Below are 54,166 nucleotides of genomic sequence, written 5' to 3'. Positions count from 1 at the left end.
ATCTCGGGTAGCTCGTCCACCACATGCCGTGCAGGGTCGAACATGTCGTAGACCGCGCCGTCGGCCAACGCCCATTCTCCGAGGATCATGCGGCGATACCACAGGCCGGTGTACATGCTCTTGACGCTGGCAACGTAGTCGGCGTCGAGATTCGGGTTGTCGTCGAGGATGAACGACACCCGGTGGAGGTCGATGGGGCGCTTGTCGTCACCCTCGGGAAGTGTGAGGTCGCCGCGCCGGTCACGAATGCTGCCGTCGTGAGTGATCCAGTACGCGGCCTTGTCGAGCCACTTGAGCTTGAACCAGTGTCGCGGGCCTTCGGGGTTGCAGGTGGCCCACAAGCACGCGCCACGCACACTCAGGCGCGACACCAGCATGTTCCAGTACGACTCGGGCAGCGTGGACGCCTCATCGACGTACGCGCCGGCCAAGGTGAGGCCCTGAATCTTGGTGCGTGCGGCCTCGTTGTCGGCGCCGATCAGCAGGATGGTGCGACCGAGGATGTCGACGGTGCCCAATCCGTAGTTGATCTTGCAGCGCTGCGTACCCAACATCTCCTGCATCGGTAGGACGAGGTTGTTGATGATGGTGCGCTGGGTGCGGCCCGTCATCAGCAGGTTGCCGTCCGGGCCTTGCCGAATGAACCTGATCCACTCGATGAGGCTGCCGATGGTCTTGGATGAGCGCACCGACCCCTCGTACACGTTGACGCGCGCTTTCGGTGCCCTCGCTGCTGCCAGCCCCTTGCCAACGAGCGGGTTGACGATCACTCGGCTTCCCCTCCAAGCATCCCCGACAACCATGCATCCACCGCAGGCAGGTCACGGCCCTCGGAGTTGAGTTCGTGCAGCTTGTTCGCCGACACCAGCAACGACCCGATCGCCTGGATGAGATCCTTCTTCGACCGCGGCGTCATGGTGTCCAACAGGCGATCGTTGTACGTGTTGTCCGCGCCACCGAAGCTGAACACCAGCTCGCCGCGCTCAGTCTCATCGAGCAGTTCAGCTGCCTTCACGAGCAACCGTTCCTCCAACGACGCGCGGCGTGCCTTGTTGTCCACATGCTTAGCCGTCGACGCACGCGCCGTCTTCGACCTGTCGTAGCTGAGCCCGAGCTTCTTCGACCACCGACGGATCGTGTCCTTCGACCGATCCATCTCCTTCGCGATCGAATGCAACGCCACCCCCTGGCGGTGCAGTTCCCGCAGCCGATCAGACTCGGCGTCAGTCCAGAACTGTCCGCCGGCCATTCGCGTGCGCGTCCCGATCGTCGTACGTGTGCAAGACGACCTCCGCGTGTGTCGATGTCATTCGGGTATGTCGATGCCGGTGATGTCGGTGAAGCGGTCGCACAGTTCGTCGACCTGGTTGGCGGTCAGTGGTCTCCCGCGGCGGTTGGCTTCGCGTGCGGCGTGCAGCTTTTCGAGGAGCCCGAACTTGATGCGCACGACGTGTTCGGCGTTGACGCGCCCGTATTTGCCGTGCTTGAGGGTGGCGTCGAGTTCGTGGCAGAGCAGGGTGAAGCGGTTGTCGATCTGGGCTTGAGTCATGACACATCGCGCTCGATCGGGATCTCCACGGTGGTGTGGAGGAGACCGTTGCCCTGTTGGATTACATCCCCGTGGCTGTCCTTGACGAGAAGGGTCACCTTCATGGGGCCAAGGAAGTCGAATTCGATGGCGGTCACGGTGCCTGCGGTGATGCCCAACATTTCGAGTGCGGCGGACAACTGACTGAGCTTGACCGCCGCAGGCAGTTTGGGGTTCACGGCTGGACTCGCTGCCTGCGGTAGTTGCGGTCGGGTTTCCAGTGCGCGAGGTCGCCTTCCATGATCTGCACGCCGACGAGTCCGACGATCATGTCCCAGGCCTGGGCGGCGGTGCGTCCGGCGTCTGCTGCGGTGTGCAGCAGGTCGAGGACGGGTTGCGGGTCGGCTTGGGGCATGGGGTCGAATCCGATGCGTTCGCCTTCGTCGGCGAGCCACAGGGTGCCGGCGGCGGGGCGCTGGATGATGCACCAGCGTCCGTGTCCGTCGCGTTGGTCGGCGGGCGTCGGGTATGCCATGCATGATCCCTTCGATGGCGTGCAAGCTGATCCCCGCGCGGGGAGTGCCCTCAATGCTCAGCCCGATGTTGTGCAGAGAGCAGAAACGACACCTCGGGTAAATACCCGCAGGTGCCGTCACGCGCAGCGTATCACAACCCCTTGTGCTTGTCTCGCAAGGCGTTGATGTGCTTTATCAAACGCGGCGACGGTTTGAACCATTCGCCATTCACTCTCTCTGCGGCGAATTGCGTGTGTCGAATGCGCTCAAGGGCTGCTCCACCATGTTCTGTAGCTAGCACTTCATCATGAGGAATTACCCTGAGCCGCTGGGCTAGGTTCGTGGAGTAACCAATCTTGATCCTGTTACCAAAGCGGATGTAGTACACGACCGCATCGTGCGCCCCCACTCCAACGGCGTGTTTTTCTTGTAAGACGAGTGGTGCGTTGTTCTTGACCACGGATTCCTGTTTTGCCTGCTTGGCAACCTCAACAGAGCGTGAAAGAACCTGCACGAGATGGCGGCTGCAAAGCGGGAGGGGAAATGGGTATGTCTGTTGGGGCCGGTGCCTGCACCGAGGGTGGGAGCATTCGATGTCGTCTGTCGTTCCGAGAGACACCTGAGACCTATGGACCACTACTGCGGTACGCTTCGCCATGTCGACTCCTTACTAGTCGGCCATGCCCCGGGGCTGTTGACGCAGTCGCCGGGGTCTTATGTTGTTGTATCTTGTTACTTTACAGCATTTTTCGTGCTTCGGCGTCTGTACGCGCTATGTGCCGCTAGCACGTCGCCGAGGCGATAGAACAGCGTGCCTGTCTCCGCGTCCTCGTAGGCCACGGTCAACCCGCCCCGGCGTCTCAGTGTGCGCACGCGTTCGTAGGACAGCCCCTTGCCCTGGTCGCCCAGTTTGTGGGCGAGTTTGACAATCTGCTGGGAAGTCACCAACTGTCGATTCGCCTCGTCCACCATTGCCTGCGAGATCCGGTACTCACGCTCTTCGAGGTGTGCCGCGCGCCGCGCCTCATCGCACACACGACACAGCGCGTCGTGCAGGTCGCGGGCATCAGGCATGGTGGCGATGGCGACGCGGTGCTTGCGCAGCCATCCCGCGAGTTCCACGATGCTCCCGAGTGTGGGCACCTCCTGACCTCGGTGCTCACACAAGTGGCGGACCGTGGTGCTCAGCTCGTTTCCGAGCTTGTCGAGGATGATTTCAGCCCCGATGTTGTACGGCGGGCGTGAACAGGGCTGAGATCGGACATGAGGGCCAGCAACACCCAACCGTGGCATCGGCTCGGTCGCGAGGTAGACGAGCCGGTCGACGAGGTCGATGGTGATGGCGTCGAGTTTGCCTGCGAGGTCGAGCAATTCTCCGTCGCTGAGCTGTGCGTCACGCGGATTCATTTTCAGACTCCTGGTAGTCGACTTTGGCGAGCATGAGGGTGCGCAATTCGGCAATTTCGATGACCGCATGCTCGGGCGTGGGATGGCTCATCGTCGAGTCCTGACGTCGGCACGCCCGATGACACCGCGAGTCAGCAACGCCGGCCTGTGGCCGATGTGCCAGTACCCCGAGGTGGTGCAGCGGTACACGCTCAGGTGATCGCCGCCGTGGACGCGGCGCACCGTCTTGGCGTCCCGCTTGGCGAAGTAGCCGCGCTTGCCGCAGATGCAGGTGAGGTAATCGGGGGCGGCGGTCACTGGTCCTCGATCCATAGTTCGATGCGCGGGTTGGTGGGGTCGTGGCTGATGCGGTAGCGCTCTTCGGTGACGTGGGTGTGGTCGTCGTCGGTGAGGATTCCGGCGTCGACGAGGCCGTCGATGGCTGCTTTGGCTGTGAGGGTTAGGCACCCTACATCGCGGCGTCTGCGGTCTGGTGTGTGCCAGTGGATGGTGATTGCGACCCCCTGGCTGCCTCGTGGGCTGAGTCTTTCGGCTTTCGCGAGTATGTGTGTGGTCTGGCGTATTTCTCGCGTGAGAGCGGCTCTGGTGGTCCAGTGAATTCGCATGTTCGGTGTCAGCGGCGGACGCTCGTACGGCAGCGTCAGCGTCACGCGGGTGTCGGTCATGCCGTGGCCCGCTTCCCGTCGGTGAGGCGTGCGACGCAGGGGATTTTCCTGACCGTTCCGGTGGCGAGGTTCACGCAGGCGTCGTCCGGCTGTGCGCCACACGTCCGGCATGGCACCGTGATCGCGTCGAGCTGCTCGTAGGCTGCCCAGATCGGCTCTCCGCTCGTCGGGATGGGCAGTCCGGCGAATTGCGAGTCTGGCGGCGATATGGCGGCTGTGGCGTTGCGTCCTCGTTCACGTTCTGCGCGTTCGCCGCGGATTTTGCGGGCGTGGGCGATGATGTCGCCCGGACCCGGTGTGCGCGCGTCGGCCTGCTGGTAGTGCGCGGTGACCGCGGCCACCGCGTCGGCCTGCTCGATGCCGTACGTGGCGAACGCTTCGGCCCACACGAGGATGCGCGCCCGGTCGGCGGTGACTCGGTCGTCGAACACCTCGGCTCGGGACAGTGCCGCTCCTGCGGCGGCGATCGCCCAATCGGGCGGGGGTGGGGTTGTCATGCGGACTCCTGGTGGAATTCGGCGATGAGCGCTTCGGCGGTGGCGAGGGTGTCGACGGCGCGCAATGTCGCCTTGGTCGGCTTCGAGTCGGCTTGCGCGGGTCTTGCGGCTTTGGCGACGAAGTGGGGAATCTGCGAGGCGTAGAGCCGATCGGATCTGTGCCACGCCTTCACGCCCTCGGCGATCTGATGCGCGTCGAGTCCGTCGGCGATGAGTCGATCGGCTTCCTGCGCGATCTCGATGAGCGTCTGGTTCGGGATGCCGCCACCGGCCCAGCGGTTGAACTCGCCCGCGAACTTGTCCGCGACGGCTGACCGCGAGGTCGCGTTGAGTTCAACCATTCGGCGTTCGGCTCGCGTGCTCGCGCTCGCTGGTGAGTGAACGTCAGGAAGTGCGGGAGAGGAATTCCCCTGTTCCCCTGTTCCCCTGTTCCCCTGTTCCGGCGCGGGCGGTGCGCCTGCATGTCGGCGCACATTCGGCGCACTGTCGGCGCATTGCGCCGACTCTTCGGAAACGTCCTGGTAGAGCCATGTTTCCGCCTGTTCGGGACCGGGATGTTTGCCGTCTCTTCGCTTGTCGAACTTTTGGTGTTCGCGCCACGATGGGATCGAGAAATATGGCCTGCCCGCGACCGTGTAAAACTGCGCGCCATAGTGCGCCGCAATGTCGGCGCACATACGGCGCATCGCGCGGGCATCGATGTGGTCGTCGTTTGGGAACGCAAATCCAGCCACCTCTCGAAGGTTTGCGGTGCCCACGCCGGAGTCGTCGGCCCAGTTCCACATGGCTATGTAGAGCAGCCGTGTCCAGGGGTCGCTGGGATGGTTCGGCGAGGACCAAAACTCGGGCTTCACTGCCCTGATGCGGGGCACTATCGCACCTCGTCCATAGAGAACGGTCTGCCGATGAGTTCGCCGATGATCTCGGTCACTGGTTCTGTCCTTCGGTGAGAGCGCGCCGGCGAGCGTTCAGCCAGTCGGTGCGGAATCGGCCGGTTGCCGTGGTGGGTGGTTCTGCGTGCTCGTTGTAGATCGCTTCGCGCCAGTACGCTGCGGCGCCGTGCTCGGCCGGGCAGTCGCTGCGCTGGTGCTCGTATTCGTCGCTGCTGTTGCCGTACTCGCCGCACTGGTCGCACTCGAACATGCGGCCGGCGCTCACCTCGCGATCCCAGTAGTCATATTGGTCGAGTGGCCCGGTCACGGTCGGCGGATAGTAGTGGGACATCGGCTATCGCCTTCCGTGTGCGCAGGCGCGGCAGGCCCTACTCATGAGGCGTCCTCAAAGTCGAGTTCTTGGTTTCGGATGCGCGCTTCGGTTTGCGGGTCAATGTCGCCCATCACGTCTCCTTAGCCCCGAAGTCGAGGGCCATCTGATCGAGTCGGCGTGCCGTGTACTCGCACCAGCGCTCGTCAACCTCTATGCCAATTGCTCGACGCCCCTCGTCGACGGCCGCACGAATTGTGGTGCCAGTACCCATGCATGGGTCGAGCACAGTGTCTCCATGATCTGAGAACTTGCGGACCCAGTCGCGCACCATGTCGACAGGCTTTTGTGTTGCGTGCCCGGACCCCTGGGAAGTAGGCAGCACGTAGTTTGCTGCCCGGCCGCCACCGTTCCATGCCGGTTTGACGTCGACGCGATGCATGTAGGCGATCGGCTCCCATCCCATCGCCGGACGATCCGCCGAGATGATCGGCATCGGGTTCGTCTTGATCCACGACCCGACGCGCATCACTTTCAGCCCAGGTGGCGCCTGCTCCACCTCGAATCGAAAGGCTGTGTCAGTGGAGAGGTTTGCAATCACCCACCTCCGGGTGAGCCGACCCAGCTGCTCGAAGAAGGCCAGCTGCGCAGGGTGATCCCAACAATCGAACCGAGTCTCGGCGGTGCCACTGAGAACTCTGTTGCCTCCACCAGATGTGCCGTACCCGTTACGGTTTGAACGCGCCATACTATGCGTGCGAGCATCAAACGGCGGGTCTGTGATCACCACATCAACGCTGCGGTCCGCCATCTCGGCCAGCAGTTCCAGACAGTCCCCGTGGTACAGCGTCACGAGGTCATCTGTGTAGTAGGGGTCCATCACGCACCGTCCTTGTCGAGTTGCATCGCGCGCTTGCTCCGGTTGCCGGTGTCGTTGCATGCGCGGCACACGAGCGTTCCTTGGCGGCGGTGCATGCTGTAGCCCGCGGCGGTGCCGCACTGCGCGTACGGGCCGCGGTCGGGGATCATGTCAATGTTGTCGAGGTGTTGTCGGACAGCTTTCGCGCTACAGCCGAGGCGATCCGCGATGTCGCTGAGACTCATGCCTTCACCATCCGCAGTCGTTGCCGTTGCCGAGGCCGTTGCCGTAGCCGAAGCCGTAGCCGTAGCCGTAGCCGTCGCCGAGGCCGTAGCCGTCGCCGAGGACGTAGCCGTAGCCGTCGCCGAGGCCATCGCCGTATGTGGTCTGCGACAGCTCCCCCAAAGACGCTGCCAGGGCGGTCACCACTTCGACTCGTCCACGTCGAGGCGGGCCACGACGGTCAGCTCATGGCACCGCACGGTCCCAGCAGGCTTCAGTTCCGTGTTCGCAGTCGGCCCCGAGAGTGCGAGCTGGCCCAAACCGTCTGTCGTGCCCCATCGCTGTATGTTCTGCGCATTCGACAATGTGAACTCGTCGCCATGCTTGCTCAGGTCTCCGATGAAAACCCAGCCGCGTTGTAAGATGACGATCGACTTGGACGATTCGACTTTTGGCCCCGCTTCAGACGCGGGGATGTAGTCGATTCCGTTCAGGGTGATGGTGTTGTTGGACATGATGTTTCCTTCTGTTGTGTCGGTCATGGTGTGCTCCTGTCGAGGATGCGGAGGACGTGCCAGGCCGTGCGCGTATACGGAGGCACCGTGACCATCTCGGCGTACGCCCGTACCGCGTCGAGCTTGGCGAGCGCGGCGTCACGTTCGGCGAACGCTTCGTCGGCGTGGCGGATCGCCTCCTGCCAGCGCTCTTTCCACCGCTGTGCTTCATCCTTCGCCTCGTCCATCTCCGCGAGCACCCGGCGTGCGAGGTCGACAGGTATCAATTCAGATTCGTATCCCTGATCGGCCCAAGAGCCGCCTTCCACCCACTGCTGTAGTTCGTCCGCCGCGCTCATCGGGTGGCCTCCGCGGCGTTGGCAGTCGTGACGGTGTTGTCGGCGTTGACGACCGACATGGACAGCACTTTCGGGATCTGTCTCATGCGTCGACCGCCTCCGCTTCAATCTCGACGTCGAGCGCGGGCTGCTCCGCATCCGGCTCGTCGGCTACGGTGAGCGCTTCGAGCCGCGCGTCGATGAGCGCTTCGTGGTCGGCGACCGACTCGGGATCGGACTCGGCGAACCGCTGCAAGTAGTTACGCGACTTCGCCAACCACTCCACGTCGTCAGAAGTGACGATCTTGTCGGCGAGGTCGGCGGGGATCGACGGCTTGGGACGCTCCGTGGGTGCAGGCTCCGACGTAATCGACGCCGCAGGTGTGGACGCGGGCTGCGTGAAGTCCTGTCGCCCGCGCATCTCCATGACCTCTTCGGGCGTGTACTTCAACCCGCCCAACACTTCCGAGCACGCCAGGCGCACACACTCCGACGCCGCACGCCACCGCAGCATCGTTGCGGGATCTTTGCCCCAATGCCCCTTCCCCCACAGCCCTGCGGCGCGGGCCTTCTTTTCATCCCACACGCTGCGGTGCGTGTACTCGGGGTCGTCGGCGCGGATGATCTCGCACACCCCGGCACCCGATTCATCGTTGTGGACCCGTACCTTGTGGCCTGCCGCCCGCGCCAACGACACCATCAGCGACGCCGACGGCGATGGTGTTCCGTTGATGACGTTGATCTCGTTGATCGCCACGATCGGCTTGATGCCGAGCGCTTCGCCGAGTTCGATCGCCACGAGGACGTTCGCGGGCTCGCGCTGGTAGACGCGGGGGATCATCCCGGACTCGGCGAGCGCCTTCGCGTGCTGGATCTTTTCGGGCAGCGGGGCTTGGTAGGTCTGGATGTCACTCATGCTGATTCCTTCATGGTGTCGAGTAGTTGAATTGCTTTGTCTGCGATGCCTTTTGCGGCGGCGAACGTGGGCGGCTGGTCGCCGCGACCGCGACGCCGTGAGCCGAGGGTGATGCCCCGCCACACGACCGTCTTGGAGTCCCCGACGTATGCGGCGAGTTCGGCTGCCGCTGTCGCCTTGTCGCCGTCGATCGCCTTCTGTGCGGCGAGCGCTTCGAGCCACGGCACCGCGACCTCGTCGGGCACGTCGAGGCTGTCGTCGATGACGGCGGGATGCTTGTAGCGGGCGGTCAAGCGGTCGTCGTCGCGGCGGTAGTCGGGATCGGGTTCGACGTCGAGGTCGAGCAGATCCATGAACTCCAACGCCGCTTCCCGCAGGTACGCGGCCTCGCGCGGGTCGTAGTCGACAACGAACTCCTTCGGGCGGCGGTCGAAGAGCTCGAACGGCCCACAGGCGGCGAAGATGACGCGGTCAACGCCGATGGTGTCGGCCTGCCACATGGCTTGCGCCCGGTAGTAGTTGGGCACCTCGTCGCCCCACGCCATGAGATCCTGCGCGGTCTTGATCTCCAACAGGGCTGTCGGCTCCTGCTCGGGCATCAACTCGCCGGCGTCGGGGATGAGGAGCCGGTCGGGGTTGGCAGTCTGCCAGTGCCGTTCGCGGTGCCGCCACGTTCCGGTCAAGCACACCTGCCATTCGGGGTGGGCAGCGGCGAACCAGTCAGCAATGAGTGGCTCGAACTGGTGCCCGCGGCCCTGCGCGTCGGTCTGCGGGTCGGCAGGTCGCGTGCCCTTCTTGAGATGCCAGAGGGTGTGCGCGGACTGCCACGGGTTGATGTCGATGATCGTGGCGATCTGCGATGCGCTCACCGTTTGCAACCAGGCTGTCGAGCCGGGTTTGAGGGCGTCGGCGAGCTGTTCTCCGGTGATGGTCATGGCTGCTCCCAGGGGTCGGTTCCGTAGTCGGGGTTGGGTCGGAGGGGGAGTTCGGGGCATCTGTCGGTGTGGTGTCCCCACACGCCGCAGATGCCGCACTCAGGTACGAGGGCGAGCGTGGTGCGCGGCGGGTAGTAGTAAGCGGTCATGACGACGCCTTCCGAGTGCCGCTGCGGTCGAGGCCCGCGAGCCCACCAGGCGCAGGGAGTTTGAGTGCGGCGTAGTAGCGGAGGATGCTGCGGGGTGCGCGGTTCACGCGGATGCAGGCGCGTTCGACACCCATGCCGAACGACAACATGAACTCGAACTCGTCGATGTTGCGTTGCGCTGTTTCGACGTTCATCCTGTCCATCAGAACTCCTCCTCATCGCGGCGTTCGAGGACGCCGAGGGGTGTGCGGTCGAGGTCGTCGCTGTCGTCGGGGCACAGCCAGCCCAGGAGCGTGAGGCCCGCGAGCGCGCCGGTGGCGGCGATGCCGCAGATGACGTCGTAGGTGTTCATGCGATCACCACCCAGATGATGAGCACCCACAGGAGCAGGGAGACAGGGAGCGCGTAGAGGATGCCGCGAATCGCGTTCCCGTCACGCTGATCGTCGTCGCGTCGTGCGGTCACAGTCCCACCCCCATTGACGCCATGTAGTGCGCGTAATCCATTGCCTCGCCGTTGGTCTCGAACCTGCCATCCAACCGCTGACCGCCCGACCGCTTGGTCGGATCGGCGGGGTACGCCCACCATTCGCCGTGCAGTTTCGACACCCACCAACTGGGCTTGCGATGCTTCGCCATCAGGCGACCTCCCCTCTCTCCCAAGGGATTGCGCGAGTCCCCCGACACCACTTGCGCGGTGCTTCCTTTCCGGACATCGGGCAGACGTTCCCGGCCTTGTCGTTGTGTGCCCACACGTTCTGCGCCGTCTCGACGAGACGCCAGCACACGGGGCATTCACGGATCACGATCTGCATGACGCCTCCTTCACCAGACGCAGGCTTGCGCCCGTCGACGGCGGGAATGCGAGTGCAGCGAACGCCAACCGGAGCGCCTGCACGCGGGTACGGGCACGCACGGTGAGGGTGTTGAACCGGATGTCGCGCTTGCAGATGTCGATGTGCGCGGGGTCGAGGTCGTTGCCGAAGGTCGGGAACCGCTCGGGGTCGAGCTGGTCGACGACAATCTCGACGATGTCCTGGTACTCCCAGATGCGAAGGCAGGCACGCGTACCCATCGTTTCGGCGAGGTCGCCCCACAGCTTGCCGACGGTCTCGTTGGTGTCACCGATCATGGCGGTCATGCCGACACCGCCGTGCGGGTGAGGTCGATGCGGATGACGCGGGACTCGGGGATCCGGGTCACGGTGCCCTCGGCGAGCACGATGACCCAGCGGCCCTCGAGGTAGAACTCGTCCCCCTCGACGGTGGCGGGGGTGAAGGTGCACTGGCGGTTGTTGTCGCGGGTGAACGTCTCGTAGTGAACGGTCACGTGGTTGGTGTCGAGACTCATGATGGATCCTCGGTTTCTGGGGCAGTCGTCGGTGTCGTGGTCGCCGGACGCGCACCACAGGCAAGCGTTGGCGGGGATTGGTGTGGGCCAGTCGTATTCGTCGGGGGGGAATCGGGTCGCCATCACAGGGCTCCCCGCCATATCGCGACCTCGAGGAGGGCGGGGACGATGAGGCCGCAGCAGGCGCCGACGGTGACGTCGGTCAGCCACGCCCTCATGACCGCGCGCCTTTGCGGGTGAGTGCTGCGAGGTAGGTGCGGCTGGTCGAGGCGACGCGTTCGTGGCTGGTGCGCAGCGCGTCGAGGGTGGAAATCACCTCGAACAGGCGGGCAGGTGGCCGGTGGGTGACGGCGTCGAGGTATTCGGCGACGGCGGCGTGCTCGTCGGACATGGCTTGCCGCCAGGCGAGTTCGTGCAGGGCGGTCAGTTTGTCGTTCATGGCGGTCATGCCGACACCGACTGTCCGTAGCGGGGGCACCCCTGGGCGATCCATGCGTCGACGGCGGCTTCAGTGATGAACCAGCGGCCTCCGCGCATCGAGTGGCTGCCGTCGAGGGCACCGGAGTTGAGGGCGTCGTAGATCACGTTGGCGCTGCGGCCCGTGAGGGTCGCGACGTCGGCGATGGTGAGGGCCTTGCGGGTCGTGGTCATGCGAACGTCTCCTGGGTTGCGATAACGGTGAGCCCGAGCTTCTTGGCAATGAAGTCGACGCCGGAGGGCTGCACGCGGGTCGTGTAACCTGTTCCGCGCGTGCCGTCGGATCGCTCGTACTCGTTGGCCTTGACAGCGAAGTGGTGCATGTACTTCTGGTATGGCGTGTTGCGCATAGCGCCTTTGGCGATGAGAATGCCCTCGTTGCGCAGCAGGTCGAATAGCTTGTTCTGAGACCTGCCAAGCATCTTCGCGACGTTGCCGACCGAGTAAGTGCCGTCGCCGCTCATGTAGCGGTCGTAGTTCTCTGCACGCGGCTCAAGGTCTTTCGCGTAGGACTCCATGGCCTGGCGAGTTTTCACTTCGATGGCAAGTTGCTTCTCGGCAACCTCGCGCGCATCCTCGGCGGCGATGACCATCTGTGCGAGTTCACGCGTCGATGGGAGTGCGGGCTGCGCGTTGAACGATCCGGTCTTGCGGATCTCGGGGAGGACGGTTCCGGTGATCCAGCGACGGAATGCGACGGCTTCGGGCTTGTCCGATCGGATGACGACCTCGTACATGCCCGGCTCGGACACGATGGTCGCCTGCTGAGTGCGGCCGAGGCTGTCCGAGATGGGGTGAGTTGAACTCACCCCATCGTCGAGGCGTTCGACAACCTTCGCAGGCGTGGTCAATCCGAGCACCTTGCAGAGATCGGCGAGCACGAACCACGGCTCACCGTCGATGACTACGGTCCGCACCGCAGTGTCGCCGTAGTTGAAGGGCATGACCTGTGGGCTATGCTGGTCTTGCATTGAGACTCCCATCTCTTGTCTGCGCCGTCCGTGTTCCAGCACGGGCGGCGTTTTCTTTGTGTCCTACGCCGATCGTTTCGTGTTACCCGAACCGCGAAACACCGAGGGCACGAAAAGATCGCCGTCGGCCATTTCGAGCGCCCTCTCAAGTGCTAACCCACGCAACTCGTGGGTTGACTTCGCGGCCCCGGTGTACAGCTGCCCAACGAGCGCCTTCGAGATACCATCCGGTACACCATCACCGCGTCGCTTCCGCTTCTCTGCGCGAGCAATCTTCCGGAGTTCTCGCGTCGCCTCGTCTGCGAGCTCTTGGTACGACATTCCCGACCGACGCAGCGCTCGCTGAAACAGGTCGCGATCGACTTCGGCGTACATGCCGCGTGAAGTGAACCCCATGTCCTCCTCCTTCCTGGTTCGCGGTACGTGGACCACAATACACCACTAGCCGAACCCGTCAAGCCTTGAAGTGAGAAAATGTGTCAACTACGTGTCTGAACAGGAATTACGCCGATGTTGTTCCTAAACGGCGCGGCTAGTTGCCAGCTATTCGAACACCGCGAACGACAGGCAGGGTGACCTTGTGAGCGATCCGAACCTACCGGCAGAACAGTGGCGAGCACTGTTTGATGCGAAGGGCATCGAGTTCGGATACCGGCCACTGGCAACACGCGCAGGAATGAACCACACGCGAGTACGACGAGTGCTCCGCGGCGAGGGGACCACCGAGGATGCGATCAGGCAAGTCGCCACCGCACTCGGCACGTCGCCCGCGAGGGTGCACGAACTACGCGGAGAGCCGGCGGTCGAGCATCAGCCGTTCACCCTGCCCGATGACGCAGGGAAGCTGAACGATCGGGAGCGCGAGGTCATCCGGGCCATGGTCCGAGTGCTCCTAGATGCTAGGGACCGACATGCCGATCAACCCGCCGATACCGCCCCGCCCGCGCAACAGGGAACATCGAGCTCGCCGTCGAAGGACGAGAAGACCGACGCGGGTGACCCCCGCGTAACACCGCTGCCTGTCGCGTACGAAGACGAGGACGAGGACGATCAGGACCTTGCCGCCCGAGACGCTGGCGGTATCTCTGAGGGTGAGCAGACCCGCCGCGACATGGACCAGCAGGGTGAAGCGCCCGACCCCGAGGGGCCGGAGGATGGGGCGTGACCAGACGACGCCAGCAGGGAAAACAGCACGCGAAGCGTGCACAGAAGGCGGCGCACGAACGCCTGGAAAGCTTGAGCGGAACCTACATCCCTGACCGGACCGACAAGCGCTTCCGACGAGGCGCAACACCGTGCGCGTATCATCCGAAATACGGGAAAGGGAGTGAACAGGTGAGTAATCGCGTGGACCAGCTTGACCAACTGCGGCACGAGGTGAACATCAACTTGGCCATCGGCGCCATCGAACTCGATCTCGTCACCAACGATGAAGGCCATTGCCCTGTCGTTGTCGCTCTCGATAGCGAGCCCCTCTCGACTATCCTTGGGCGGCTCCGCGCAGCTGGCGGGTATGGCACCGCCTTTTCCCGTGGCGTCGGAGGCGATGTGCGCGTGGTCTCGATGCTGCACGACGTATGCGCAATCGCACCCGACGCCGATTCGGTGGTGCCGGGGCCGGACGCCGAGTTCGGCATGTTCCTCGACTTCGTTGCACTCCATCCGGAGGGAGTCGCGATTCCTGCAGCGTTTGAGCGCCCCGCTAAGGCGCAGAACGCACACGCTGTGGATTTGACTGAAGCCTGAATTACACGTCTGTAATTCCTGGTCAGCGCCGTTTCTGTCGGTGGCGTGCCCTAGCTTGTCCGGTATGTACCACCCCTGGCGAGATGCGCGTGACCGCGAACATCTGAACATCACCTTCGAGCGGCTGGCCGATGGTCGGCGCGGCTGTCTGCGCGGTGATCGGGTCACGATCAACACTGGCGACGATCAGGCTCAACGCCGCTCCACACTCGCCCACGAGCTCGTTCACGATGAGCGCCGCGTGTTCCCCACTGACCGAGTGCTGCGAGCTCGCGAGGAGTTGACGGTCGAGCGCATCGCGGCACGACGACTCATCGCCCTCGACCATCTGGTGGATGTCCTGCGGTGGACTCGATCGACAGGTGAGGTTGCAGCCGAACTATGGGTCGACGTACCGATGCTCCAAGCTCTCGGACGGTCACTGACCGACGCCGAACGCGCATGGATCGACGAACAGTTGGAGGGGCTATGACCGACGAGGATCGTCGGCTCCTCGACATGGCGGGTCGACGCTGGAATTACGCGGGCAATCATGCCGACGCCGTGCGCGCCGAGTTCGGCATGTCGGTGACCCGGTTTTGGCAGAAAATAAGTCGACTCCTCGATAATCCTGACGCTTTAGAGTATTCGCCACAGACGGTGTACCGATTGCGCCGATTGCGCGCTCACGAAGGGAATCACAATGACTCAGCCAACCCCGCCTAGCTGGTTGCCCGACCCGGAAGGTTCTGGTCGTGAACGGTGGTGGGACGGATACCGGTGGACCGCACAAACGCGGATCACGCCGAAGAAGAACCGCTCCTCGAAGGCGTGGTGGTGGATCGGCGGGTTCATCGCCCTCGTGGTGATTATCGGCGCGATCGGGTCAACCCTGTCGGACACGGGAAACACTGCGTCGCCATCAGGGGGCACGCCGTCGACCGACGCACGCGGTACCGCGACCACATCGACGCCCGTCGACCCGCAGGCCGACGCCTCACAGTCGGCAGCCATGTCGTCAGCGCTCGCCGAGGCCACCGCTCGCGAGCAGGACAAGACTCAGTTCAAGGACATCGGCGATCGCGATTGGCAACTGATCGCGAAGAATCCCGACGCGCACCTGGGCGAGAAGGTCGTCATCTACGGCAAAGTGACGCAGGCGGATTCGGTGACCGGCGACAAGTACATCCGTGTCTCTACCGGCGCAGAGCCTGCCGACTACTACACGGTCAACACTATCGCCAAAGAGGGCGTCAACGGTGTGTTCGCCAACGTCGTCGAAGGCGACCTCGTCACCATGTGGGCACGCGTGTGGGGATCGAAGACCTACGACACCACCCTCGGCGGATCGACGACCGCTCCCGAGGTCAAGGTGAACGTGATTGAAGTGACCGGGCACGAGTGAATCATGGGGTCGATCTCGCGCTACCCCGTCGGCGACGGCCACCGATGGGAGGTGCGCTACCGCAAGCCGACCGGGCAGCAAACCCGTAAGCGTGGTTTCGGCACGAAGGCCGCGGCGACTTCGTTTCTGCACGCGGTCGAGTCGGACAAGGCTGCCGGCACCTACGTCGATCCGACGCGGGGAAAGGTGACGGTGTCGGAGTGGTCGGCGCGGTGGTTGGAGGGCAAGGCAAATCTCGCGCCGTCGACGCGCTCGCGGTATGAGTCGATCATCGAGACGCATATCGCGCCGACACTCGGGCGGCTGCCGGTGGCGAAGGTGCGACACGTCGATGTGCAGAAGTGGGTGAGCGGCCAGGAGTGTTCGGCGGCGTCGGTAGTGAAACATCACCGCGTGCTGTCGCAGATTCTCGAACTCGCGGTGCGTGATGGGCGCATCCCGAGCAATCCCGCAAAGGGCGTGAATCTCCCGAGGGTGAAGCACGCCAAGCGCCGGTACCTCACGGCTGCACAGGTGGAGGAATTGGCGGTGGCGGCGGGGCCGTGGCGCCCTCTCGTGCTGCTGCTCGCCTACACAGGCTTGCGATGGGGTGAGATGGCAGCACTACGGGTGCAAGACATCGACATGTTGCGCCGTCGTGTGCATGTGACCCGCTCGGTCACGTTGGTCTACGGTCAGTTTGTGTGGGGCGATCCGAAGGATCACGAACAGCGGTGGGTGCCGATACCGCGGTCGGTGGCGAACGAGCTCGGCGGATTCCTCGCGGGCAAGGGTCGTGAGTCGCTGGTGTTCACCGGCGAGCGTCGCGGGAATCCGCTGCGGGTGAAGGTGGCCCGGAAGTCGTGGTGGGATGACGCGGTGGTGGCCTCACGCTGCCCCGAGGGTTTCACGCCGCACGAGTTGCGGCACACGGCGGCGTCGCTCGCGATCTCGGCGGGCGCGTCGGTGTTGGGGGTGCAACGGATGCTCGGGCACGCCAAGGCGTCGATGACGCTCGACGTGTACAGCGACTTGTTCGACACCGACTTGGAGGCCGTCGCGGAGTCCCTGGACAAGCTGCGCGGTGGACACCGATTGGACACGAAGGGCAATGAGACCGTGGGGAATACAGGGTAAACCTGGTGGTCGTCTGCGCTGGTCACAGCCTCATAGCCGCGTGACCTGCGGTGCGAGAACGAACTCTCAAGGCGGTAGCGCGGGTTCGAATCCCGTCGGGGCTACAACAGATGTGAGGCGTCTCATCCATTACCGGGATGAGGCGCCTTTTCTGTGTTGCATCATCATTGCGCTCGAACAGACGGGGACGATCGCGCTGGGCCTGCCCGGCGGGGTCAGCCGCGTGTTGTCGGGAGATGGCGGGCGGTCGAACCGGCGACCGGTGCCGGATCGAGACCGAGCTTGCGATGGTCCCAGGAGCGCGTCCGCGACGCGGTGACGCGGACGGCGACGCGCTTGTTCATCATCTGCTCCACGAGCGGTGCGACATCGTCGGAGTAGGGCCCGGTGTAGCGCTCCCACACGCTCACGCCGACGCGGTGACAGTGCTCGGGGTCGTCGTAGATCTCGGCCACCCCCTCGATCGAGACCCCGCGCAGGGTGTCGTAGGTGTCGCCGTCCTCGATGAGTACCGAGCACCGTCGATCGCGGCGGATGTTGACGGCCTTCTGCGACTTCGACTTGGTCTCAAACCAGATCTCGCCGTCGATGACCCCGTACCACATGGCGACCAGATGAATGGCTCCGTCGGCGCCGTGAGTGGCCAGCGTGGCAGTGCGGCTGTGGTCGATGAACTCGGCGATCTCGGTGTCGGACATGGTGATCTGGCGGCGCTGATTGACTCCCATGACCTCAGTCCTACCCGATGGTGGCCGGCGCGGTCAGGTATCCGCGGTTTCTCGCAATGTCAGCGACGCGAGGGGCTGAGTCTCTTGTGCATGGCCTCGGCAGCGGCGAGAAGGTCTGCGGCCCAGCGGATACCGGGGCGCCGGCCCATCCTGTCGATCGGCCCGGACACCGAGATCGCGGCGATCACCTCACCGCTCCCGTCGCGCACCGGGGCAGAGACGCTGGCGACACCGGGTTCGCGTTCGCCCACGCTCTGCGCCCAGCCGCGCCTGCGCACCTCGGCCAGCGACCGTTCGGTGATACCGCTGCCCGCGAGGAGTGCGCGCTGGGTCGCCGAATCCGACCAGGCGAGCAGAACTCGTGCTCCCGACCCGGCGGTCATGGGCAGTCGGCTGCCCACAGGGACGGTGTCGCGCAGGCCTGTCGGTGGCTCGAGTGCCGCCACGCAGATGCGTTCGCTGCCCTCGCGGCGGTAGATCTGGACCGACTCGCCGGTGATCTCGCGCAGTCGTGGCAGCACCAACAGTGCGGCTTCGCGAACCGTGTCGTGCACGGGGGCGGCGAGTTCGGCCAGTGCGGGACCGGGACACCACTGCCCGCCCGCGTTGCGCGTGAGCAGTCGGTGGGTCTCCAGGCCCATCGCCAGGCGGTGTGCGGTAGCCCTGGGAAGTGCCGTGCGCTCGCATAGTTCGACCAACGAACACGGTGCAACGGCAACGGCCTGCAGTACGGCGACGGACTTGTCGAGCACACCGATCCCACTGCTGACACCCGCGGTGTCGGAGGCTGATCGGGATGAGTTATCATTTCCCACGAGCCGATATTAGACTCCCGGATAGTGAGATGCACATCGCGACGACCCCGGCGCGCCGCACGACCCAGCCCGGTCCGTGTACGCCGGCGCGATCCGGTGGCGGCGACGTCAGCGATGGCGACGTCAGCGATGGCGACGACTTCAGTGATGAGGAAACAGATGAGCGACAACAACGACGCGGCGACGACGCCGCGGACGATGGCCGAGAAGGTCTGGGCCGAACACGTCGTGGTCCCCGGTGGGGTCGACGAACACGGTCAGCGTGACCCCGACCTCATCTACATCGATCTCCACCTCGTCCACGAGGTGACCAGTCCGCAGGCCTTCGAAGGTCTGCGACTGGCCGGACGCGGGGTCCGCCGGACGGATCTGACCATCGCGACCGAGGATCACAACGTCCCCACCGAGAATCTGTTGGCGCCCATCGCCGATCCGGTGTCGCGCACCCAGGTGGAGACACTGCGTCGCAATTGCGAGGAATTCGGTGTCCGCCTGTACCCCATGGGCGATCTGGAGCAGGGCATCGTGCACGTGGTCGGACCCCAGCTGGGGCTGACCCAGCCGGGTACCACCGTGGTGTGCGGCGACTCGCACACCTCCACACACGGTGCATTCGGTGCCCTCGCAATGGGAATCGGCACCTCGGAGGTCGAGCATGTGCTCGCGACCCAGACCCTGTCGTTGCGACCGTTCAAGACGATGGCGATCACCGTCGACGGCGAACTCGGACCCGGCGTCACCGCCAAGGATCTGATCCTGGCCGTGATCGCGGAGATCGGCACCGGTGGCGGGCAGGGGCATGTGCTGGAATATCGCGGTCCGGCCATCGAGAAGCTGTCGATGGAAGCTCGAATGACCATCTGCAACATGTCGATCGAGGCCGGTGCGCGTGCGGGCATGATCGCCCCCGACGAGACCACCTTCGCTTACCTCCAGGGCCGCGAGCACGCCCCGAAGGGTGCGGAGTGGGATGAGGCCGTCGAGCACTGGAAGAGTCTGCGGACAGATCCGGGTGCGGAGTTCGACCGCGAGGTCCACATCAACGCCTCGGAACTCACGCCTTTCGTGACGTGGGGTACCAACCCGGGACAGGGACTCCCGCTCGGTTCGGTCGTTCCCGATCCGTCCGATTTCGGCGACGAATCCGACGCGCTGGCCGCCCGTAAGGCATTGGCCTACATGGATCTCACCCCGGGAACCCCGTTGCGTGACATCGCTGTCGACACGGTGTTCGTGGGCTCGTGCACCAACGGGCGCATCGAGGATCTGCGTACCGTCGCCGACATCCTCAAGGGGCGCAAGATCGCTGACGGCATCCGGATGCTGGTGGTGCCCGGTTCGATGCGGGTGCGCGCACAGGCCGAGGACGAAGGGCTGGGTGAGATCTTCGTTGCCGCAGGGGCCGAGTGGCGTAATGCCGGATGTTCGATGTGCCTGGGGATGAACCCCGATCAGCTCGCACCGGGCGAACGTTGTGCCTCGACGTCCAACCGTAATTTCGAGGGCCGGCAGGGCAAGGGCGGTCGTACCCACCTCGTCTCGCCCGCGGTGGCCGCGGCGACCGCAGTGCGTGGTCGGCTGTCCTCGCCGGCAGATCTCAACTGACCGCTGTCATCTCAACTGATCGCTGTCGCAAGGACATCGCCCGACCGCACCCACCACCGACCACGACCCCCGCAAACGTCAGGAGTTCACCATGGAAAAGTTCATCTCTCATACCGGAATCGGTGTCCCGCTGCGTCGCAGCAACGTCGACACCGACCAGATCATCCCCGCCGTCTACCTCAAGCGGGTCAGCCGAACGGGATTCGAGGACGGTCTGTTCGCCGCCTGGCGCACCGATCCGGAGTTCATCCTCAACAACGAGCCCTGGAGTCGCGGTTCGGTCCTGGTGGCAGGTCCCGACTTCGGTACCGGCTCGTCGCGCGAGCATGCTGTCTGGGCGTTGATGGACTTCGGATTCCGCGTGGTGCTCTCGAGCAGATTCGGTGACATTTTCCGTGGAAACTCCGGAAAGGCCGGACTTCTGGCCGCCGTGGTGGAGCAGTCCGACATCGAACTCATCTGGAAACGGCTCGAGGAACAGCCTGGGACGGAAGTCACCGTCAGCCTTGAAGATCGGACGGTCACGGTGGGTGACCTGGTGGTGCGCTTCGGAATTGATGACTACACCAGATGGCGTCTGATGGAGGGCCTCGACGACATCGGACTGACATTGCAGCAGGTAGACGCGATTTCCGAGTTCGAGAAGTCGCGGCCATCATGGAAGCCGGTGACACTGGAGAGGTGATGTGAACGCGTGCGCCGTTGCGGCGCCGTAACCTCTTTTGGCTTATCGGGATTCGCCACGCCGGGGATTGATTGGCGTGGAACATGGACGTTCTCGGGTTTGACGTTTACCGTGTTCGGTAGCTGACCCAAGTGGGGTCAACAGCTTGCGGAGGTTGAATCCATGAACAAAGCCGAGCTCATCGATGAACTCACCAAGAAACTCGACACCGATCGCCGAACCGCCACCGAGGCGGTGGAAGGCTTCGTGGACACCGTTGTTCGCGCGGTGACCAAGGGTGAGAGCGTGACGATCACCGGTTTCGGTGTCTTCGAGAAGCGTCGCCGCGCGGCGCGTGTGGCCCGTAACCCGCGCACCGGTGAGACCGTGAAGGTCCGTCCGACGTCGGTGCCCGCTTTCCGCCCCGGTGCACAGTTCAAGGCTGTGGTCGCCGGCAAGCAGAAACTCAGTGCCACCGGACCGGCCGTCAAGCGCGGCAGCGGAACCACCACCACCGCGGCGAAGAAGTCGACCACGGCGGCAAAGAAGTCGACCGGCACCACTGCACGCAAGTCGACCACCGCGGCAAAGAAGTCGACGGGTACCACCGCGGCGAAGAAGTCGACGGCCACTCCCGCACGCAAGAGCACTGCGGCCAAGTCGACCACCACGCCGAAGAAGACCACCACGACGGCGAAGAAGTCGACCACCACGCCCAAGAAGACCTCGACCACCGCGCGCAAGTCGACGACTCCGGCGAAGAAGTCGTCGACTCCGGCAAAGTCGACCACCGCACGCAAGAGCACCGCGGCCAAGTCGACCCCGGCCAAGTCAACGACCGCGAAGAAGACCGGCACCACCGCCAAGAAGACGACTGCCAAGAAGACGACTCGTCGCTGAGAAGTATTCGCACCGCCCGCAAGAAAGAACCCCCTGCGTCCTTCCCAACGCAGGGGGTTCTTCTCGTGCGCGAGTGCGTCTGTGCGTCAGTGCGCGAGTGGGCTGTCGATGTAGTCGAGGCCGCGGATGCGGGAGTCCTCGTCGAGGCTCAGTACCCACATCGAGGCCTTGCGCGTGGCCCCGACCGGCAGCTCGACACGGTCGCGTCCGGTCCACCAGTCCAGTAGTGGTGGAATCACCTTCCCCTGACTGCAGACCGCGCGGATCCCGGGCATGGCGGCAATGGACAGCATCTGCTGATGTGCTGCGTCCGGGTCGTCGTGATACGCCTCCTCCGACAGAGTGGGTTCACTGAGGATGGGCACCCCGAGGGTCTCGGCCAGCGGGCCGACAGTCTGCTCGCAGCGCACGCGGTCCGCCGAATGTACGTGCTGCGCACCGAAAACCAGACACTGTGGCACGAGGGCCTGTGCTTGGCGTTTGCCGACCTTGTCCAGCGGCCGCAGCCGATCGTCGCCGCGGTATTTGGCCTTCTGTCCGGCCTTCGCGTGGCGGATGATGAGGAGCGTCTTGAGATCGATTGGCAGTCGGGTGAATTCGGCCAGCACCGCGGCGTCCTCGCGGTAGCTCACCGTGGTCATCGCGGTCGCCGGATCGAGCCAGACGAGTTTGTCGACTTCGTGATTTTCGGCGAAATCGCCGGCAATCGCCTCCGCCGACCAGTAATGGACATACTTTGTGGTCGAACTGTCGGTGCGATATCGAACACGTGACAAATGCCGCCCGATTCTCACCGAATATCCGGTCTCCTCGCCGATTTCCCTGGCTGCGGTGTGCAGGAATGTCTCACCGGCTTCGGTCTTCCCTTTCGGTAGCGACCAGTCGTCGTAACGCGGACGATGCACGAGGCCGACCTCGACCGCTCCGGAATCGTCGCTGCGCCACAGGACGCCTCCGGCCGCGTAGATCGTGCGTTTGTGCTTCCTGTCGGTCGATCCCTTGCCGGTACGTCGCTTCTTGTGGGTCATGACCTACGCCTCGCTCTCGCCTCGGCTCCCGGTCAGCCCAGGCTGTCCACGCGATTGCGATGCAGACGCATCATCTGTCGCTGATGGTCGAGTACCTCCACGCCCTCGGCGGGCATGGCCAACCAGCTCCCGTCGGGCATGAGTTCCCAGCAGCGGGTCCGCGGATCGAGTGCGGATTCGAAGATCTCGTCGAGTTCGCGGGTCAGACGAGAGTCGCGGACCTGCGCGAGCACCTCCACCCGGCGATCGAGGTTGCGGTGCATCATGTCTGCCGACCCGATCCAGAACTCGTTGCTCGCCCCAAAATGGAAGATGCGCGAGTGTTCGAGGAACTGCCCGAGAATCGACCGTACGGTGATGTTCTCGCTCATCCCTTCGCGCCCGGGTCGTAGTGCGCAGATGCCGCGGACCACGATCTGCACCGGGACACCGGCCTGAGAGGCGGAGTAGAGCGCCTCGATGACCTGCTCGTCGACCAGGGCGTTGGCCTTCAACCGGATTCGGGCTTTGGAGTCTCCGGCCTGATGTAGCGCGATCTCCCGCTCGATCCGTTCGATGATGCCCGACCGGATGCCGTGCGGGGCGACGAGTATGTTGCGGTAACTCACCTTTCGGGAGTATCCGGTGAGTGTGTTGAACAGATCGGTGAGGTCTGCGCCGATGTCGGGGGAGGCGGTCAGAAGGCCCACATCCTCGTATTGGCGTGCGGTCTTCGGGTTGTAGTTGCCTGTCCCGATGTGGCAGTACCGACGGATGGTGGAGCCCTCGCGTCGCACGACCAGACATGTCTTGCAATGGGTCTTGAGCCCCACGAGCCCGTAGACCACGTGGACGCCTGCCTGTTCGAGCTGACGTGCCCACTTGATGTTGGCCTGCTCGTCGAAGCGCGCCTTGATCTCCACCAATGCGACCACCTGTTTGCCGGAGTCGGCGGCGTCGATGAGTGCGTTGACGATCGGCGAATCGCCGGACGTGCGATAGAGGGTCTGCTTGATCGCGAGCACCTGCGGATCGGCGGCGGCCTGTTCGATGAAGCGCTGCACACTCGTGGAGAACGAGTCGTAGGGATGCTGAACCAGCACATCGCCTTCACGCAGGGTCGCGAAGACGCTCTTGGGCGTCTCCCGCTCCCCGAAGGCCGGATGGGTGGTCGGTACGAACGGACGATCCTTGAGCGTCGGCCGATCCAGGGCGTACACCTGGAACAGACACGACAAATCCAGAAGTCCGGGTACCTGGATCACATCGGCCGGGTTCACGTCGAGCTCGCGCAGCAACAGATCGAGCATGTGCTCGCTCATGTCGTCGGCGACCTCCAGGCGCACGGGTGAGCCGAATCGCCGACGCGCGAGTTCGCGCTCGAGGGCTTGCAGGAGATCCTCGTCTCGGTCTTCTTCCACCTCGAAGTCCGCATTGCGCGTGATGCGGAACACGTGGCGTTCAACGATTTCCATCCCCGGGAACAATGCGTCCAGATTCGCGGCGATGAGATCTTCCATCGGCAGCAGCGTGGTGTGGGGGAGATCGGGGTCGGACTCCGGCTCGGGGTCGGGTGCCAGATCAGAGACCGTGATGAACCGATCGACGTTGTCGGGAACCTTCACTCGCGCAAAGTGTTCGCCCGACTCCTCGGAGTCCCGAACGGTCACCGCGAGATTGAGGCTCAGGCCGCTGATGTAGGGGAAGGGGTGTGCCGGGTCGACGGCCAGCGGCGTCAGCACCGGGAACACCTCCTCGTGGAAATGTGCGGTGAGGCGCTCTCGCTGCGCCGCCGAGAGGTCTTCCCAACTGACCACATAGATTCCGTTGTCCGCCAACGCCGGGCGCACCGACTGTTCGAAGACACGCGCGTGGCGTTCGGTGAGCGCCTGCGTCCGGCGTGCGATGCGGGCGAGCTGCTCGCGCGGTGTGAGCCCGTCGGCCGACCGCACCGACAGACCCATCTCGTCGCGTCGCTTGAGCCCCGCCACGCGCACCATGAAGAACTCGTCGAGGTTCGAGGCGAAGATCGCGAGGAACTTGGCGCGCTCCAGAAGCGGCGCCGAGGTGTCCTCTGCCATCGCGAGAACCCTGGCGTTGAAGTCGAGCCAGCTCAGTTCGCGGTTCAGGTAGCGCTCGGACGCATCGAGTGGCGCTTGGGTCGCGGCCGGCGGTGCGGTGGGCAGCGCCGTCGGGATGGTCGCGTCACCCGGATCGTCGGGAACCGTGTCGGTGGCTGAGTAGTCGTCAGACGTCACGTGTCCATCATTGCGCATCACGCGACAGGAAGGCACCGAAGTCCGCCCCGGTGGCGGATGGACGGTGAGTGAATTGTCGTGAGGAGTGAATTGTCGCGAGGCCGGGGGCTCCGCGTGGGCTCTGATGGGCTGCGCGTGTGTCACCGGGTTCTGCAGGCGGCCGCGGTGCTCGTACCGATGGGCAATCGTTGCAGCACTGCGGCGGTGTGTGCGCCGACGCCCAGCGCCGCCGCCGCGTGCAGATCCTCGATCGTGTCGACGTCGGTGCGCAGCGGCTCCCACGATCCCCACGACCGTTGCCTTCTCGACCGGTCGGTCGAGGAGGTCGCCGCGACCAGGTCGACCGCACCGCGGGAACGGTGCACCGTCGCCGAATCCGGCCCGAAACCGAGGAGCCCGTCGAGTGCGGTGGTGTCATCGGCGATGAGCATGGCAGTTCCCGTTCCACGTCGATCCGACACCACTGCCGCGGTCGCCGGCTGATCGCGATCGGTGTGGCCGAGTGCCGTCTGCTCGACGGCGGCGAGTGCCTGCCGCAGGACGTCGGTGGTGATCGCGGGGAGATCGGCCTGCAGGAACACCATCCGTGGCCGCGCGAGGTCGCCGGCGGCGGCGGCGCCGAGGAGGAGTTCCCGGGCATGGCGTGCACCGGCCAGCAGCGCGTCATTGAGGCGTTGTGCCGAACCCCCGTGCGAGTCACGGCGATCAGAGCGCACCGGGTCGTCGAGAGCCAGACCGCCGCGGCGGGTCGCCTCGTTGCGCACGATCTCGTCGGGACTGACCACCACGGCGGTCACCGGTGCACCCCCCGGTGTGTCGGCGAGGTCGACCACGGCGTCGAGGACGTCGAGGTACATCCCGAGCACGAGATCGGCGCGCAGTGCGTCGGAGAAGGCACCGGCCAGTCGCGTCTTCGCCTGGTTGAGCTCTTTGACCGCCATCACCACCACGATCGGTCGCTGCGTCTCGGTGAGGTTGCGATCGGGTGATTCGGACCCGCGGAGCTCTCGCATGACTCCATGATGCCCTCCGGGGGCACCCGGGTCCCGTCCACCGCGGTGGCTAGGCTTGGCCACAATCGACGTCGACGCGGACTCGGCCGGGTGCGTCGGAAGGTGTCGAGGGACCGGCGGCAGGAGGGGCGGCGATGCGAGCAGTCGTGATGGGCGCGGGATCGTGGGGTACGACGGTCGCCAAGGTATTGCACGATGCCGGAACCGAGACCACGCTCTGGGCGCGCAGATCCGATCTGGCCGACGAGATCAACACGACTCACGTCAACTCCAGCTATCTGCCCGACATCGTGTTGCCGGAAACGCTTTCGGCGACGAGTTCGGTGCCGCAAGCGCTCGACGGAGCCGATCTCGTGGTGTGCGCGAGTCCGTCGCAGGTGCTCAGGCAGTGCCTGGGCGACTGGCGCGAGTACATCGGATCGCAGGCGGTGCTGGTGTCGTTGGCCAAGGGCATCGAGTCAGACACCCTGCTACGGATGAGTGAGGTCATCGCCGAGGTGACCGAGATGCCCGACGAGCAGATCGCGGTGCTCACCGGACCGAATCTGGCGCGTGAGATCGCGCTGCGGCAGCCTGCGGCGACGGTGATCGCCTGCACCGACCACGACCGAGCCCGCGAGCTCCAGCACACCTTCGCCACGGGATACTTCCGCCCGTACACCAAGACCGACGTCGTCGGATGTGAGATCGGCGGTGCCATCAAGAACGTGATCGCATTGGCGTGCGGGATCGCCACCGGAGTGGGCTTCGGCGAGAACACCCTTGCCACGATCATCACGCGCGGGCTGGCCGAGACGATGCGATTGGCCGAAGGACTCGGCGCGCGGGCGGAAACCCTCGCCGGACTGGCCGGGGTCGGCGACCTGGTGGCGACCTGCTCCTCGCCGTTGTCGCGCAACAGGTCCTTCGGGGCGCGGCTCGGGGAGGGGCAGTCGCTCGAGCAGGCGCAGCGCGCCGCCGGCGGGCAGGTTGCCGAGGGCGTCAAGTCGTGCACATCGATACGTGCGTTGGCCGCCAAGAACGGTGTCGAGGTCCCGCTCACCGACGCGGTGCACCGGATCTGCCATGAGGGCTGGGATGTCGCCGACGCCGTCGCCTCGCTGCTGGGGCGGTCGAAGAAGAGCGAGTAGGCGACGGCGCTCACGTATCGGGTACGGCCAGCAGATGGCCTGGGACGGCTCGGGAGGGCTGGATCAGGAGCCGACGTCGACGGTGGTGGCGGGCATCGTCGTGTTGACCGCATCCGAGATCTGGGAGATCGGTCCGTTCCCGGCGTCGGAGGGCAGCCAGATCGCGACATAGGGTCGGCGGTCCACCGCATACCAGAGCGCCCCGTCGGCGGCGTCAGAGGTGGTGGTCGTCGGGCTCTGGCTCGATGCGGGTGAGCCGGTGTCGTCGGAGTCCGGGGTGAACCACTGGACCGAGTCGACACCGGTCAGCACCGACGTCGACACCAGTGATGTCGGGCGGTCGACGCCACACCGCAGCCGGACCGCTCCGGAATCGTCGTCGGCGGACTTCCAGGTGATCAATCCGTCGTGTTCGGTGCGCTCGCGGTAGCCGTCGAGCTTCTTCGGTAACGCTGCCACGAGGGAGGTGCACTCCGCCGATGTCGACTGGGGTGCTGACATGGAGTCCAGTGGTGTCGACTTGTCCGCCTGCGACGACCCGTCGGACGGTCCCAGCACCGCATAGGTGATGAATCCCACGATCACCATGGCGGGAATCGCGGCGATCAGTGCGATCAGTGCTGCACTTCGAGGTGGCTGCGCGGATCGATCCCGCGCAGGCTCCGTCGCGCCGTCTGCACGTTCGACATCGTCGTCGTCGGGGCGGTTCTGGTCGGGCTGGTCGTGCGAGGTGTTCACCGAGTGGTCGACACCACCGGGCAGGTGAGCGTACGGGTGATCCCGTCGACCTTCTGGATCTGGGGCACCACGTGGTCGGTGAGATGGGCCGCATCGGTCGCATCGACGCGAACGATCACGTCGTACGGGCCGCTGACCTCCTCCGATGAGGCGACACCGGTGATCTCGGAGATGGTCGCGGCCGCCAGAGCGGCCCTTCCGACCTCGGTTTGGATCAGAATGTATGCCTGAACCACGACCATCCTTTCCCTGCTGCCGATGTGGCGACGGTCCGTCGTGGGCTGTACCGGCGGTCCGCGTGCCGGACGCGAATAGACTGGCACATATTGTCACCGACTACCCTGTCCGAGCGCGACTCAGCGTAGTCGACGGGTGTCGGGTCACCCGCATGCGCTGCTGTCAGATGTGGTGTCGGCGACCCTCACGTGGGCCCCGACCAAGCCCGAACCGTGCAGAACCAACTCCCTGAGTCGAACCGCTGAGATCGAGGTGCCGCTGCCGTGTCCGACAACGACGATCGCCGCTGTGATGTGCCGCTGCACGGTGATTGGGAGGGTGACTGGGAGTCGGCCAGTGTCGCCCAGGTGGGCGAGGCGGCGCTGCTGTCGGTGCTGGCTGCGCAGGCCAGAGCGCGCGACGACGAGCGGGTGGTCATCGGTTCCGGCGATGACGCCGCTGTGCTGGACATCCCGTCGGCGACCGTCGTCAGCACGGACTCGGCGGTGGAGGATCGTCACTTCCGCTGGGAATGGACGACGCCGGCGGCGGTGGGGGAGCGAGCGGTGATCGCCGCGGCCGCCGACATCGCCGCGATGGGTGCGGTGATCGTCGGTGCGGTGGTCTCGATCGGATGCCCGCCGAGCACCTCGGCGTCGGTGGTCGCCGAGATCTCGCGCGGTGTCGGGGTGGGGCTACGCGGCCTGCAGGCGAGTCTGTTGGGCGGTGATCTGGTGGCCACCCGACAGACCGTGGTCACCGTGACGGTCCTCGGGACGACCGCGGGGCGCCGGGCGGTGCGGCTCGACGGCGCACGAGCCGGTGACGTGATCGCGGTGAGCGGGCCGCTCGGCGCGTCGGCCGCCGGACTCGCACTCCTGGCTGCCGGCGTCGAGAGATTTCCTGAACTCATTGCCGCACACAGGGTTCCACGACCAGACCTGTCGCAGGGGCCGATCGCCGAGCGCTGCGGCGCACATGCTCTCACCGACGTCTCCGACGGTCTGGTCGCCGAGCTGGCCACCATGTCGCAGGCCGCCGGACTGGTGTTCGAGGTCGACTCCACGAGCATCCCCAGGCCGCGAGAACTGGCCGACGCCGCTGTGCTGTTGGGTGCCGACGCCGACGACTGGGTGCTCACCGGCGGTGAGGATCATCAGCTGCTGGCGACATTTCCGCCGGGGACCGTGCCCTCGGGGTGGACGGTGATCGGCCGGGTCGCCGACGCTTCGGGTGGAGATGAATCCGTTGATAGGGCGACGGTGCTGATCGACGGGATCCCCACCGGGCGCCGCGGGTGGCAATCCTTCGACTGACTTCTTCACCGGATCCTTCCGGGGTCGTCTGGGGACGGACCGGTGGGCGGTGGTTGCCGAGCGGTGTGGGTGTCGACCGGTATGGGTGTCGACCGTGTGGGCCACGGCACATCGGCGCTGGCGTAGATTGACGCGCATGCCCGTTTACGCACTCGGTGATCGTGAGCCCACTTTCGGCGCGGACGTTTTCGTCCATCCCGACGCGGTCGTCATCGGCGACGTGACGCTCTCCGACGGGGTGTCGGTGTGGCCCGGCGCGGTCCTGCGCGGTGACTACGGGAGCATCACCGTCGGTGCGCGCTCGAACATCCAGGACGGAACCGTGGTGCACTGCACCCAGATCCACCCCACCGTGATCGGCGCGGGCTGTGTGGTCGGGCACAACGCGCATATCGAGGGCGCGGTGATCGGCGACGACTGCCTGATCGCCTCGGGTTCGGTGGTGCTCAACGGATCGACCGTCGGCTCTGGATCCATCGTCGGGGCCGGTGCGGTGGTCACCTTCGGATCGACCATCCCGGAGAAGTCGATGGCACTGGGTGTTCCCGCGAAAGTGCGTGAGGGATATGAGGTCTCGACCGGGCACGTCGCCTTGAACGTCGACGTCTACGTGGAGAACGCCAAGTTCTACCGCGAGAATCTGCGTCGGCTCGACCGATGACCGCCCCGGCCCGTCCGCTCGCCGAGGTGATCGACCCCGAGTGGGCACAGGCGCTCGAGCCGGTCGCCGACGTCATCACCGACATGGGCCGGTTCCTGCGCGAGGAGATCGCCGCGGGCAGAGGGTATCTGCCCGCCGGCGCGAACGTCCTGCGCGCCTTCACGCAGCCGATGAGTACCGTGCGGGTGCTCATCGTGGGGCAAGATCCCTACCCCACACCAGGCCATGCAGTCGGATTGAGTTTCTCGGTCGCGCCCGACGTACGTCCCGTGCCGCGGTCGCTGGCCAACATCTTCACCGAGTACACCGACGACCTGGGTTACGAGCGTCCGGTCAACGGTGACCTGTCGCCGTGGAGCGATCAAGGGGTCCTTCTGCTCAACCGCGTGCTGACGGTCTCACCGGGCGCTCCGGCGTCGCATCGTGGCCGTGGCTGGGAGAAGGTCACCGAATGCGCCATCCGCGCGCTCGTGGCGCGCGAACAGCCGCTCGTCGCGATCCTGTGGGGGCGTGATGCGGCATCCCTGCGTACGCAGATGCCCGACGTGCCGGCCATCATCTCGGCGCACCCCTCGCCGTTGTCGGCAAGTCGCGGATTCTTCGGTTCGCGGCCGTTCACTCGAGCCAACGCGGCCCTGGAGTCGCTCGGTGCGCAGCCGGTCGACTGGCGGCTGCCCACTGCGTGATCGCGCTCTGATCGCGTGATCAGTTCGTGGTGTGCGTCGCTGCGAGGCGCCCGGGCCGGCCGACATCCACGCGGGTAGGGCACAAAAACACCGCCGAGGCACTGTGTGCTCGGCGGTGTTCTCGATATGAACGGTGCGCTGATCACCGGCCGCCAGGCGACCGGCATACAGCCAAGGGCGTTTCAGCCGCGGGTGACCTTGCCGGCCTTGAGGCAGGAGGTGCACACGTTGACGCGCCGGTGGTTGCCAGGGGCGACCTCAGCGCGAACGGTCTGAATATTCGGGTTCCAGCGCCGGTTGGTGCGCCGGTGCGAGTGCGAGACCGACTTCCCGAAGCCGGGGCCCTTGCCGCAAACGTCGCAAACGGCAGCCATCGTCGAACTCCTCGATAGTGTGAACAGGTTCATCGGCGCCTGGGCTCGTCGCTGACGACGGCCACAGGGCAACCGCTCAAGAGTAGCCGTAGACACCCGTGGGTTCCAAATGCGCCTACCGGACCATCTTTCGCCGCCCATCATATCGGTTGCCGACCGCAGCGCCGACATGGCCGGTCCGACCCGGGCTCACAGCGGTGCCGCCGACGGTTGCGTCGTGGTGTCGGTGGCGGGATCTAGGCTGACAGGACAGTCGAGTCGAAAGGTGGTGTGGCGCGGTGGGGGGTGAGGGTCGCACCGGCGGCACCGTGACGGTGTCCCCGCAGCTGTTGTGCGACTGGGCGTGCCGCGCGGCCGAGGATCTGCGCGCGCACCGCGGCGAGATCAACGACCTGAACGTTTTCCCCATCCCCGACTCCGACACCGGTGCCAACATGGCGCACACGATGTCGGCTGCGGCCGCTGCCGCCGACGACGTCGAGCGTGTCGGTGACGACGCCGCCCAGACCGTCGCCGTCGCCAGGGCCATGTCCGACGCCGCGGTCGGGTCGGCGCGCGGTAACTCCGGGATCATCCTCTCGCAGCTTCTCGTCGGGCTCGCCGATGCGGCCGACGACGTGGCCGTCGGCGGGCACGTCGCCTTCACCGACCTCTTCTCGCGTGGACTGCGCCTGGCATCACGAGCCGCACACCGTGCGGTGAGCAATCCGGAGAAGGGCACGGTGCTGACCCTCCTGGAGGAATGTTCGACCACCGCCGACGAGCATGTCGGCAGTTCACCGGCCGATATGGCCCGTGCCATCGCCGATCGCTGTGCCGAGGCGCTGGAGGACACCACCGATCAGCTCCCCGCGCTGCGCAATGCGGGAGTGGTCGATGCCGGTGGCCGGGGACTCCTCGTTCTCCTCGATGCGCTGGTCGCCGTTCTGACCGGCGTGCAGGTGCGCCGGCGCGTGTACCGAGGTGCCCTCGCCGGTGGTGGAGATCCCCTCGGCCATCCGGCCGACGCGGTCGATGACACCGAGGAGATGGACTACGAGGTGATGTACCTGTTGTCGCAGGTCGACACACCCCGCATCTCCGAGTTGCGCGAGACGCTCGATGAACTCGGTGACGCGGTGGTCGTGGTCGGCGACAGTTCGGACGCCTCCGCCGAGCGGTTCTCCGTGCACGTCCACACCTGCGAGCCGGGCAGGGCCGTGGAAGCCGGCCTCGAGGTCGGCGAGGTCGCCGACATTCGCATCAGCTGTTTCGCCCTCGACCGCACGCGGGCCGGGATCGACCCCGGTGCGCCCGCACCGGCGCATCGCCGCGCGGTGTTCGCCGTGGTCAAAGGTGCCGCGGCGGCGGAGTTGTTCGAGTCCGAGGGCGCGTCGGTGATCAGATCCGACGAGCAGCCGCTCACCGCCGAGCGACTGGGTGCCGCAGTGGCCGACCTCGATGCGGGTCACACGATCGTGATGGCCAACGGTGCCCTGCCCGCACAGGATCTGCTGCCGGTGGCGGCCGATCTGCGCGGCCGTCAGCGCACAGCGGTGTTCCTGCCGACACTGTCGATGGCGCAGTGTCTGGCCGCGATGGCGGTGCACGACCCCGATGCCGCTCCCGACGCCGATGCCTACGCGATGGCGCAGGCAGCCGCGTCGACCCGCTGGGGTGCGGTGGTGCGAGCCGCCGAACCCGCACTGACGCTCGCCGGCGCGTCACAGGCCGGGGACTACCTCGGTCTGGTCGGTCTGGATGCCTTCGTCGTCGACCGCGACGTCGCGGTGACCACGGCGGCGCTGGTGGATCTGATGCTCACCACCGGTGGCGAGCTGGTGACATTGCTGACCGGTGCCGACCTCGACGACGCGGTCGCCCAGAAGGTGGTCGAGCACATCCATCACACCCATCCCGGGGTTGAATGCCACATCCACCGCACCGGACAGACCGACGAACTGGTTCAGGTGGCCATCGAATGACCGTGTCGCTGACCACCGATCTCGTTGAACTGCTCGGTCCGGCGCAGGCGGCGTTGTTCGCCGAACAACTCGACCTGCACACCGTCGGGGAGTTGATCCGACTGCGCCCACGCAGCTATGTGCGGCGCAACGGCGTGTCCAAGTCCGCGGAACTCGTCGAAGGCGAGTGGGTGACCCTGGTCGCCACAGTGGTCAGTGCCGAACTGAAGACGATGCGCAATCGACCGGGCAAGCTCCTCAAGGTGCTCCTCGACGACGGCACGCACAAGGTCGAGGCAACCTTCTTCAACCCGTTCGCAATCGCGAGGCAGGTCCGAACCGGGGTTCGGTTGATGGTGGCGGGCAAGCTGACCCTGTTCAACGGGAGTCCGCAACTGACACACCCCGACTGGATGGTGATGCCCGACGACACCGACCAGGTGGAGCTCTCCTCGGTCGGGTCGGAGTTGTTCTCGGCGTTGAACTCTCTTCTGCGGGATGCCGCCGAGGCTCATGAACGCAGTGCCGACGCGAGTTCCGGCGATGACGGTGGCCGGAACATCTCGCTGCCCACCGGTAGCGAGATGTTCGAGCGCGACATGGTTCCGATCTACCGCGCCACCGCGAGCTTGCCCACATCGACGATCATGGGCGCGGTGGCCGTTGCGCTACTGCAGCTGCCCGAACTCGACGACGCTCTGAACGCGCAACAGCGACATGAGTGCGGCGACCTCATGAGCGAGGATGAGGCGATTCGCGCCATCCACCAGCCGCGCAGTGAGGAGGAGATCGAACGCGCGCGGACGAGGCTCAAGTTCGATGAGGCCCTGGCGCTTCAGCTGGCGCTCGCGCAACGTCGCTATGCCGACCGCGGACGACGGGGGCCGAGCTGTCCGCATGTTCCCGGTGGTCTCGAAGACGCTCTACGACAACGGCTTCCGTTCGAACTCACCGGCGGCCAGGAGCAGGTCATCGAGGAGATCGGTGCAGACCTGGGTTCCGGGGAGCCGATGAGCCGGTTACTGCAGGGGGAAGTCGGATCGGGCAAGACGCTGGTGGCGCTGATCGCGATGCTGCGCATGGTCGACAACGGATATCAGTGTGCGCTCATGGCCCCCACCGAGGTGCTCGCCGCTCAGCACCTGCGCAGTATCACCACCATGCTCGGCGACCTCGCCACGGCCGGCGAACTCGGCGCAGCAGACGGCGCGACGAAGGTGGTCGCGCTGACCGGGTCGATGCGTACGGCTGCCAAGAAGGCGGCGTTGCTCGACGTGGTCAGTGGCACCGCGGGCATCATCATCGGCACCCATGCGCTGCTCAGCGACAACGTCACGTTCTTCAACCTCGGTCTCGTCGTCGTCGACGAGCAGCATCGATTCGGTGTCTCCCAACGTGATTCGCTGCGTGAGCGCCGCTCCGACGACGTCATCCCGCACCTGCTGGTGATGACGGCGACACCGATCCCGCGAACGGTGGCGATGACCATCTACGGCGACCTCGAGACGTCGATGCTCACCGAGATGCCCAAGGGACGCGCACCGGTGCAGACAACCGTGGTGCCCGCGCGCCGCACCGACTGGGTGGCGCGGACGTGGGAGCGACTGGCCGAGGAAATCCAGAGCGGACGGCAGGTGTATGTCGTCTGTTCGCGTATCGGCGACGAGGACAGCGGCAGCTCGCGTCGCGCCGGGACGAAGGGGTCATCGAAGGCGAAGAAGTCCAGCGCCAAGTCCAGCGCCCGTGGCAAGCCCGACAAGAACGGGACTGCTCAGGGGAGCGTTGCTGAGGGGAGCCAGGAGAAGACGGTCTCCCTGCTCGACCTCGAGGGGATCGTACGCAGGGGTCCGTTGGGACAGTTCCGCGTCGCGACACTGCACGGACGGATGCCTGCCGACGAGAAGGCCGCGGTGATGGATGAGTTCGTGGCAGGTGAGATCGACGTGCTGGTGTCGACCACCGTGATCGAGGTGGGCGTCGATGTGGCAAATGCCTCGGCGATGCTCATCGTCGACGCGGATCGCTTCGGGGTCAGCCAGCTCCACCAGTTGCGTGGGCGTGTGGGCCGCGGACGTCATCGCGGACTGTGTCTGCTGCTCACCGCAGTCACACCGCAGTCGCCGGCGTGGGCGCGGCTGGAGGCAGTCGCCGGGTCGACGGATGGATATGAACTGGCGCTGGTCGACCTCGCCGCGCGACGTGAGGGCGACGTCTTGGGGGAATCGCAATCCGGCGAAGGCGTGGTGCTGCACTATCTGTCGCTGCTGGAGGACGGCGACGTCATCGACGCGGCCTACATTGTCGCCGACGCCGCGGTAGGTGCCGACATCACGCTCTCGTCGCAACCGGCGATGTCCGGCCTGGTTGATGCGGTCTTCGCCAGGCACCAGGTCCGCTACCTCGACAAGGCGTGAGATCCGTACGCATCCGGGGAATCGACCGCGTCGAGACTCCGACATCGCGCCTGGGTGGTGGCCGAGACCGCAGACGCCGCGCGTGAGTTGGCGTGTGGGTATTCGTCGTAGTGCGCATTATCCGCGCCGCATCGGACGCCATCGCGTATCCGGCACCGGATGATCCACGCGGCGTGGGCGGCCGACGGTGACCTTCTGGTCGCTGATCGGGTGTCGACGCGCTATGTCGGCACCGCAGGCGGGGTGTCGCCTGTGAACTGGTTGCGTTTGTGAGATCGGGTTCACGAACTGGTTGCGTTTGTCGGGGCACGTTTACGAACTGGTTGCGTTTGTCGGGGGGCGCTCACAAACTGGGTGCGTTTGTTGGGGGGCGTTCACGAACTGGTTGCGGTTGTGCAGGCGCAACCAGTTTTGAGATGCGCACCCATTGCAATGGATGCGTACGTGAGAAGTGGTTGCGTCCGGACAGACGCAACCAGTTTTGAGGGGGCGCGTTCGCGCGGCGACCCACGCAACCAGTCCGCACAGACGCAACCAGTTCTGAAATTCGCGCCCATTGCAAAGGATGCGTCGGCGTGAACTGGTTGCATCTACACAGACGCAACCAGTTCCAAGGGAGCGCGTTCGCGCGGCACAGACGCAACCAGTTCCCCGGCGGCGTCGACGCCAACGCTGGGCCAACGCAAGGATGAGGGAACCGAATCGGCACCGCGCGCGTCCAAGTGTTCGGGGGATGGAGAGACCGTCACCGCGAATGCCGAGGGGGAGATGATGCGGGTGTCGCCGCGGATGTGGTTGGCGCTCACGGCGTTCGCGGTGATGGCGTCGATCGTCGCGGTCACCACTGTGGCGTCAGAACAGAGTCACCGCAGCAGCAATCCCGCTGCGGCACGGTTTCTCTCGGCGCTTGGTCGGCTCCGGGTCGAGCCGCGCCACCATGATCGTTCTTACGACCGCAGCCGATTCGGCACCGCCTGGAGCGATGACAGCGATGCGCAGGGCGCGCACAACGGTTGTGACACACGCAATGACATCCTCACCCGCGATCTGCGTGACCGCCGCTTCACCTCGACCGACAAGTGCCCGAAGGCCATCGACGCCGGTGAGTTCAGGAGCCCCTACACCGGCACGTGGATGCGGTTCCGTCGAGTCACCGCTGCGGCGGTGCAGATCGACCACGTCGTGGCGCTGTCATATGCCTGGGATATGGGTGCCAAGGAGTGGTCGGATCGGCTGCGACTGACCTTCGCCAACGATCCGGCGAATCTGGTGGCCGTCGACGGTCCGTCGAATCAGGACAAGGGAGACGGTCCGCCATCGCGGTGGATGCCGGCGAACAAGGGATTCCACTGTCGATATGCGGCGCAGTTCATCACTGTCGCGAGCGCCTATGGACTGGCCCTCGATCCCGACAGCGTGGGTGTGCTGCGCACCGCGCTGAGGAGGTGCTGAGCGTGCCCGGCAGCCCGAGGCCACCGCACGGGAATGATCGGACACTTCCGACGGTAGAATCGATGAGACACATCCCACACCGATCCTCGAGGTTGCATTGAGCGCACCGACTGTCGACAACGCCGCCGACGCCGGATCCGATACGGTTCTGGCGCTTGCCCGCGCGGCCAAGGCCGCTTCCCGCGAACTGGCGGTGACCACCACCGCCACCAAGAATGCGGTCCTGCGGGCTGCCGCTGATGCGATCGAAGCAGGTCAACAGGCAATTCTGGCGGCCAACGCCGACGATGTCGCCCGTGCCGAGGCCGCTGGCACGTCGAGCAGTCTGGTCGATCGGCTGCGGCTGACACCCGAGCGCATCGGCGGTATCGCCGACGGTCTGCGTCAGGTGGCCGCCCTCGCCGACCCGATCGGCAATGTGGTCACCGGACGTTCGCTTCCCAACGGGCTCGCGCTGCGTCAGGTGCGCGTCCCTCTCGGCGTCGTCGGAATCGTCTACGAGGCCCGGCCCAATGTGACCGTCGACGCCTTCGGTATCGCGCTGAAGTCGGGTAACGCCGCGGTGCTGCGCGGCTCGTCGTCGGCGGCGAGCTCCAACGCCGCCCTCGTATCGATCCTGCGCGAGGCTCTCACCGCCCACGCACTGCCCGCCGACGCCGTGGTGCTGCTGCCCAGCCACGACCGCAGCTCGGTCACCGAGCTGATCCGGGCACGCGGAATCGTCGACGTGGTCATCCCACGAGGCGGTGCGGGACTGATCTCGACCGTGGTCCGCGAGGCGACCGTGCCGACCATCGAGACGGGTGTGGGCAACTGCCACATCTACGTCGACGCCGGGGCCGACCTCGACGTCGCCGAACGCGTGATCGTCAACGCCAAGACGCGCCGACCCAGCGTGTGCAACACCGCCGAAACCGTGCTCGTAGACCGCGCGATCGCCGACACGGCGCTCGAGCCGATCCTCTCGGCATTGCAGGCGCACGGCGTGATGATCCACGGCGACGAGCCCGGGATGATCCCGGCGACCGAGACGGACTGGGCCGACGAGTACCTGTCACTCGACATCGCGGTGAAGGTGGTCGACGGCCTCGACGGTGCCATCGAGCACATCGACACCTACGGGACCGGACACACCGAGGCGATCATCACCGAGAATCTCGCAGCGGCAACGGAGTTCACCACGCGCGTGGACGCCGCCGCGGTGATGGTCAACGCCTCGACCGCGTTCACCGACGGTGAGCAGTTCGGTTTCGGCGCCGAGATCGGCATCTCGACGCAGAAACTGCACGCGCGCGGCCCGATGGGTCTCGAGGAGCTCACGTCGACCAAGTGGATCGCGTGGGGTTCGGGCCAGACGCGGTCGGCGTGAACGCCCCACGAGGCGACGACGCCTTCTTCACCGACGTAGCGCAGCTCCAGGCCGCACTGACAGCGACGAACTATCTGCCCGATGCAGCGACGTCGACCTCGGCGTTCCTCGCCGATCGGCTCGGCAAACCACTGCTGGTCGAGGGTCCTGCCGGAGTCGGCAAGACCGAACTGGCGCGGTCGTTGGCCACGGCTGCGGGCGCCGAGCTGATCCGGTTGCAGTGTTATGAGGGCATCGATGAGGCGCGCGCCCTCTACGAGTGGAACCACGCCAAGCAGATCCTCGCCATCACCGCCGGCCAGAGTCGCCTCGGTGACACTGCCGGGGGATGGGATGCGGTGAAGACCGACATCTTCTCCACCGAGTTCCTCCTGGCACGTCCGCTGCTGCAGGCGATCCAGCGCACCGAACCCACCGTGCTGCTCATCGACGAGATCGACAAGGCAGACGTCGATGTCGAGGCGCTACTACTGGAGGTGCTCGGCGAGTTCTCGGTCACCATCCCCGAACTCGGAACGGTGACGGCTGCCCGACGTCCGCTGGTCATCCTCACCTCCAACGCCACGCGGGAACTGTCCGAGGCGCTCAAACGGCGCTGTCTGTATCTCTACATCGATTTTCCCGACCCGGCGCGTGAGCGCGAAATCCTCGCCGCTCGGGTTCCCGATCTCACGGAAAGCGTTGCCCGCGAACTGGTTCGGATCGTCGGTGTGCTCCGATCCCTCGATGTGCGCAAGAAGCCGTCGGTTGCCGAGACGATCGACTGGGCCAATACTCTGCTGGCACTGGGTGCGGGCCGTTCGGCGGGTCGCATCGACGACTCACTGATCGCACGGACCCTGGGAGTGGTTCTCAAACACCGCCCCGACGTGACGACCGCACTCACCGAGCTCAAGCTGCGGCCGTGACCAGTGATGCGGTGGTGTCGGGAGCGCACCTCGTCGATCACCTCGCCGAGTTCGTCGAGGAGTTGCGCCGGCGTGGCATCGACGCCTCGGCGACCGCACTGATCGACGCCGCACAGGCGATGGCCGTACTCGACCTGCTCGACCGCGAGAGCCTGCGTGAGGGACTTGCGGCCACACTGCTCGACGACCATCTGCAGCGACCTGCCTTCGACGTACTGTTCGACCTGTGGTTTCCCGCGGGCGAGCGCGTCGACACCCGTGAGCTGAGGCTGCCGACCGACAGCGACGGGAACGTCGACACCAGTGCGGCGCGAGAGCAACTGGCTCAACTGCTCGCCGATCCGGACGCCGAAGCCGACGGTCGTCTGGCGACGATGGTCGCGATGATGGTCGAGGAGTTCGGCAAGTACACCTCGACCCGCGGCGAGGCGTATTCGGCGTATCAGGCCAACACGACCATCGATCCGCAGACGCTGATCGCGGCCATCGCCGCCGCGATGGCCGCAGATGCCGGGGACGACGCCGACGGCACGCAGGCGCGCTACCGCAGCGCCGCGCGTGATCGCGCCGCCACGGTGCGCGCGATGGTCGAGACCGAGACGCAGCGACGGATGGCGGGTGTGCGGGGCCGCGATTCGGTCGCCGCGCATGCGGTGCCGCAGCTGGCGCAGAACATCGCATTCCTGTCGGCAGGTGCGGCCAAACAGGCGCAGATCCGCAAGACGATCCCGCCGCTGGCGCGCCTGCTGGCGGCGCGGCTCGAGACGCGGCGCCGACGCTCCCACCACGGTGCGATCGACATCCGGCGTACGTTACGGGCCTCGATGTCCTCGGGTGGCGTGCCGATCGACCTGGTGCGCCGCAAACCCCGGCCCGGGCGACCAGAACTGGCCATCCTGTGCGACGTGTCGGGCTCGGTGGCCGGCTTCTCCCAGTTCACACTGCATCTGGCATCGGCATTGCGCCAGGAGTTCTCCCGTGTGCGGGTCTTCGCCTTCGTCGACACCGTCGACGAGGTGACCGACTACTTCGAGCGTCGCGGGGCCGACTCGCCCGACTTCGGTACGTCGATGGCCGCCATGCTCTCACAGGCTCGGCTGATCACCCTCGACGGTCACTCTGACTACGGACATGCGTTCACCGAGTTCGCCACTCGGTACGCCGACTCGCTGACCCGGCGCGGGGCGCTGCTGATCCTCGGTGACGCCAGGACCAACTACGGCGATCCCCGCGTGGCGGTGCTGGCGAAGCTGGTCGATCAGGCCCGCCACGCCTACTGGCTCAACCCCGAGCCCAAGGAGAACTGGGATACCGGCGACTCGGTCGCCTCGACGTACGGCGAGGTCATCGAGATGTTCGAATGCCGCACCGCGGGGCAACTGGGCGAGGTCATCGCCGGACTTCTGCCGGTGTGATCCGATGACGATCCCCGCTGCATCCGTAGACTCGTCTCTCATGTCACAACGCGAGCTCCGAGCGCAGGCCCCCGGCGGTGCCCGGCGCCGCCGGCTCGGCGTGATGGGTGGCACATTCGATCCCGTCCACAACGGACACCTCGTCGCCGCCAGCGAGGTGGCCGACGAGTTCGACCTCGACGAGGTGATCTTCGTCCCCACCGGCCGCCCGTGGCAGAAGCTGCGCGATCCCGTGTCCGAGGACGACGCGCTCTCGGCGGGTAAGCGTGCCGTCAGCCACGCCGAGGACCGCTATCTGATGACGGTGATCGCCACGGCATCGAATCCGCGGTTCTCGGTCTCTCGTGTCGACATCGACCGTGAGGGGTTCACCTACACCGTCGACACATTGCGCGACCTCCATCGCGTTCACCCCGACGCCGACCTCTTCTTCATCACCGGCGCCGACGCGCTCGAGTCCATCCTGTCTTGGCAGGACTGGCGCGATCTGTTCGAACTGGCTCATTTCGTCGGAGTGAGCCGACCCGGATACGAGCTCGGTGCGGCACATCTCGCGTCGTACCTGCGTACGCTGCCGCCCGACGCCCTGACACTCATGGAGATCCCCGCGCTGGCGATCTCCTCGACCGATTGCCGTGAACGAGCGGCTACGGGCCGTCCGGTCTGGTACCTCGTGCCCGACGGTGTGGTGCAGTACATCCAGAAGCGCCGGCTCTATCAGGCCGTGAGCGCCGAGAACCCGGGCACGTCCGATCCCTCCTGGACTCCGGAAACAGAACACGAGTCACCGCAGCCAGAACACGAGTCGCCGGAGGGCGCGCCCGGGTCTCCTGCCGGACGGGCGCCTGTCCACGACCGTGGCGAACCACCGGCCCGGTCGCACCCGGTGACCGAACCCTCCACCCGAATGTCGCAGACGCCGAGTCCCACCCAGAAAGGTTGACCCTTGGTCGCTTCGCCCGAGTCCGTCCAGATGGCCGAGATCGCCGTGCATGCCGCACGAGACAAACTGGCCGACGATGTGGTTGCCATCGATGTCTCCGAGCAACTCGTGATCACCGATGTCTTCGTGATCGCCTCGGCCGACAACGAACGACAGGTCAGCGCCATCCTCGACGAGGTGGAGGACAAGCTCCGCGAGGCCGGGTACAAGCCGGTCCGCCGCGAGGGGACGCGCGAGGGGCGTTGGGCCCTGGTCGATTACGTGGAGCTCGTGGTCCACATCCAACATGCCGAGGAGCGTGAATTCTATGCGCTGGAACGGTTGTGGAAGGACTGCCCGATCATCGACATCCCCGAGGACGCCGCGTCGTGAGCACCACCCCCGACAACACCGACACCAGTGTGGAACGGCTCGAACCGGTGGTGCGACGGCTGATCCTGATGCGGCATGGGCAGACCGAGTACAACGCAGGCAGTCGGATGCAGGGTCAGCTCGACACCGATCTGAGTGCCCTGGGCGTGCGGCAGGCCGACAGTGTTGCTGCCGTTCTGGCCAAACGCAGTCCGCGGCTGATCATCTCCTCTGATCTCACGCGAGCACACGAGACCGCTCGCGCGCTGGGCGAGCGTACGGGGCTACCGGTGCAGACCGACGAGCGGCTGCGCGAGACCCACCTGGGGGAGTGGCAGGGGCTCACCCACTATGAGGTCGACGAGCTCCACCCCGGTGCACGAACGTCGTGGCGGGACGACGCGCGGTTCACCCCGCCCGGCGGTGAGAGTCGCGTCGATGTGGCCCGGCGCGCGGTCCCCGTGGTCACCGACCTGGTCGAGGGACTCGACGAGTGGGGTATCGGACCGGACGGCGAGTCGCCGGTGGTCCTGGTCGCTCATGGCGGGGTGATCGCGGCGATGACCGCGGCCCTGCTGGGCCTGCCCGAGAAGAACTGGCCGCTGTTCGGCGGACTGTCGAACACGAGCTGGGTCCAACTGTCCGGACACGGTGAGCAACCGGTGTGGCGACTGGATGTGTGGAACGCCTCGGCAGAGGTGTCCGACGCCGGAGTGCAATGACCGCGGCCGCCGGTGACGTCGACGGTCCACGGTCGCCGGCGATGATCGTTTTCGGTGACTCACTGGCCTATTACGGTCCCGCCGGTGGTCTCGCGGCCGACGATCGCCACATCTGGCCGAATCTGGTCGGGCGGCGAGTGGGCCTGGACGTGGAACTGTTCGCCCGGATCGGTTGGACGAGTCGCGACGTGTGGTGGGCGCTGACCCAGGATCCGCGCGTGTGGGCGGCGATTCCGCGCGCGCAGGTGATCGTGTTGGCCTACACGGGGATGGACTCGTTGCCGTCGCCGGTTCCCACCGCCCTGCGCGAGCAGATCCGCTACATCCGACCGCCCGTCGCACGCCGCGCTGTGCGGGCGGCCTATGGGTGGGTGCAGCCGCGGCTGTCGCCGGCGGGTTGGCCGATGGCCTTGCCGCCGAAGCTGACGGTGTACTACCTCGAGAAGGTGCGCAGCGCACTGGCCGCGGTGGTGCCCGACGTCCCGATCATCGCGATGACCCCGCCCACACACGTCTGCGACGCATACGGTCATGCCCATCCCGGACGCGATCGCACCACCGACGCGGTGACGGCATGGGCACACCGGCACGGGATCACACTGATCGACCCCGGTCGCATCACCGCAGCGCATCAGGCCGTCGGTGACACCAACCCCGACGGCATCCACTGGAGTCTGGCGACCCATCGTGAGGTTGCCGACGAGGTGGCGCCGGCGGTGGCCGACGCCCTCGTGATGAGAGCAGGTGCCAGATGACCGTGTCCATCGTCACCGATTCCTCATGCCGGCTGCCGGCCTCGGTCCGTGAACGCTATCGAATCCGGCAGGCGCCGCTGCATCTGCTGCGCGGCGACGAGGATCTGCTCGAGGACGTCGACGTCATCGGCCCCGACGTCTACGACGATCCCGCCACCACCACCGCAGGCAGTTCGCCCGACGAGCTGCGGGAGCAGTTCGAAGCGGCACTGGAGGATTCGGGTTCCGACGGGGTGGTCGCGATCCTGATGTCACGGCGACTGTCGGGGACGTGGAGCGCCGCGCGGCTGGTCGCCGATCACTATCCCGATCGGGTGCGGGTGGTCGATTCCCGTGCGGTGGGGCTGGGCCTGGGCTTCGCGGCGATCGCTGCGGCGCAGGCGGCGCAGGCGGGCGCCGACCGCGACGGGGTGTACGAGGAGGCGATCAGGGCATCGTCGACCGGTCATTCGCTGATCACCCTGCAGACCCTGGACAATCTGCGCAGCGGCGGCAGGATCTCGGCGGCGACCAGACTGTTCGGATCGGCACTGTCGATCAAACCGGTACTCACGCTCGTCGACGGCATGCTGGTGGTCAAGGAGCGTCAGCGCACATTCTCCAAGGCGCTCGAACGGATGCTCACCGATGCGGCCGAGGAAGTCGAGGACACCGAAGTGGTTCTCGGCGTGCAGCATTGCGGTGTCGCCGATGTCGCCGACGCGGTCGCCGAGGATATGCGTTCGCGTCTGCAGGCGGTCGGGTCGGTGGTCGTCACCGATCTCGGACCGGTGCTCTCGCGCCACGTCGGGCAGGGTGCGGTGTCGGTGGTGACTTGTGAGGGTATCGCCCCCATCGAGGGCATCGAGACATCTCGCCCGGCCGGCGGTGAGTTGTCCACAGACAGCGATCGATCCACAGAAGCAGAGCGCGGCTGAGGTTTTCGCGCCGGCCTCGGGCGCGGGCCGACCTACCGTCGCGGTATGCACAGCCAGCGAAGTGCCGGGTCGCGGCGAGTGGGCCTCGACCGGCTGTTGCCGTCCGATCGGGCAGAGGTCACTCGTGTCGCGATGACCGACAACAGGATCCGACACACGTCTCGGGAAGCAGGCGAGTTCGGCAGTCGCACAGACCCGATCACCACATCACCTGGTCGGGGTCACCGCGAGGTGCCGAACGCCGCCCTGTCACCGATCGCGGGACCCGATCCCGACGAGGTCACGCGCAGGATCGTCCTCCCGCTGCGGCGGACGCCGGCCTCGTCGATGTCGTCGCTGCCGGCACCGGCCTGGCTGTACGGACCCATCGACGGGGCCGACCACGACTCCGGCGACCCGGTCGCGGCGGCCGATGAGACGGCGGACGCCGCAGATTCCGACGACCGCGGCCATCCCGGCGGGCGGCTTCGATGGCAGACATCCACGGCCGGGGCGATCGCACTGATCCTGGTTGGCCTCCTCGCCTGTGCGGTCACCGCATACAGCGTCTTCCGTTCGGATTCGAGTACTGATGTGCCAGTGCAGTTCCCGGCCTCGGCCGGACCGACCACCACCGCTCCCGGCGCGGGCGGGTCATCGTCGGCCGTCGCGACCGGTGCCGCGACGCAGCCGGCGGCGAGCGCGGGTGAGATCGTCGTCAGCGTGGTGGGTCTGGTCCGCACACCGGGGCTGGTACATGTTCCCGACGGGTCCCGCGTCGCCGACGCACTGACCCGGGCCGGTGGTGCGCGGGAGGGAGCCGACCTGCTCGGGCTCAACCTGGCGCAGAGCGTGCACGACGGTGATCAGATCCTCGTGGGATATGCCGACACCGACGGAGGTACGCCGATACGCAGCATCGTGATCTCCGACGCCCCGGTCGACGCATCCTCGGTGCAGGACTCGGGACAGGCCGGTGTCGCCGAATCCGGCGGCGCGAAGGTCGATCTCAATTCCGCGGATGTGGCCGCACTCGACGCGCTGCCCGGGGTGGGGCCGGTCACCGCCGCATCGATCCTGGACTGGCGGGAGCGCAACGGCCGCTTCACCAGCGTCGATCAGCTGGGGGAGGTCGACGGTATCGGACCGGCGCGACTGGCGCGGCTTCGTGATCTCGTCACGGTGTGATGGGTGAGTGCTCCGCGCCGCATCAACGAGGTGATCGACATACGCCTGGTGGCGCCCGCAGGAGGCAGTTGGCTGGTGAGTGCCGCGGGCATCGTCTGGCCACGGTGGGCGATGGTGGTCACGACACTGGCCGCACTCGGTGGTGCGGCTGCTCTGGCCATGGCGGGCGTGGCACGCCACCGCAGCCGCGGGAACCTCGTCTGCATGCCGGGGCGAGGAGAGCCGTCGAGTCGTCCGGTGGGACAGCCGGCGTTGGGGCGCTGGGTCACCGTCGCCGGAATCTGCGCGACCGTTGCGGCCTTCGGTTGCGCGATCGCGGTGCGCGAGCATGCCGCGGCGACCCATCCGCTGACCGCGCAGTTCGGTCACAAGACGTCGGTGACGATCACGGTCCGCGATGACCCGCATGTGATCCGCGGCGCCGGTGATCCGCGGGTGATGGTCGACGCCCTGGTACTCGAGGTGGGCCAGCGGGCGGTGCCACGGGCGCCGGTGACGCTGGTCGGCTCCGCCGAGCACTGGCTGTCGGTCACACCCGGTGCACGTGTGCGCGCGACGGCGACGGTGAGCCGGCCCCGCCAACGCGACCTCAGTGTGGCGACGATCTCCGCCGGTGCGCCACAGGTGATCTCGCAGGGTTCGGTCGTCTGGCGCGCCACCGCTGCGATCCGGCTGCGATTCGCCGAGGCCGCCGATCGTGGTCTGCCCGAAGGACAGTCGGGTCTGTTGCCCGCGCTGGTGCTCGGTGACGTCTCGGGCCTCGACCCGCTGATCGCCGACGACTTTCGCGCCTGCGGGATGACGCATCTGGTCGCGGTCTCCGGTGCCAATTTCGTCCTGCTCTGCGGCTCGGTGGTGTTGGTCGCCCAGCTGCTCGGGGCATCTCGGCGGGTGACCGATCTGGTCGCGCTGGTCGCCATCCTCGGTCTGGTCGTGCTGGTGCACCCGAGTCCCAGCGTGGTGCGTGCGGCGGTCATGGGTGTGGTGGGGGTACTCGCGTTGTCGGTGAGCAGAAGAAAGCAGGCGTTGCCCGCACTCGGCGCGGCCGTTCTCGTACTGCTGGCGTGGCAACCGGGACTGGCTGTCGACATCGGGTTCGCGCTGTCGGTCACCGCGACGGCCGGGTTGATCGTGGCGGCCACGCCGGTGCGTGAGGCCTTGCGGCGCAGACACGTTCCGCGGGTTTTCGCGGACATCCTGGCGGTGTCGTTGGTGGCGCATCTGGTGACCTTGCCGCTGATCGCGATGATCTCGGGCCGGGTGGGTGTGATGGGACTGCTCGCCAACATCCTGGTCGCTCCCGCGGTCGCCCCGGTGACGGTGATCGGCATGGTCGCACTGGTCCCGTCGGCTCTGGCGATCGGCGCGTTGGCCCCCGCGATGGGTGTGGCCGATGTGGTGTCGCGATTCGCCGGACCCGAATTGTGGTGGATGACCACGGTCGCACACGTCGGTGCGCGGGTGCCCGGGGTGACCTTCGCCGTCCGTGACGGCGGCCTGGGTGCGCTGGCCCTGATCGCCACCGGCCTGTCAGCGGTCGCGGTCGGACTCGGTTGGCGTCTGCTGGCACCGGCTCGGGTGGCGAGTCGGGAGAGGCAGTCGCGTTCACGCGCTGGTTCGGCGCCGCACCCCGGCGTGAGCGGTGGTGTCCGATCGCTCTGGCACGATGTAGTCCGTGGCCGACTCCTCCGCATTGCATCTGCTGCTCGGCGACGAAGAGTTTCTCGTCGAGCGCGCGGTCTCCGACATCATCGGCGAGGTCCGTGAGTCCTCGGCGGCGTCGGATCTACCGGTCAACCGTGTCCGCGCCGGTGACGTCGGGGCGGCCGAACTCGCCGAACTCCTGAGTCCCTCGCTGTTCGCCGACGATCGCGTGGTGGTGATCGAGAGTGCCGCCGAGGCCGGCAAGGATCCTGTCGCGCTGATCGGTGCCGCGGCCGCCGACTTGCCCGAGGGCATCACCCTGGTGGTTGCCCATTCGGATGGAGGGCGTGCGAAGGCGTTGGCGACCACGCTGCGGTCGGCGGGCGCACAGGTCCACGACTGTTCGCCCATCACCCGGGCCTCGGACCGAATGGAGTTCGTGCGCAACGAGTTCCGGACCAACGGTGTCCGCGCGGACAGGTCTGTGGTCGCCGCGCTCACCGACGCGGTCGGTTCTGGATTGCGTGAGCTCGCCGCGGCGTGCAGTCAGTTGGCCGCCGACACCGGCGGCAAGGTCGACGTGGCGGCCGTGCATCGCTACTACCTCGGGCGGCCCGAGGTCACCGGCTTCGAGGTGGCCGACAAGGCGGTGGCCGGTGATCGTGCCGGGGCGTTGGAATCACTGGCGTGGGCACGTCATCACGGCGTGGCCCACGTTCTCCTCGCCGACGCGCTCGCGGAGGCTGTACACGCCATCGCACGGGTTCGGGGGATCGGCTCGATGAACGAGAACGCCGCGGCCGCGCGAGTGGGGATGCCCCCGTGGCGTGTGCGCAAGGTGCAGGGGCAGGCGCGTGCGTGGGATTCCGAATCGGTGGCCAGGGCGCTGGTGGTGGTGTCGCGACTCAACGGCGACGTCAAGGGCCAGGCCGCAGACCCGGACTTCAGCCTGCAGGAGGCTGTCGGCGCGGTGGCCTCACTGTGTCCGGCGCCGCGTGGGTGACCAGTCCGCGATGCGGTGTCGGCCGTGGGAGTGGCCGACCCCAGCCCCGTGATACGGCAGTGGATCGGTGGGCGTGGTCTGCACCGAGGAGGGCTCGGACAACGACACTCACCCCGGCGACCGCGTGGAGAGTCGCCGGGGTGAGTGTGCCGAAAATCTGAACGGGACGCCGCAGTGGCGTGGCCCGGACCCTTGATCGCGCCAGTCACGATGCACCTGAGGGTGCCGACCGGCTGCGAGATCAGAGGGCAGAGATCAGAGGGTGACGATCAGAGCTTGTTGAACGCGCTCGCCATCGCCGACTTCTTGTTGGCGGCCTGGTTGGCGTGGATGACACCCTTGCTGGCAGCCTTGTCGAGCTTGCGGCTGGCCGAGGTCAGGAGCTCGCCGGCCTTGTCCTTGTCGCCCGCGTCGACGGCCTCGCGGAAACCGCGGATGGCGGTGCGCAGGGACGACTTCACCGACTGGTTGCTCTGGCGACGGATCTCGTTGGTCTTGATCCGCTTGATCTGCGACTTGATGTTTGCCACGCGTGTATAACCTTTGCTTCTCTCGGGTCGATCCCCTTCGAGGGATCGGTTGACCATTGTCTCGGTGCGCATCGGATCGTCCCGCTACAGCGGTGGTCCTCACCTGCGCCTGAGGGGAATCATCACCCGTCTGCGAAGACGCGCGCACGACACCCCGTGCCGACCGTCCACATTACCAGTGCACACGCCCGCGGTGAAAATCCGCAGCTCTGCACGGTGAACGTCGACGTCATCGGGTGTTCGACTATCGTAGCGGTCGGCTCGGATTCAGCCCGATCGCGGCGGCCGAGGGTAAAGCCTCATTAGTATTCGGCACTCGTGGGCCTCTTTCCTTTTTCTTCGAAACAATCCGATACCGATCGCACACCGGACACGCCGGCCACCATCCCGCCCGGGATGGAGAACCGGGTGTTCGTGCACGTCGGTCTGCCGAAGACCGGGACCACCTATCTGCAGAATCGGCTGTGGCGCAATCGCGCGACCGCACTCTCGGAATTCGGTCTGTTCGTGCCGGGTAACACCATCGAGGACCACTTCCAACTCGCCGTGCACCTTCAGCCGCAGCGCTACCTGGACTGGGTCGATCCGGCTCGCGCGAGTGCGACGGATCTGATCGTCTCGCAGGTCACCAAGTGGCCGGGCACGTCACTGATCAGCCACGAGCTCCTCGCCACCGCGACGCCCGCGCAGGCCGACGAGTTGCTGGCCATGCTGGCCGGACGTGAGATCCACGTGGTGGTCACCGTCCGGGATCTGGCCCGCCAGATTCCGTCGGTGTGGCAGGAGAACGTCAAGAATCAGGGCACGATCGGGTTCGACGAGTTCGTCAGCGGTCTGCGCACCGGGCGCGACGTCGGGCCGTTCTGGGAGTTCCAGGACTATGTGAGGGTCCTCGACACGTGGGGTGCGTCGTTGCCGCGCGAACGGGTACACGTGGTGACCGTCCCGCGGTCGGGCTCGGTGCTGTGGCCGCGTTTCGTCTCTGCCCTCGGCGCGGATCCCGACCGGCTCGACGTGACCATGCCGGCCGCCAACTCGGGGCTCTCGTCGGCGCAGGTGGAGTTGGTGCGCAGGATGAACGCCGATCTGCAGCCGGCGGACATCGACTGGTGGCGCTACGAACGCGCGGTCAAGGAAATGATGATCGGAACCGTGATGTTCGCCTCGTCATCGAGAACCGGGCGCAACCTCGAGCCCGACGATCGCCGGTGGGCGGCCGAGAAGTCCGCGGAGATGATCGACGCGGTGCGCAGGCGCGGGTACGACGTGGTGGGTGATCTCGACGACCTCGTCGTGTCGCCGGATGTGGCTTCAGACGCCTCGGGTGCCCCGTCGGAGGACGAGGTCCTCGCCGCGGCCCGCGACACGCTGGTGGGAATGATCAAGCAGTGGCCGCTGCCGTCGACCCGGCGGTCGTTCGCTGCCCGCGTGTACACCCACATCCGTGCTCGTACCCGCAAGGCCTTCGATTTGTGACGGAAACCGTTGCCGCGGTAGCGGGGTCGCCACCATCGCCAGCTGGCTCGGGTAGTTGGTCAAGCGGTCCGCGAGGGTGGCTCGGCGCGACGGGGCGCTAGGGGACTTCGCGGTCAGATCGCGTCGACTGTCGTGCCGAAACTACGCATATGTAGCACGATGTGTCCTTATGAGCCCGACATCTTCCACGGAGACCAAGAGCCCGCGAAAGCCGGCCAACGCCGCCGGCAAATCCGGGGCCGACGGGAAGGCCGCCAGGAAGACGGCCGACAAGGTGAAGCCGGCGCGCAGCACCTCTCGGAGCAAGGTGCCCGAGACCCAGACGGGGATCTTCGGCGGCTACGAGAACCTCGCCTATCCCGACGCCTACGACGAGATGTTCACCGCCGATGGCGACGTGCGTGCGGCCTACCGCGGAATCCACAAGATGATGTCAGCCTCGGATCGGGCCGACCTCGACGCACGCGTCGACGCGCTCGGTCGGGCATTCCTCGATCAGGGCGTCACGTTCTCGTTGTCGGGCAAGGAGCGTCCGTTCCCGCTCGACCTCGTGCCGCGCGTGATCTCGGCGTCGGAGTGGAGCAAACTCGAGCGCGGCATCACCCAGCGGGTGCTCGCACTCGAGATGTTCCTCGACGACATCTACGGCGAACAGCAGATCCTGCGCGACGGCATCGTGCCGCGCCGACTCATCACCTCATGTGAGCACTTCCACCGGCAGGCCTTCGGGATCAAACCGCCCAACGGTGTACGCATCCACGTCGCGGGTATCGACCTGATCCGCGACGAGCAGGGCGACTTCCGGGTTCTCGAGGACAACCTGCGCTCGCCGTCGGGCGTGTCCTACGTGATGGAGAACCGCCGCACGATGACCAGGGTCTTCCCCGACCTGTTCTCCAGCCATCGGGTCCGTGCGGTGGCCGATTACTCCAGTCACCTGCTGCGTGCCCTGCGCGCCTCGGCGGCAGCCAACGAGGCCGACCCCAATGTGGTCGTGCTGACCCCGGGCGTGGCCAACTCCGCCTACTTCGAACATTCGTTGCTCGCACGTCAGATGGGTGTCGAGCTCGTCGAGGGACGCGACCTGTTCTGCCGCGACAACGTGGTCTACATGCGCACCACCGACGGTGAACAGCGCGTCGACGTGATCTATCGCCGCATCGACGACGACTTCCTCGACCCGATGCAGTTCCGGCCCGATTCGATGCTCGGCGTGGCCGGGCTGCTCAACGCCGCGCGGGCGGGCAACGTGGTGATCTCGAGCGCGGTCGGCAACGGCGTGGGCGATGACAAGCTCGTCTACACCTACGTCCCCGAGATCATCGAGTACTACCTGGGGGAGAAGCCGATCATCGGCAATGTCCAGACGCTGCGGTGCTGGTTGCCCGAAGAGATGGAGGAGGTCCTCGACCGCATCGACGAACTGGTGATCAAGCCCGTCGAGGGTTCGGGTGGCTACGGCATCGTCTTCGGCCCCAATTCGACTGCGGCGGAACTGGAGGCGATAGCCAAGAAGGTACGCGCCGACCCTCGCGGCTGGATCGCGCAACCGGTGGTGCAGCTGTCGACCGTGCCCACCAAGGTGGGTGGCGAGTTGCGACCTCGTCACGTGGATCTGCGTCCGTTCGCCGTCAACGACGGTGAGAACGTTTGGGTGCTTCCCGGTGGGCTCACGCGAGTGGCGCTGCCCGAGGGATCGCTGGTGGTCAACTCCTCGCAGGGCGGCGGTTCCAAGGACACCTGGGTTCTGGCCAGTCGCAGCTCCGATTCCGATCGCGAACTCAGCGGCGAAGAAGTGGTCCGTGCCACCGATCTGCCCACCGACAATCAGGCCGAGCAGGGTCCCGATCTGACCACCGGTCAGCAGCAACAACAGCAACAACAGCAACAACAGCAGCAACAACAGCAGCAGGGCGGTCTTGTGGACGATCATCGTGAGGGGAGTGCGAACTGATGCTGGCTCGTAATGCCGAGTCGCTGTACTGGATCGGCCGATATGTCGAACGTGCCGACGACACCGCACGCATCCTCGATGTGGCCGTCCATCAGCTCCTCGAGGACACCACCGTGAATCCTGATCGCACGACCAGACGTGTGCTGCAGGTGCTGGGCCTTCCGCAGCCACCCGCCAAGGACGACCTGGACGTGTGGGGGCTGACCGAACTCGTCGCCTACTCGAAGAACGGTGACGGCTCGATCGTCGACTCGATCGGGCACGCGCGCGAGAATGCCCGTGGCGCAAGGGAAGTCACCTCCACTGAGACGTGGGAATGTCTGAACACCACCTATGTGGGACTCGGTGAGGCCGAGCGTCAGGCCCGCAAACTCGGGCCGAGTGAGTTTCTGGACTATGTGACCAACCGTGCCGCGATGTTCGCCGGCCTGGCCGACGCGACCCTCAGTCACGACGAGGGTTACCGCTTCCTCGTGCTCGGCAAGTCGATCGAACGTGTCGACATGACGGTGCGGATGTTGTTGTCGCGAGCAGGTGACCGTCCCGGGTCGCCGTCGTGGATGACGGTGCTGCGTTCGGCCGGTGCGGTCGACACCTACCTGCGCACCTATCGCGGTGCACTCGACGCGAGTCGCGTCGTCGAATTCCTGCTGCTCGACCGGCTTTTCCCGCGCTCGGTGTTCTATGCACTGTCGGAGGCCGAGTTCTGCCTCGATCACCTCGATCACCGGACCAACAGTCGTGTCGGTGCACGCGCGGAGGCGCAGCGCATTCTCGGGCGCGCCCGCAGCGCACTGGAATTCATGCCGCCGGGGATACTCCTGGAGGATCTGCAGCCGCTTCTGCTCGAGCTGCAGGAGACCTGCCGAGAGGTGAACGAGGCGGTGGCCGCGCAGTACTTCCACGTCTCGCCCTACGTCGCCTGGACCGACGCGGCCGCCAAGAATGATCAAGAGCACTTCATCGAGGAGAGTGAACTGTGAGCTGGCGTCTGCGCGTGCGACATTCGACCGGATTTGCTTACGGCGAGCCGGTGACGTCGTCCTATAACGAGGCGCGCCTGACCCCCCGCAGCGACGCCCGCCAGAACGTGATCGTCAATCGTGTGGAGACGCTGCCCTCGACGCGTTCCTACCGTTACACCGATTACTGGGGTACCGCGGTCACCGCCTTCGATCTCCACGCACCGCATGAAGAGCTGGAAGTGGCCGGGCTGTCGGTGGTCGAGACCGAACTCGGCGATGAACCCGATCCCGGTGAGCAGCTGGAATTCGAGACGCTCGCATCCGAGGAGGTGATCGACAGGTTCGACGAACTGCTGGTCGCCACCGGCTATGTCCCGCGTAGTCGGGCACTCACCTCACAAGCCAAGCGCATCACCAAGGGACTCGGTCCCGAGGAGGCCGTCCTCGAGGTCTGCGAGTACGTCAACTCCGAACTCGAATATGTGCCCGGCATCACCGGCGTGCACTCGTCGGCGCTCGATTCGTGGAATGCCCGCAAGGGCGTATGTCAGGACTATGCGCATGTGACGCTGGCGATGCTGCGCGGGCTCGGAATCCCGTGTCGTTACGTGTCGGGCTATCTGCATCCCAAGAAGAACGCGAAGATCGGTGTGACCGTCGAGGGACAGTCGCATGCGTGGATCGAGGCGTGGACCGGCGCGTGGTGGGGCTACGACCCGACCAACAATGTGCCGATCAACGAACAACACGTATCGGTGGGCATCGGACGTGATTACGCCGACGTGCCCCCCCTCAAGGGCATTTACACCGGTGGTGGCGCAACCGATCTCGACGTGGTTGTGGAGATCACGCGCCTGGCGTGAGGGCTGCCTGCTGGGGACGTGGTTGTGGCTCGTACGAACTGGTTGCGTGTGTGAGAACTGGTTGCGCGGATGCGGACGCATCCATTTTTCGTAGACGCAACCAATGCAATGGGCGCGGCTGTGAGAACTGGTTGCGTGTGTGAGAACTGGTTGCGCGGATGCGGACGCATCCACTTTTCGTAAACGCAACCAATGCAATGGGCACGGCTGTGAGAACTGGTTGCGTCCGTACGAACTGGTTGCGCGGATGCGGACGCATCCACTTTTCGTAGACGCAACCAGTGCAATGGGCGCGGCTGTGAGAAGTGGTTGCGTTTGTACAGACGCAACCAGTTTCTTTCCATCGAATTCGGCGCGTTGCTGCAGCGCGACGCCGTGTCATACGCATGGCGGTGTCATACCCTCGAAGCAACGGTAGCCGAGAGGCGTTGGTGGACAGGGGTTGTAGTGGGGCGCAGGATGTTGACGATCGAGGATCGAGCGGAGATCGCCA

At 65.9% G+C, this 54,166-nt stretch carries 69 protein-coding genes (1 of these 69 cut by a window edge); 31 read left to right on the top strand and 38 right to left on the bottom strand.

All coding sequences use genetic code 11. The annotated features are described in order from the left end of the window. The 29 genes from IEW22_RS04140 to IEW22_RS04000 form a co-directional block, all read right to left on the bottom strand. Positions 1 to 770 carry the 5' portion of a PBSX family phage terminase large subunit gene (locus tag IEW22_RS04140; protein WP_229742162.1) on the bottom strand. 535 nt of this gene lie to the left of the window's left edge, so the window shows 770 of its 1,305 coding nt (coding positions 1-770); it begins with the start codon at positions 768 to 770; its stop codon lies beyond the left edge, outside the window. After that, complete coding sequence (locus tag IEW22_RS04135; RefSeq protein ID WP_188585334.1) at positions 767 to 1,249, bottom strand: helix-turn-helix domain-containing protein; 483 nt, start codon at positions 1,247 to 1,249, stop codon at positions 767 to 769. The genes IEW22_RS04140 and IEW22_RS04135 overlap by 4 nt, the downstream gene beginning before the upstream one ends. A gap of 57 nt (positions 1,250 to 1,306) precedes the next feature. Continuing rightward, complete coding sequence (locus IEW22_RS04130; RefSeq protein WP_188585333.1) at positions 1,307 to 1,549, bottom strand: hypothetical protein; 243 nt, start codon at positions 1,547 to 1,549, stop codon at positions 1,307 to 1,309. Next, positions 1,546 to 1,767 carry a hypothetical protein gene (locus IEW22_RS04125; protein WP_188585332.1) on the bottom strand — a complete coding sequence of 74 codons (222 nt, stop codon included), beginning with the start codon at positions 1,765 to 1,767 and terminating at the stop codon, positions 1,546 to 1,548. The genes IEW22_RS04130 and IEW22_RS04125 overlap by 4 nt, the downstream gene beginning before the upstream one ends. Beyond that, positions 1,764 to 2,063, bottom strand: a complete 300-nt coding sequence (locus IEW22_RS04120; RefSeq protein ID WP_188585331.1) for a hypothetical protein — start codon at positions 2,061 to 2,063, stop codon at positions 1,764 to 1,766. Before IEW22_RS04120 ends, IEW22_RS04125 begins: the two co-directional genes overlap by 4 nt. Positions 2,064 to 2,194: 131 nt before the next feature. Continuing rightward, a complete protein-coding gene (locus IEW22_RS04115; protein ID WP_229742161.1) occupies positions 2,195 to 2,557 on the bottom strand; it encodes a GIY-YIG nuclease family protein in 363 nt (120 codons plus the stop codon). 218 nt (positions 2,558 to 2,775) lie between these two features. Further along, positions 2,776 to 3,414: a hypothetical protein gene (locus tag IEW22_RS04110; protein WP_188585329.1), complete on the bottom strand. Its 639-nt coding sequence runs from the start codon at positions 3,412 to 3,414 to the stop codon at positions 2,776 to 2,778. Between the two features lie 123 nt (positions 3,415 to 3,537). Then, positions 3,538 to 3,747 carry a hypothetical protein gene (locus IEW22_RS04105; protein ID WP_188585328.1) on the bottom strand — a complete coding sequence of 70 codons (210 nt, stop codon included), beginning with the start codon at positions 3,745 to 3,747 and terminating at the stop codon, positions 3,538 to 3,540. Next, positions 3,744 to 4,100 carry a RusA family crossover junction endodeoxyribonuclease gene (locus tag IEW22_RS04100; protein WP_188585327.1) on the bottom strand — a complete coding sequence of 119 codons (357 nt, stop codon included), beginning with the start codon at positions 4,098 to 4,100 and terminating at the stop codon, positions 3,744 to 3,746. The genes IEW22_RS04105 and IEW22_RS04100 overlap by 4 nt, the downstream gene beginning before the upstream one ends. An 11-nt stretch (positions 4,101 to 4,111) precedes the next feature. Further along, positions 4,112 to 4,612, bottom strand: coding sequence for a hypothetical protein (locus tag IEW22_RS04095; protein ID WP_188585326.1), 501 nt, complete (start codon positions 4,610 to 4,612; stop codon positions 4,112 to 4,114). Further along, positions 4,609 to 4,953 (bottom strand): hypothetical protein, encoded by a 345-nt coding sequence (locus IEW22_RS19985; protein WP_229742160.1) that lies wholly within the window; start codon positions 4,951 to 4,953, stop codon positions 4,609 to 4,611. The genes IEW22_RS04095 and IEW22_RS19985 overlap by 4 nt, the downstream gene beginning before the upstream one ends. A gap of 586 nt (positions 4,954 to 5,539) precedes the next feature. Beyond that, entirely contained in the window at positions 5,540 to 5,836 is a 297-nt protein-coding gene (locus IEW22_RS04085) for a hypothetical protein (RefSeq protein ID WP_188585324.1), read from the bottom strand. Between the two features lie 112 nt (positions 5,837 to 5,948). Then, entirely contained in the window at positions 5,949 to 6,695 is a 747-nt protein-coding gene (locus tag IEW22_RS04080) for a DNA-methyltransferase (protein ID WP_229742190.1), read from the bottom strand. Next, positions 6,695 to 6,919, bottom strand: a complete 225-nt coding sequence (locus IEW22_RS04075; protein WP_188585322.1) for a helix-turn-helix domain-containing protein — start codon at positions 6,917 to 6,919, stop codon at positions 6,695 to 6,697. Before IEW22_RS04075 ends, IEW22_RS04080 begins: the two co-directional genes overlap by 1 nt. Positions 6,920 to 6,923: 4 nt before the next feature. Beyond that, positions 6,924 to 7,100 carry a hypothetical protein gene (locus tag IEW22_RS04070; RefSeq protein ID WP_188585321.1) on the bottom strand — a complete coding sequence of 59 codons (177 nt, stop codon included), beginning with the start codon at positions 7,098 to 7,100 and terminating at the stop codon, positions 6,924 to 6,926. Next, positions 7,097 to 7,438, bottom strand: a complete 342-nt coding sequence (locus IEW22_RS04065) for a hypothetical protein (RefSeq protein ID WP_188585320.1) — start codon at positions 7,436 to 7,438, stop codon at positions 7,097 to 7,099. Before IEW22_RS04065 ends, IEW22_RS04070 begins: the two co-directional genes overlap by 4 nt. Continuing rightward, a complete protein-coding gene (locus tag IEW22_RS04060; RefSeq protein WP_188585319.1) occupies positions 7,435 to 7,749 on the bottom strand; it encodes a hypothetical protein in 315 nt (104 codons plus the stop codon). The genes IEW22_RS04065 and IEW22_RS04060 overlap by 4 nt, the downstream gene beginning before the upstream one ends. A gap of 82 nt (positions 7,750 to 7,831) precedes the next feature. Continuing rightward, positions 7,832 to 8,644, bottom strand: a complete 813-nt coding sequence (locus IEW22_RS04055) for a hypothetical protein (protein ID WP_188585318.1) — start codon at positions 8,642 to 8,644, stop codon at positions 7,832 to 7,834. Then, a complete protein-coding gene (locus IEW22_RS04050; protein ID WP_188585317.1) occupies positions 8,641 to 9,579 on the bottom strand; it encodes a YqaJ viral recombinase family protein in 939 nt (312 codons plus the stop codon). Before IEW22_RS04050 ends, IEW22_RS04055 begins: the two co-directional genes overlap by 4 nt. Beyond that, positions 9,576 to 9,728, bottom strand: coding sequence for a hypothetical protein (locus tag IEW22_RS04045; protein WP_188585316.1), 153 nt, complete (start codon positions 9,726 to 9,728; stop codon positions 9,576 to 9,578). The genes IEW22_RS04050 and IEW22_RS04045 overlap by 4 nt, the downstream gene beginning before the upstream one ends. Then, on the bottom strand, positions 9,725 to 9,922 hold the full coding sequence (locus IEW22_RS04040; protein ID WP_188585315.1) for a hypothetical protein: 198 nt from the start codon (positions 9,920 to 9,922) through the stop codon (positions 9,725 to 9,727). The genes IEW22_RS04045 and IEW22_RS04040 overlap by 4 nt, the downstream gene beginning before the upstream one ends. 8 nt (positions 9,923 to 9,930) lie before the next feature. Then, positions 9,931 to 10,080: a hypothetical protein gene (locus IEW22_RS04035; RefSeq protein WP_188585314.1), complete on the bottom strand. Its 150-nt coding sequence runs from the start codon at positions 10,078 to 10,080 to the stop codon at positions 9,931 to 9,933. 109 nt (positions 10,081 to 10,189) lie between these two features. After that, on the bottom strand, positions 10,190 to 10,366 hold the full coding sequence (locus IEW22_RS04030; protein ID WP_188585313.1) for a hypothetical protein: 177 nt from the start codon (positions 10,364 to 10,366) through the stop codon (positions 10,190 to 10,192). A gap of 163 nt (positions 10,367 to 10,529) precedes the next feature. Then, positions 10,530 to 10,868 (bottom strand): hypothetical protein, encoded by a 339-nt coding sequence (locus IEW22_RS04025; RefSeq protein ID WP_188585312.1) that lies wholly within the window; start codon positions 10,866 to 10,868, stop codon positions 10,530 to 10,532. Then, positions 10,865 to 11,077 carry a hypothetical protein gene (locus IEW22_RS04020; protein WP_188585311.1) on the bottom strand — a complete coding sequence of 71 codons (213 nt, stop codon included), beginning with the start codon at positions 11,075 to 11,077 and terminating at the stop codon, positions 10,865 to 10,867. Before IEW22_RS04020 ends, IEW22_RS04025 begins: the two co-directional genes overlap by 4 nt. 214 nt (positions 11,078 to 11,291) lie before the next feature. Next, on the bottom strand, positions 11,292 to 11,525 hold the full coding sequence (locus IEW22_RS04015) for a hypothetical protein (protein WP_188585310.1): 234 nt from the start codon (positions 11,523 to 11,525) through the stop codon (positions 11,292 to 11,294). After that, a complete protein-coding gene (locus tag IEW22_RS04010) occupies positions 11,522 to 11,728 on the bottom strand; it encodes a helix-turn-helix domain-containing protein (protein ID WP_188585309.1) in 207 nt (68 codons plus the stop codon). The genes IEW22_RS04015 and IEW22_RS04010 overlap by 4 nt, the downstream gene beginning before the upstream one ends. Then, entirely contained in the window at positions 11,725 to 12,498 is a 774-nt protein-coding gene (locus IEW22_RS04005; protein ID WP_188585308.1) for a phage antirepressor KilAC domain-containing protein, read from the bottom strand. The genes IEW22_RS04010 and IEW22_RS04005 overlap by 4 nt, the downstream gene beginning before the upstream one ends. Before the next feature lie 90 nt (positions 12,499 to 12,588). Beyond that, complete coding sequence (locus IEW22_RS04000; protein WP_188585307.1) at positions 12,589 to 12,921, bottom strand: hypothetical protein; 333 nt, start codon at positions 12,919 to 12,921, stop codon at positions 12,589 to 12,591. 184 nt (positions 12,922 to 13,105) lie between these two features. On the opposite strand from IEW22_RS04000, the gene IEW22_RS03995 reads away from it, so the two are divergent. The 6 genes from IEW22_RS03995 (at position 13,106) to IEW22_RS03970 (ending at position 16,771) form a co-directional block, all read left to right on the top strand. Then, positions 13,106 to 13,690 (top strand): hypothetical protein, encoded by a 585-nt coding sequence (locus IEW22_RS03995; RefSeq protein ID WP_188585306.1) that lies wholly within the window; start codon positions 13,106 to 13,108, stop codon positions 13,688 to 13,690. Beyond that, positions 13,687 to 14,271 (top strand): hypothetical protein, encoded by a 585-nt coding sequence (locus IEW22_RS03990; protein ID WP_188585305.1) that lies wholly within the window; start codon positions 13,687 to 13,689, stop codon positions 14,269 to 14,271. Before IEW22_RS03995 ends, IEW22_RS03990 begins: the two co-directional genes overlap by 4 nt. A gap of 64 nt (positions 14,272 to 14,335) precedes the next feature. Next, a complete protein-coding gene (locus IEW22_RS03985; protein ID WP_229742159.1) occupies positions 14,336 to 14,743 on the top strand; it encodes a hypothetical protein in 408 nt (135 codons plus the stop codon). Beyond that, positions 14,740 to 14,976: a DUF3263 domain-containing protein gene (locus IEW22_RS03980; RefSeq protein ID WP_188585304.1), complete on the top strand. Its 237-nt coding sequence runs from the start codon at positions 14,740 to 14,742 to the stop codon at positions 14,974 to 14,976. The genes IEW22_RS03985 and IEW22_RS03980 overlap by 4 nt, the downstream gene beginning before the upstream one ends. Further along, the gene (locus tag IEW22_RS03975) at positions 14,954 to 15,655 is read left to right on the top strand and encodes a DUF2510 domain-containing protein (protein ID WP_188585303.1); all 702 of its coding nucleotides are present in this window, start codon (positions 14,954 to 14,956) and stop codon (positions 15,653 to 15,655) included. The genes IEW22_RS03980 and IEW22_RS03975 overlap by 23 nt, the downstream gene beginning before the upstream one ends. 3 nt (positions 15,656 to 15,658) lie before the next feature. Further along, a complete protein-coding gene (locus IEW22_RS03970) occupies positions 15,659 to 16,771 on the top strand; it encodes a tyrosine-type recombinase/integrase (RefSeq protein ID WP_188585302.1) in 1,113 nt (370 codons plus the stop codon). A gap of 215 nt (positions 16,772 to 16,986) precedes the next feature. Here the strand turns inward: IEW22_RS03970 and IEW22_RS03965 are convergent, their stop codons facing one another. Together IEW22_RS03965 and IEW22_RS03960 are read right to left on the bottom strand one after the other, a co-directional pair. Continuing rightward, a complete protein-coding gene (locus IEW22_RS03965; RefSeq protein WP_188585301.1) occupies positions 16,987 to 17,499 on the bottom strand; it encodes a pyridoxamine 5'-phosphate oxidase family protein in 513 nt (170 codons plus the stop codon). Positions 17,500 to 17,558: 59 nt separating this feature from the next. After that, positions 17,559 to 18,314, bottom strand: coding sequence for an IclR family transcriptional regulator (locus IEW22_RS03960; RefSeq protein WP_188585300.1), 756 nt, complete (start codon positions 18,312 to 18,314; stop codon positions 17,559 to 17,561). Between the two features lie 159 nt (positions 18,315 to 18,473). On the opposite strand from IEW22_RS03960, the gene leuC reads away from it, so the two are divergent. From leuC to IEW22_RS03945, 3 genes are all read left to right on the top strand, one after another. Then, on the top strand, positions 18,474 to 19,919 hold the full coding sequence (gene leuC, locus IEW22_RS03955) for a 3-isopropylmalate dehydratase large subunit (RefSeq protein ID WP_188585299.1): 1,446 nt from the start codon (positions 18,474 to 18,476) through the stop codon (positions 19,917 to 19,919). A 91-nt stretch (positions 19,920 to 20,010) separates the two neighbouring features. Then, positions 20,011 to 20,604, top strand: coding sequence for a 3-isopropylmalate dehydratase small subunit (gene leuD / locus IEW22_RS03950; protein WP_188585298.1), 594 nt, complete (start codon positions 20,011 to 20,013; stop codon positions 20,602 to 20,604). Between the two features lie 162 nt (positions 20,605 to 20,766). Then, entirely contained in the window at positions 20,767 to 21,483 is a 717-nt protein-coding gene (locus IEW22_RS03945; RefSeq protein WP_188585297.1) for an HU family DNA-binding protein, read from the top strand. Between the two features lie 86 nt (positions 21,484 to 21,569). On the opposite strand, the gene IEW22_RS03940 is transcribed toward IEW22_RS03945, so the two are convergent. The 3 genes from IEW22_RS03940 to IEW22_RS03930 all read right to left on the bottom strand — a co-directional run bounded on the left by IEW22_RS03940 (position 21,570) and on the right by IEW22_RS03930 (position 25,761). Next, the gene (locus tag IEW22_RS03940) at positions 21,570 to 22,511 is read right to left on the bottom strand and encodes an NUDIX hydrolase (RefSeq protein ID WP_188585296.1); all 942 of its coding nucleotides are present in this window, start codon (positions 22,509 to 22,511) and stop codon (positions 21,570 to 21,572) included. A gap of 32 nt (positions 22,512 to 22,543) precedes the next feature. Next, positions 22,544 to 24,766, bottom strand: coding sequence for an RNA degradosome polyphosphate kinase (locus IEW22_RS03935; RefSeq protein ID WP_188585295.1), 2,223 nt, complete (start codon positions 24,764 to 24,766; stop codon positions 22,544 to 22,546). Between the two features lie 122 nt (positions 24,767 to 24,888). Beyond that, entirely contained in the window at positions 24,889 to 25,761 is an 873-nt protein-coding gene (locus IEW22_RS03930) for a hypothetical protein (RefSeq protein WP_188585294.1), read from the bottom strand. A 134-nt stretch (positions 25,762 to 25,895) separates the two neighbouring features. On the opposite strand from IEW22_RS03930, the gene IEW22_RS03925 reads away from it, so the two are divergent. Then, entirely contained in the window at positions 25,896 to 26,891 is a 996-nt protein-coding gene (locus IEW22_RS03925; RefSeq protein ID WP_188585293.1) for an NAD(P)H-dependent glycerol-3-phosphate dehydrogenase, read from the top strand. 63 nt (positions 26,892 to 26,954) lie between these two features. On the opposite strand, the gene IEW22_RS03920 is transcribed toward IEW22_RS03925, so the two are convergent. Next, positions 26,955 to 27,629, bottom strand: a complete 675-nt coding sequence (locus IEW22_RS03920; protein WP_229742158.1) for a DUF3515 domain-containing protein — start codon at positions 27,627 to 27,629, stop codon at positions 26,955 to 26,957. Next, the gene (locus tag IEW22_RS03915) at positions 27,626 to 27,871 is read right to left on the bottom strand and encodes an Lrp/AsnC ligand binding domain-containing protein (protein WP_188585292.1); all 246 of its coding nucleotides are present in this window, start codon (positions 27,869 to 27,871) and stop codon (positions 27,626 to 27,628) included. Before IEW22_RS03915 ends, IEW22_RS03920 begins: the two co-directional genes overlap by 4 nt. A 258-nt stretch (positions 27,872 to 28,129) precedes the next feature. Between IEW22_RS03915 and IEW22_RS03910 the strand changes: the two genes are divergently transcribed. The 3 genes from IEW22_RS03910 to IEW22_RS03900 all read left to right on the top strand — a co-directional run bounded on the left by IEW22_RS03910 (position 28,130) and on the right by IEW22_RS03900 (position 30,508). Continuing rightward, positions 28,130 to 29,161, top strand: coding sequence for a thiamine-phosphate kinase (locus IEW22_RS03910; RefSeq protein WP_229742157.1), 1,032 nt, complete (start codon positions 28,130 to 28,132; stop codon positions 29,159 to 29,161). Between the two features lie 136 nt (positions 29,162 to 29,297). Beyond that, entirely contained in the window at positions 29,298 to 29,822 is a 525-nt protein-coding gene (locus IEW22_RS03905) for a gamma carbonic anhydrase family protein (RefSeq protein WP_188585291.1), read from the top strand. Next, entirely contained in the window at positions 29,819 to 30,508 is a 690-nt protein-coding gene (locus IEW22_RS03900) for a uracil-DNA glycosylase (RefSeq protein ID WP_188585290.1), read from the top strand. Before IEW22_RS03905 ends, IEW22_RS03900 begins: the two co-directional genes overlap by 4 nt. 182 nt (positions 30,509 to 30,690) lie before the next feature. Here IEW22_RS03900 and rpmB read toward each other — a convergent pair whose 3' ends face one another. Then, complete coding sequence (gene rpmB, locus IEW22_RS03895) at positions 30,691 to 30,882, bottom strand: 50S ribosomal protein L28 (RefSeq protein WP_188585289.1); 192 nt, start codon at positions 30,880 to 30,882, stop codon at positions 30,691 to 30,693. Positions 30,883 to 31,160: 278 nt separating this feature from the next. Between rpmB and IEW22_RS03890 the strand changes: the two genes are divergently transcribed. The 14 genes from IEW22_RS03890 to holA all read left to right on the top strand — a co-directional run bounded on the left by IEW22_RS03890 (position 31,161) and on the right by holA (position 47,885). Then, entirely contained in the window at positions 31,161 to 32,846 is a 1,686-nt protein-coding gene (locus IEW22_RS03890; RefSeq protein ID WP_229742156.1) for a DAK2 domain-containing protein, read from the top strand. Next, a complete protein-coding gene (locus IEW22_RS03885; RefSeq protein WP_188585288.1) occupies positions 32,843 to 35,239 on the top strand; it encodes an ATP-dependent DNA helicase RecG in 2,397 nt (798 codons plus the stop codon). The genes IEW22_RS03890 and IEW22_RS03885 overlap by 4 nt, the downstream gene beginning before the upstream one ends. A gap of 768 nt (positions 35,240 to 36,007) precedes the next feature. Continuing rightward, on the top strand, positions 36,008 to 36,691 hold the full coding sequence (locus tag IEW22_RS03880) for an HNH endonuclease family protein (RefSeq protein ID WP_229742155.1): 684 nt from the start codon (positions 36,008 to 36,010) through the stop codon (positions 36,689 to 36,691). A gap of 97 nt (positions 36,692 to 36,788) precedes the next feature. Next, the gene (locus IEW22_RS03875; RefSeq protein WP_188585287.1) at positions 36,789 to 38,060 is read left to right on the top strand and encodes a glutamate-5-semialdehyde dehydrogenase; all 1,272 of its coding nucleotides are present in this window, start codon (positions 36,789 to 36,791) and stop codon (positions 38,058 to 38,060) included. Continuing rightward, the gene (locus IEW22_RS03870; RefSeq protein ID WP_188585286.1) at positions 38,057 to 38,968 is read left to right on the top strand and encodes an AAA family ATPase; all 912 of its coding nucleotides are present in this window, start codon (positions 38,057 to 38,059) and stop codon (positions 38,966 to 38,968) included. Before IEW22_RS03875 ends, IEW22_RS03870 begins: the two co-directional genes overlap by 4 nt. Then, positions 38,965 to 40,383 (top strand): vWA domain-containing protein, encoded by a 1,419-nt coding sequence (locus IEW22_RS03865; protein ID WP_229742154.1) that lies wholly within the window; start codon positions 38,965 to 38,967, stop codon positions 40,381 to 40,383. Before IEW22_RS03870 ends, IEW22_RS03865 begins: the two co-directional genes overlap by 4 nt. A 40-nt stretch (positions 40,384 to 40,423) precedes the next feature. Continuing rightward, positions 40,424 to 41,326, top strand: a complete 903-nt coding sequence (nadD, locus tag IEW22_RS03860; protein WP_188585285.1) for a nicotinate-nucleotide adenylyltransferase — start codon at positions 40,424 to 40,426, stop codon at positions 41,324 to 41,326. 3 nt (positions 41,327 to 41,329) lie between these two features. Further along, on the top strand, positions 41,330 to 41,698 hold the full coding sequence (gene rsfS / locus IEW22_RS03855) for a ribosome silencing factor (RefSeq protein ID WP_188585284.1): 369 nt from the start codon (positions 41,330 to 41,332) through the stop codon (positions 41,696 to 41,698). Further along, complete coding sequence (locus IEW22_RS03850) at positions 41,695 to 42,399, top strand: histidine phosphatase family protein (protein WP_229742153.1); 705 nt, start codon at positions 41,695 to 41,697, stop codon at positions 42,397 to 42,399. Before rsfS ends, IEW22_RS03850 begins: the two co-directional genes overlap by 4 nt. After that, entirely contained in the window at positions 42,396 to 43,154 is a 759-nt protein-coding gene (gene octT / locus IEW22_RS03845) for a diglucosylglycerate octanoyltransferase (protein ID WP_188585283.1), read from the top strand. The genes IEW22_RS03850 and octT overlap by 4 nt, the downstream gene beginning before the upstream one ends. Next, entirely contained in the window at positions 43,151 to 44,071 is a 921-nt protein-coding gene (locus tag IEW22_RS03840; protein WP_188585282.1) for a DegV family protein, read from the top strand. Before octT ends, IEW22_RS03840 begins: the two co-directional genes overlap by 4 nt. Before the next feature lie 231 nt (positions 44,072 to 44,302). After that, on the top strand, positions 44,303 to 45,238 hold the full coding sequence (locus IEW22_RS03835; protein WP_229742152.1) for a ComEA family DNA-binding protein: 936 nt from the start codon (positions 44,303 to 44,305) through the stop codon (positions 45,236 to 45,238). Between the two features lie 3 nt (positions 45,239 to 45,241). Further along, on the top strand, positions 45,242 to 47,005 hold the full coding sequence (locus IEW22_RS03830) for a ComEC/Rec2 family competence protein (RefSeq protein ID WP_188585281.1): 1,764 nt from the start codon (positions 45,242 to 45,244) through the stop codon (positions 47,003 to 47,005). Continuing rightward, positions 46,914 to 47,885, top strand: a complete 972-nt coding sequence (holA, locus tag IEW22_RS03825; protein ID WP_188585280.1) for a DNA polymerase III subunit delta — start codon at positions 46,914 to 46,916, stop codon at positions 47,883 to 47,885. The genes IEW22_RS03830 and holA overlap by 92 nt, the downstream gene beginning before the upstream one ends. 269 nt (positions 47,886 to 48,154) lie before the next feature. On the opposite strand, the gene rpsT is transcribed toward holA, so the two are convergent. Continuing rightward, positions 48,155 to 48,415 (bottom strand): 30S ribosomal protein S20, encoded by a 261-nt coding sequence (gene rpsT / locus IEW22_RS03820; RefSeq protein WP_188585279.1) that lies wholly within the window; start codon positions 48,413 to 48,415, stop codon positions 48,155 to 48,157. Positions 48,416 to 48,823: 408 nt separating this feature from the next. Between rpsT and IEW22_RS03815 the strand changes: the two genes are divergently transcribed. The 4 genes from IEW22_RS03815 (at position 48,824) to IEW22_RS03800 (ending at position 53,673) form a co-directional block, all read left to right on the top strand. Then, positions 48,824 to 49,891, top strand: a complete 1,068-nt coding sequence (locus tag IEW22_RS03815; RefSeq protein ID WP_229742151.1) for a sulfotransferase family protein — start codon at positions 48,824 to 48,826, stop codon at positions 49,889 to 49,891. A gap of 169 nt (positions 49,892 to 50,060) precedes the next feature. Beyond that, positions 50,061 to 51,845 carry a circularly permuted type 2 ATP-grasp protein gene (locus IEW22_RS03810; RefSeq protein WP_188585277.1) on the top strand — a complete coding sequence of 595 codons (1,785 nt, stop codon included), beginning with the start codon at positions 50,061 to 50,063 and terminating at the stop codon, positions 51,843 to 51,845. After that, a complete protein-coding gene (locus tag IEW22_RS03805; protein WP_188585276.1) occupies positions 51,845 to 52,828 on the top strand; it encodes an alpha-E domain-containing protein in 984 nt (327 codons plus the stop codon). Before IEW22_RS03810 ends, IEW22_RS03805 begins: the two co-directional genes overlap by 1 nt. Then, positions 52,825 to 53,673, top strand: a complete 849-nt coding sequence (locus tag IEW22_RS03800) for a transglutaminase family protein (RefSeq protein ID WP_188585275.1) — start codon at positions 52,825 to 52,827, stop codon at positions 53,671 to 53,673. Before IEW22_RS03805 ends, IEW22_RS03800 begins: the two co-directional genes overlap by 4 nt. The last annotated feature ends 493 nt before the right edge of the window (positions 53,674 to 54,166 follow it).

The sequence above is a fragment of the Gordonia jinhuaensis genome, assembly GCF_014639795.1.
GTDB lineage: Bacteria > Actinomycetota > Actinomycetes > Mycobacteriales > Mycobacteriaceae > Gordonia_B > Gordonia_B jinhuaensis.
This window is presented reverse-complemented; position numbering and strand designations above follow the sequence as displayed.

Bases quoted from the DNA above. Each gene is read 5' to 3' on its own strand.
- IEW22_RS04135 (WP_188585334.1), bottom strand. From the start codon at position 1,249: ATGGCCGGCGGACAGTTCTGGACTGACGCCGAGTCTGATCGGCTGCGG.
- IEW22_RS04130 (WP_188585333.1), bottom strand. From the start codon at position 1,549: ATGACTCAAGCCCAGATCGACAACCGCTTCACCCTGCTCTGCCACGAA.
- IEW22_RS04120 (WP_188585331.1), bottom strand. From the start codon at position 2,063: ATGGCATACCCGACGCCCGCCGACCAACGCGACGGACACGGACGCTGG.
- IEW22_RS04095 (WP_188585326.1), bottom strand. From the start codon at position 4,612: ATGACAACCCCACCCCCGCCCGATTGGGCGATCGCCGCCGCAGGAGCG.
- IEW22_RS19985 (WP_229742160.1), bottom strand. From the start codon at position 4,953: ATGGTTGAACTCAACGCGACCTCGCGGTCAGCCGTCGCGGACAAGTTC.
- IEW22_RS04085 (WP_188585324.1), bottom strand. From the start codon at position 5,836: ATGTCCCACTACTATCCGCCGACCGTGACCGGGCCACTCGACCAATAT.
- IEW22_RS04080 (WP_229742190.1), bottom strand. From the start codon at position 6,695: ATGGACCCCTACTACACAGATGACCTCGTGACGCTGTACCACGGGGAC.
- IEW22_RS04075 (WP_188585322.1), bottom strand. From the start codon at position 6,919: ATGAGTCTCAGCGACATCGCGGATCGCCTCGGCTGTAGCGCGAAAGCT.
- IEW22_RS04065 (WP_188585320.1), bottom strand. From the start codon at position 7,438: ATGACCGACACAACAGAAGGAAACATCATGTCCAACAACACCATCACC.
- IEW22_RS04060 (WP_188585319.1), bottom strand. From the start codon at position 7,749: ATGAGCGCGGCGGACGAACTACAGCAGTGGGTGGAAGGCGGCTCTTGG.
- IEW22_RS04055 (WP_188585318.1), bottom strand. From the start codon at position 8,644: ATGAGTGACATCCAGACCTACCAAGCCCCGCTGCCCGAAAAGATCCAG.
- IEW22_RS04050 (WP_188585317.1), bottom strand. From the start codon at position 9,579: ATGACCATCACCGGAGAACAGCTCGCCGACGCCCTCAAACCCGGCTCG.
- IEW22_RS04045 (WP_188585316.1), bottom strand. From the start codon at position 9,728: ATGACCGCTTACTACTACCCGCCGCGCACCACGCTCGCCCTCGTACCT.
- IEW22_RS04040 (WP_188585315.1), bottom strand. From the start codon at position 9,922: ATGAACGTCGAAACAGCGCAACGCAACATCGACGAGTTCGAGTTCATG.
- IEW22_RS04035 (WP_188585314.1), bottom strand. From the start codon at position 10,080: ATGAACACCTACGACGTCATCTGCGGCATCGCCGCCACCGGCGCGCTC.
- IEW22_RS04030 (WP_188585313.1), bottom strand. From the start codon at position 10,366: ATGGCGAAGCATCGCAAGCCCAGTTGGTGGGTGTCGAAACTGCACGGC.
- IEW22_RS04025 (WP_188585312.1), bottom strand. From the start codon at position 10,868: ATGACCGCCATGATCGGTGACACCAACGAGACCGTCGGCAAGCTGTGG.
- IEW22_RS04020 (WP_188585311.1), bottom strand. From the start codon at position 11,077: ATGAGTCTCGACACCAACCACGTGACCGTTCACTACGAGACGTTCACC.
- IEW22_RS04015 (WP_188585310.1), bottom strand. From the start codon at position 11,525: ATGACCGCCATGAACGACAAACTGACCGCCCTGCACGAACTCGCCTGG.
- IEW22_RS04010 (WP_188585309.1), bottom strand. From the start codon at position 11,728: ATGACCACGACCCGCAAGGCCCTCACCATCGCCGACGTCGCGACCCTC.
- IEW22_RS04005 (WP_188585308.1), bottom strand. From the start codon at position 12,498: ATGCCCTTCAACTACGGCGACACTGCGGTGCGGACCGTAGTCATCGAC.
- IEW22_RS04000 (WP_188585307.1), bottom strand. From the start codon at position 12,921: ATGGGGTTCACTTCACGCGGCATGTACGCCGAAGTCGATCGCGACCTG.
- IEW22_RS03985 (WP_229742159.1), top strand. From the start codon at position 14,336: ATGTACCACCCCTGGCGAGATGCGCGTGACCGCGAACATCTGAACATC.
- IEW22_RS03980 (WP_188585304.1), top strand. From the start codon at position 14,740: ATGACCGACGAGGATCGTCGGCTCCTCGACATGGCGGGTCGACGCTGG.
- IEW22_RS03975 (WP_188585303.1), top strand. From the start codon at position 14,954: ATGACTCAGCCAACCCCGCCTAGCTGGTTGCCCGACCCGGAAGGTTCT.
- IEW22_RS03970 (WP_188585302.1), top strand. From the start codon at position 15,659: ATGGGGTCGATCTCGCGCTACCCCGTCGGCGACGGCCACCGATGGGAG.
- IEW22_RS03965 (WP_188585301.1), bottom strand. From the start codon at position 17,499: ATGGGAGTCAATCAGCGCCGCCAGATCACCATGTCCGACACCGAGATC.
- leuC (WP_188585299.1), top strand. From the start codon at position 18,474: ATGAGCGACAACAACGACGCGGCGACGACGCCGCGGACGATGGCCGAG.
- leuD (WP_188585298.1), top strand. From the start codon at position 20,011: ATGGAAAAGTTCATCTCTCATACCGGAATCGGTGTCCCGCTGCGTCGC.
- IEW22_RS03945 (WP_188585297.1), top strand. From the start codon at position 20,767: ATGAACAAAGCCGAGCTCATCGATGAACTCACCAAGAAACTCGACACC.
- IEW22_RS03940 (WP_188585296.1), bottom strand. From the start codon at position 22,511: ATGACCCACAAGAAGCGACGTACCGGCAAGGGATCGACCGACAGGAAG.
- IEW22_RS03935 (WP_188585295.1), bottom strand. From the start codon at position 24,766: ATGCGCAATGATGGACACGTGACGTCTGACGACTACTCAGCCACCGAC.
- IEW22_RS03930 (WP_188585294.1), bottom strand. From the start codon at position 25,761: ATGCGAGAGCTCCGCGGGTCCGAATCACCCGATCGCAACCTCACCGAG.
- IEW22_RS03925 (WP_188585293.1), top strand. From the start codon at position 25,896: ATGCGAGCAGTCGTGATGGGCGCGGGATCGTGGGGTACGACGGTCGCC.
- IEW22_RS03915 (WP_188585292.1), bottom strand. From the start codon at position 27,871: ATGGTCGTGGTTCAGGCATACATTCTGATCCAAACCGAGGTCGGAAGG.
- IEW22_RS03905 (WP_188585291.1), top strand. From the start codon at position 29,298: ATGCCCGTTTACGCACTCGGTGATCGTGAGCCCACTTTCGGCGCGGAC.
- IEW22_RS03900 (WP_188585290.1), top strand. From the start codon at position 29,819: ATGACCGCCCCGGCCCGTCCGCTCGCCGAGGTGATCGACCCCGAGTGG.
- rpmB (WP_188585289.1), bottom strand. From the start codon at position 30,882: ATGGCTGCCGTTTGCGACGTTTGCGGCAAGGGCCCCGGCTTCGGGAAG.
- IEW22_RS03885 (WP_188585288.1), top strand. From the start codon at position 32,843: ATGACCGTGTCGCTGACCACCGATCTCGTTGAACTGCTCGGTCCGGCG.
- IEW22_RS03880 (WP_229742155.1), top strand. From the start codon at position 36,008: ATGATGCGGGTGTCGCCGCGGATGTGGTTGGCGCTCACGGCGTTCGCG.
- nadD (WP_188585285.1), top strand. From the start codon at position 40,424: ATGTCACAACGCGAGCTCCGAGCGCAGGCCCCCGGCGGTGCCCGGCGC.
- octT (WP_188585283.1), top strand. From the start codon at position 42,396: ATGACCGCGGCCGCCGGTGACGTCGACGGTCCACGGTCGCCGGCGATG.
- IEW22_RS03840 (WP_188585282.1), top strand. From the start codon at position 43,151: ATGACCGTGTCCATCGTCACCGATTCCTCATGCCGGCTGCCGGCCTCG.
- IEW22_RS03810 (WP_188585277.1), top strand. From the start codon at position 50,061: ATGAGCCCGACATCTTCCACGGAGACCAAGAGCCCGCGAAAGCCGGCC.
- IEW22_RS03805 (WP_188585276.1), top strand. From the start codon at position 51,845: ATGCTGGCTCGTAATGCCGAGTCGCTGTACTGGATCGGCCGATATGTC.